Genomic DNA, 57,671 nt, shown 5'->3' on the forward strand with positions numbered 1-57,671 from the left:
CCGGCCCGGCGGCCGGCTCCCGCCCCGAGGTGATCTCGGTCGTCATCTGGCGTCTCTCCCTTGATCGGTCGATCAGCCGTTATTTGTACAGTCCCCGTGGATGCATACCACGGGGACTGTTGATGGCCTGAACCATCGCCGTGTCGCCCATACCGGACGGTGCCCGAGCGGACGCGGACGCCGAGAAAGACCAAGCGCCGCAAGTCAGGCGCATCGTCGACGGGACCTGATCGCTCAAGTCCGTCCAAGTGTCAAGGCTGGAAAGACTTGGCACGCAGTCGCCGATCACCTCGCCGGTGCCGACGTTCAGCGCGGCGAACAGGTTGGTCGTGCCGTGGCGTACGTAGTCGTGGGTGCGCTGCTCACTGCGGTCGAACTCGGTCGGCAGTAACGGCTGGGTGCGGTCGAGAGCCTGGATCTGGGTCTTCTCGTCCAGGCTGAGCACGACCGCCCCACCCGGCGGATCGAGATAGAGCCCGACGATGTCGGCGACCTTGTCCGCGAAGGCGGGCTCCTTGGACAATTGAAGGTGCCCTGCTTCTGCGGTTTCAGGCCGTGTTCGCGCCACAGGTTCGCCACCCAGTGATGCGAGACCGGCGTCTTGTCCACGCGGGTCACGTAGTCGGCCATAGTGCGGGTCGACCAGTGCGACAAGCCGGTCTCTGCCGGAGGCGTCGCGAACGTCAGCGCCAGCACGCGTGATCGCACATCGGGGCCGACCTGCTCACGTGGACCGCCGGGCTGCTGCGCCAGCAGGCCGGCCGCACCGTCAGCGGCATACCGGCCCAGCCACAGATCAACCGTCGGCCGCGACACCCCGGCAAGAACGGCGATGCCCTTCTTCATCCGGCCCTCGGCATGCCACAACACGATCCGCCCTCGTGCCGACCGCCGCCGACACCTCAGAGCTGGTCATCAACGCGCGAAGCTCGTCACGCTGCCCGACCGTCAGATCCACCTCGACCGCCAACGACACCATAATCACGTAAAGGCAACAGCATCACGATGCACTAGAGGCTTTCCGGAATCAAAACAACAGATTCCCTCACCAATTCACGATATTGCACTTCCGGCAGCGGGACCCCACGCTCAACACTGGAAACTATTCTGCGCAGGAAGTCAAGGGCATTCACCATTGCCCGATCCGTCAGAATCTCACGCTCCCAGAACGCCTCCCCCTGGGAGATCACAATTTCCTCGTCTCGATATTGCAGCGACGTCACCAGCGGCTCAATCGAGTACTGAATCCAGATGCCCTTACATGTGTCGAGAACCGAAGATGCCGCAAGTCCCGCATCAATACATGTCAGCGCAGCTTGCGCATATGTGCTCCACGGCGAGTCAAGGTCATGCCCGTGAGGGACTGATTCCATCAGACGAGACCTTAATGCCGCATGGTTTCGACCTGCAGACCGCCCCATGGCATACGCCTCTACCTCGGCAATCGCGTCCTGCGCCTCAGGGAAGGCCCACCGGCCGTCCGTGTGTGATTCAACAAGATTCAACAGGGGTGCCAGCCCTTTTCCGCAGAGCGCAAAAACGGTTGCTTTTCCCCGTGGCGTCACGCCCGAAAGCATATCGGCTAAGCGTCGCACCTCGGCACGCAGGCCGCCTTCGTCAAGAGGTGTCATCCGTGCTCGATCCCGCGATCCGTCAGCTGCTGCGCGCAATTGTGCTCAGTCGGCCCACATGGCGTTCGGGCATCCGAACCCACTCGCTTGAGAGGCCACATTGAACCATCATTGTCGGCGATCAAGTTCTCCTCCGCATGCTTGCCTCGACGGCTTGGCACACGGCGGATACGTAACGCATCCGCCGCAGCAGCCTGGCCAGCATCGAAACCATTGCTAGAGCCAGCGACCAGGTTACCTGCATCATCCTGCCCCACAGCGATCACACGCTGGTTAACGGCTGCGGGATGGTCACCGGCTTCGCGAATCTGTTGCGCATAGCCCTTGAGCGTCGGCACATCACACGCCGCGCTGTTGTTGTGCACGAGCACCGACGTCGCTCCGGCGAGCACGTAGTACGTGGGGACGGCGTCCACGGTGAGGTCGTGCATGACCCTGGCGCCGGGATACGTCGAGGTTTCCTTGACGGAAATTGTCAGTCCGTCGGCCGTCAGCAACTTCTCGTCCGGCCCGAGCCGAGCAGCATCGATCCAGGCCTGCCGATCGGCGCTCCAGAAGGGGTGGTTGGCGGTCGTCTGGAGCAAGACGCCACCGCCTTCCTTGCCGACGAATACGTCGGTGAAGGCAGCGTCCAGATTGATGTGGGTGGCCACCACGGTTTGCGGCTTGCTCTTGCCCGGAACCGGGTCGGTGGCCAGGACCTTCTCTCCTGGTTTGACCTTCTCGATCGGCTTCTTGGTGCCGTTGGCCATCAGCACCAGCGTGCCGGGAGCGAAGCTATGGCACGCCTTGGTCGCTTTGAAGAAGCCCTTCACGCCGTCGACCAGGTCACCGAGCAGGCCCTTGCTGCGCGAGACCAGGTTGGCCAGCTTTTTCCACTTCCACGGTGCCCCGTAGCGGGCAGCCAGTTTGCCGATCGCGCCGCCCACCACCGAGGACAAGACGTTGACCGCGGTGTTGATGCAGCCGCCCATGTCGCCCTTGGTGAAGCAGTCCAGCGCATCCGTGATGCCCAGTTCGTCGGCGAGGATCTTGCCCAGCGCCTTCGCCGCGTTGAGGATCTTCGCCTTGGCACGGGCGATGCGGGCCTGCCGCTCCTTCTCGGCTGCCGCCGCCGCGGCCACGGCCCGGGCCTCTGGCGACGCCTTCGGGTTGTTGTACTCGTTGACACCCGGCACCGTCGGGTCATACACACCAGTGCCACCGTGGCGGCCGTCGTTGTGCCCGGCAACCTCGTGGTATTTGCCGGTCGAGTCGACGTAGTCCGCTCCGGGGCCGCAAGCGTCGTCCGAGCAGAACTTCAGGCCGTCGGGGTCCGAGAACGAGATCGGGTTGTTGTTCGCGTAGGCGTACCCGTTCATCTGCTGCGGGTCGTTGACGTCGATGACCGGGTCGATCGAGATGAACCGGCCGGCGATCGTGTCGTACTCGCGGGCGCCGATGTTGACCAAGCCGGTGGTGGAGTCCTGGTTGCCGCCGACGAAGCCCTTCTCCGTCGGCCAGACGCCCTGCGCCGGCTGGGGGCCGCGGGCTTCACCGTACGGGGTGGTGCGCCGGTGCGTGATCGTACCGGCGGCGTCGACGGTGGCGGTGCCCGTGCCGTGGTGGTCGTTGACGACGTAGTGCAGGCCGTCCTTCTTGCGGACCAGGGTCGAGCCGCCGGGCAGGGCGTAGTAGCGCGTCGCCTCGGTGACCCGGGTCTGGTGGTTGAGGCGGATCTCCATGCCCGGCAGGTACAGCGTCGTCTGGTTCGGCTCCTTGCGCAGCATGCGGGAGCCGTCGACGTCGTACAGGTAGCTGGTCTTCTTCCCGGCCGCGTCGGTGACCGACTCGAGGTTGCCCTCGGCGTCCCAGGCGAGGGTCTGCCCCTCGCCGGCCTTGGCGCGGCGGATGGTGTTACCCGCGGTGTCGTAGTCGTACTCGTGGAGTTGCTCGCCGGACGGGGTTTTCTCCGTCATCGCGGCCAGCGTGTGCGGCTGGGCGGCGCCCGGGGCCGGGTAGCTGTAGCTGCGCTCGACAAGCGGGCTGCCGTCGGTCGCGTACTGCTTCTCGGTCTTGCGGTTGCCGACCGCGTCGAAGGTGTACTCGTGGTGGTACGGGGCCACGCCGCCTACGCCGGTGGCGGACGGGCCGCCGGCGCACGGGTCATTCGCCGTGCTGAGCGAGGTCCACGCCTTTTCCATGCGGCGCAGGTAGTCGTAGGTGAAGCACTGCACGTCGCGGGTGCCCGACGGGTTGTTCGCGATGTGCAGGATGTTGCCCGAGTCGTCGTAGGAATAGCGGGCGTCGACGTCTACGACCGGCGCCATCTCCCGGTCGAGGCGCTGGCGCTTGAGGCGCTTCGAGCCCTGTTCGTACTCGTAGGTCGACCAGATCTTCTTGCCGCCGACCAGGGTCTCGGTCTGCATGACCTCACCGGTGCTGGCGTAGTCGACGTCGGTCAGGTACGCCTCGTCGCCTGTGGTGCCGATCAGCCGTTCGAGCGGGTCGTACTTGTAGACGACCGTCTCGTAGTCGAGGCCGCCGCCCTTCGACATGTCGATCGACTGAACCGTGCCGTCGCGGTTGTACTCGGTGCCGAAGGTGTAGGTGCCCGCGAGCTCGGCGCCCGCGTGGTCCGGCACCTGGTAGGTGGTCAGGTGCGGCCGGTAGAACTCGTCGTAGATCGTGTAGTAGGTGGCGTACTCGGCGCCGTCGATCCACCGTGAGGCCGAGGTGGCATAGCCCAGCATCTCCTGGTCGTAGGTCCAGCTGCTGAGCAGCTCACCGGTCACCGCGGCGCCCTTGTAGACGCCGGTCCTGCGGCCGATCTCGTCGTACGTCGTGCTGATGGTGGTCTTCAGGCTGTTGGTCGTGCTGGTGAGCCGGTCCAGGTTGTCATAGGTCATCGTCGACGTGCCGGAGTCCGGATCGATCGACTTGACCTTGCGGCCGAGTTGGTCGTACTCGCTCTTCCAGACGTTGCCGGCAGGGTCCTTGACGGTGTACAGCTGCCCGTTGGGCGTATAGGTGTACTCGGTCCTGTCGAAGGCGCCGGACGGACTCGCGCCCTTGTACTGCAAGAACTGGGTGATCTGGCCGAGCCCGTTGGTGATCGTCGTGGTGGGCGTGCCGCCGGCCGGCGGGTCGACGGAGATCCGGTCGCCGCCGTACGTGGTGCTGGTACGCCACTTCTCGTTACCTGCGACCGCGAAGATCTCGGCCTTCACCCGGTCCGCGCCGTCGTAGACGTAGAGCGTCTGGCCGTCGACGTCGCCGTTGACCGCGGGGTAGATCTCGTCCTGGGGCGCACCCACGGCGGTGTAGGTGGCGTAGGTCTTGGCCAGCTTGCCGGTGGCCGTGTAGAAGGTGTCGGCGATGTTGCGGTTGCCGTCAGGGCCTTCGGACTGAATCTGTCGTGGCCGCAGATGCCCGTCGTGCAGCCGGTACTCGACGCTGTAGGAGCCGTCCTTCTGCCGCCGCTCTGTCTTGATCGCGACCGGTTTGTCGGTCCGCATCAGGTACGTGTACTTGATGCTCGGGTCCGCACCGGCGACACCGCTGCGGTCGGGCAGCCAGACCTTGGTGAGACGGCCCAGAGCGTCGTACTGGAGCTCGCTCAGCAGGTTGTTGGGGTCGACCTGGCTGATAGGGCTGCCCCACGCCGGGGCGTACTTGGTGGTGGTGACGAAGCCGAGCGGGTTGGTCTCCTTGACCTGGGTGGTGAGCCCGTTCGTCTCGGTGTAGACGTTCGTGGTGACGTTGCCTTCCGCGTCCATCGCGGTCCGTGGCCGGCCGTACGTGTCGAAGGTGCCCTCGGATGCCCGGACGTACGTGGCCGTGGTGCCGTCGTGGCTCGCCAGCCGCTCGGATCGGGTCGGGTTGCCCAGCGTGGGCTCGGCGCCGAAGGCCTTGCTGTCGAAGAGGGTCCGCGTGTCGGAGATGACCTGCGTCCTGCGGTCGGGGGTGACCGAGCACTTCACCGACACCGATTCCACCCGCGACACCAGGCCGTACAGGTAGATGTTCGGGTTGTCGGCATACGTGGTGCGAGTGCAGGACTCATCGCCGCTGACGTCGACGTCGCCCTCGTTCTCGCTGCGGGTGATGCGGCCGAAGGTGGTCTCGTACGTCGAGGTCTGCGCGGTCTCGCGCCACCCGCCGGACGCGAGGGCGACCAGGCTGCGGGAACGGGCCGTGTTGACGAACCAGGCCTTCTTGCTGCCCCAGCTGTGGGTCTCGGTCGCGGTGTTGTGCCGCCACGGCGTGGCGATCCTCTTGCTGACGATGTCGGAGCCGGCGTAGACGATGCTCTCCAGCTCGTGACCGGACACCTCGTCGAGGTCGGTGTGGGTGCCGCCGGTGGAGTCCGTGACGGTCACCGTCCGGGTGCCGCCGTCGGGGTCCTTGTCTCCGTGCATGCCGCGCAGGTAGCGGTATTCGGTCTTGGTGGTCTGGGTCTGGCCGTCACCGGCCGTGACGACGACCTTGCCGTAGCCGCGCCATTCGCTCCAAGTGTCGTCCTTCGGGTCGCCTATGCCGTCGGGTTCGGCGTGCCGCCAGGCGGCCCCGTCGAGGTACTGGTACTTGGTGACCATGTCCGGTGCGCCGCCCGTACGGTCGGTTTCGACGACCAGCTCGACGACGTACTTGTGGAACCAGTCGGTGATGGGGTCGCCGGAGCCGAGCGGCGACCACTTGACCGGATAGCATCGCCGGGTGCTCCGGCCCGGGGTCGGCAGATTGCTCTGGCTGCAGTCCGGCTCGGCGTAGTTCACGTCGATCTGACCGCCGGTGTCGGTGTACACGGTGGCCAGGCGGAAGCGAACCAGCGGGGCGATGAAGTCGCCGTCGCGGTCGATGCGGTTGGGCAACTGCAGGCCGCCGAGGGTCACTGCGGGCTGCTCGATGCTGCCGCCGGCCAGGCCCCGGTGGGTGATCTTGTGAAGCCACAGGGTACGCGAGCCGTCACCGTTGTCGGTGAACAGGTGCTCAAGCTTCCACTCGTCCACGGGCGTCCAGGAACTGGTGCCACGGATCTCGGTGATGACGGCGTTCAGGCGCGCGCGGGTCCAGAACGTCGGCATGATCTGGTCGGGCTTGCACTTGCCGTTCGCGGCGCAGTTACGGTCGAACGGCACGTCGGGCCAGCGTGACGCGGTCGCCGAGGTGAGGTCCTCCGGGTCGCAGTCCGGGCTGCCGGCCGGCAGGCACCGCTCCTTGACGTCGAAGCGGACCCGCGCCGGGGCGTTGGTGGTGTAGACGGCATTGTGCCGCTGGCCGTAGTCGATGCGCTTGAGCCAGCCGCCCCGCACGTACGGGACGCCGTTGACGTCGGTCTTCTTCCCGCGCGCGTAGTAGTTGAGCTCCTGCTGGTAGTAGTAGGAACTGACGTTGCCGTAGCGGTCCTTGACATAGTCGAGGTTCCAGCGCCAGCCCTGATCGCAGTAGGCGGACGTGAACGTCGCGTTGTAGCACGGCTCGCCGGAGTCGTCGCCATAGATCGGCACGGTCCAGGCCGACTTCGTCTCCTCCTTGCCGGTGGTCCAGCCGGGCAGGCGGTTGAGCCCGAAGAAGTACTCGGTGCCGTTCGGCGTGGTGACCTTCCAGTGCTCGCCGTCGTTGTCGCCGTTGGCCTTGCCGGTGTCGGTGAGCCGCTCCACCTTCGAACCGTCGTCGTCGGCGAGCTTCCAGGTGCTGCCGGACTTGACCAACTCGGTGGACTTACCGTTGAGCATGACGGTGGCGTTGTCGTACGCCCAGCACTGGTCGGCGTACTGGTCGTGGCCGTCGTCGGAGCATGCCTTGTACTTGCGCTCGATGTAGCCGGGCTCGTAGCTGAATCCCTCACCGATCCAGGAACCCTGGTTGTTCGTGGTGGCGGTACGGCCGTCCACCGACTGCGACGAATAGCCCAGGGTGATGCCCGGCGCTCCGCCGCCCGGCACCGGCGGCGTACGCAGCGGGTACGACCAGGAGAAGCCGCCGGTGGACGGGGCCACCGACCACTTCGACGACGGCGACAGCTGCGTGGCTCCGTAGCTGCCCTGCGACGACGAGTCCGCAGCAGCCAGCGCCAACAAGCTGCCGGTCTGGGTCGGCGCGGAGACGGTCCGGGTCGCGGTGTCGTTGGTTCCCGGGACGGGGGTACCAGCACACTCGGGTTTCTCCGGGGTGGTCAGCGCACATTCGGGCAGCTTGACCAGCCTCAGCCGGGCGCCGAAATCACCGCCGTAAGCGTTGGCGATGCCGGCGTAGCCGACACCGAGCCGAACCGTGCTCGCGGCGGTGCTGCCGTCAGCGCGGCCGACCCGCAGCAGGGGGCCGTCGACCTTCGCCCGCTCGCTGGCGCGGCGATCGAGCACCTCGACGCGGACCTTGCCCGGAGCCGCCACCTCGGGAGATCGGACACCCGCGGCCGGGACGCCGGACACCGTCACCGGAAGGCCGCCTACCTTGCCGGAGGCCGATGCCCGTGCCGCGGACCGGGCGGCACCGGCCTTCGCGGACGGGATCGTGATCTCGGCCGAACCCGCCGTCGGCCAGGCCACCGGTGCGGGAGAGACCGCGGCGGCGAGGGCCGGATCGGGCCGCCGAGGCTTGACCGGCAGCGGCTTGCGCTGGGGCAGAGCCTTGTCGGAGGCTCCGGAGCCGGGCCGCGGCTTGGCGGCGGCCTCGGCTGAGGGGACGACAGTGACCTGCAGGAAGCCGGCTCCGAGGACACCGGCCATGACCCACGACAGCGGCCTGACGACCCGGCGCTCGTACGCACCGGCGCGGGTGAAGAAGCGGGAGAACATGGCCCCTCCGGGGTCGGGAGTTCGGGCGGGGCCGCCGCATGCGTCGGCGGCCCCCGTACAGGTCCGGTGGATCAGAGAGACAGCTGCTCGCGGGTCTGGAGGCTGATCTTCTGGATCAGTTCCGGGTCGGCGGCGCCGTTGTAGACGCGGACGTCGTCGACGGCACCGGAGAGGTACTCGCGATAGGTGTCGTCGAGGAACGCCCGGCCGAGCTGCACCCCGCCGGTGGCGACGAACGGCGTCGCCAGCTCGATGGAGTCGACCCACTGACCGTTGACGTACAACGACATCTCCTTCAGGTAGCCGTTGTGGACGAGGGTCAGGTGATCGCCCTTGCCGATGAGGCGCGGTAGCTCCTCGCCGCCGCGGGCCTGCCAGACCGGGGCCACCTTGTCGGTGCCCGTCGTGGCCAGTTCCCAGAAGCCGTCCTCGTTGCAGCGCACGATGACCGCACTGCTGTGCGCGCCCTTCTGCTAGAAGACGGTCATCGGCCTACCGGCGCAGCTGCTGGTGAGCTTGACTCGGGCGCTGATGGAGAAGCTGTTGGCCATGTCCGGGTTCACCGGTGCGGTCGCGTAGCTGGTGGCCTTGCCGGTGAGGGCGAGGTGGCCACCACCGAGCAGGGACAGCGCCGGGTGCTTGTAGATCGTGGCGTCGGGGCTCAGCGTGAGGCCCGTACCACCGCGGTCCTCAACGCTCACCTTGTTCGTCTCCGCGTTCAACCGCCAGTACGCGAGCCGGGTCGGCGCCACCTTCTTCAAGCCGTCGACCTCCTCGGGGAGAATCAGCCGGTCAAACACCGAGACGTCGGCCATGGCACCCTGCCAGTGGTGGACGTATCCGCCCTTCTCGACCCGCCGGCCCAGCTGCAACGGGCCCCGGGATCGGGTCAGGGAACGACGCTGGGAGACCACGGGCGCGGCCGAGCCGACCTGTAGGGACATCTGCCGGTCGACCGCGTTGTACGAAGCGGTGACGTACGTCCATGTCGTGGTGGCAGCGGCGCCGGTCACTTTCCACGTCCCGAGCGAGTTGACGTCGGTCATGGGCAGCTCGAAGGTCCACGCTCCGTTCTCGACACCCAGCGAGAAGCCGGCCTCACCGGATCCGTCCTGGCTAACCGCCGTCTGGACCCGCGCCGGATCGTCGGCCTTGAACCAGCCGCTGACCGTGAAGCTGGCCGAGGTGTCGGGCAGCACACGCTTGGCGGTGGCCAGGTAGCTGTTCGCCGTACCGTCGAAGCGGGCTGCGGTGTCGGAGGTGCCGCCAGGACCCTCCACGCCGAAGGCCACGCCGCTACCGGCCACGGCGTCGTTCTCGCCGGTCCGGTCCTCGGCGCCGCTCTCCCCGGCAACCTCGGACAGCGACCACTGCGCCGCCGGTGGCTGCTTGCCGACGCGGAAGGTGCAGGACGCGATGGTGCTGCTGCGGCCGGCCCGGTCCACGGCCTCCACGTTGATCGTCCGCGGACCCTCCTTGTCGGGGTACCAGTTCTCCAGCGTCACCGGACCACCGGCCGTGGAAGGCCTCAGGAAGTTGCCCGGTTGGGGATTGGTGTTGAAGCCGTACCGGTACTCCACGACGTCGGTCGCGGCGGAGTCGAAGGTGAAGTGCCCGGGCACGCCGATCGAGCCGTGCCAGTCGTCGTCCTCGACACACATCGGCGCGGTGCCGGTGCCGTTGTCCACCGCGTCCGACGGCAGATAGAGGGCGGAGTCGACGTCAGGTGCGGTGGGACTGGTCTTGTCGAACAGGAACTGGCAGACGTTGCGGGAACCGTCGGAACTCCAGGGACCCCAGCTGACGCCGTCGCTGGCGTGAACCTCCCACGAGATGACGACGTTCTGCGGCAGGACGTTCTCGGGAATGGTGTAGGAGAACTGGGATCCGCTGGCCTTGAGCACGGTGGTGTAGGTCTTGGTGACCAGGGAACCACCGGGCGGTGTCCATGTCACCTTGAACTCGGCCTTGATCTGCTCGGTGTGCTTCGACGAGTGGTCGGGATCGCGCAGTACGGCATTGAGTCGCGGCGGGGTGTCCACGTACTTCGCCGCGCTGCCGTACACGCATTGACCGCCGGGAGACGTGGTGAGTTCGCTCTGGTTGGCGATCAGCGGCGCGCGGTTGTAGCGCACCGAGAGCAGGCCGTTGTCGCAGAAGCGCTTGCTGTGCGTGGAGTCACCTTCATTGGTGGCCTTGAGGCCGAGGATGATGGAGCTCAAATTCTCCGAGACGACGCGATCGAGCGCCTCCTTGACGTTCCAGCTCGCATTCTGGTTCGTCGACGTACAGCTGCCCTGAGTGCTGGTCGGCGACCTCGTGTCGAGGAACGTGTTGTTGCTCCAGTCGGAGCCGCCCGGTTGGTTGTTCCAATTCGTCGCCGAGTTGATCTTGGAGGTGGGCGGCATCATGTACAGCGATGCGGCACGCGCGGTGGAGTTGTACGCGTGCTGCATCGTCACCCGGAACTCGGCACTGAGGATGCTCTTCCCGGTATACGGTGTGGACAGCTGGTAGAACAGCCGCTTGACCTTCGAGTTGTTGCACTGCTCCGGGCACAGGCCGATCCGCTCGTGGCGCTTGCCGTCGAACTTCCAGTACTCCTCGCTGGGGTAGCCGCTGTCGACCATGGCCCAGCCGCTGTTGGTGCTGCTCTGCCACACCGGGTCGATGTAGAGCGGGAACCTGGTGTCCGGCCCGGTGAGCAGGGCCTCGTCGGGCGTCAGCGTGAGGGTGCCCTGCGCATAGTCCAAGCCGACCGGCGCCACAACGGAGCTGTCGCCCGGCCCGCGGGCGTCCGCCGGCACGCCTTGCGGCGCGGTCCCTGCCGCCCTGCTGCGGGTCGTGACCGCGCTCTGCGCTGCGACCACTCCGGATCCGCTGTCCCACATCGTCGGCGCGTCGGCTTCCAGGACCGGGTTGCCGGTCACCGGGTCGAGTGCGACGACCCCGCCTTCGGCCGTCTCCTGGATGGTCAGGCCCTCGCCGGTCACGCCGAGCCGTAGGTTCTGCAACTCGGGAAGCTCGGCCGCTTCCGGCGTCTTGAGTACCAGGACGTGTGAGAAACCCTCGACGGTCACGTTCGCGACCAGGTCGACGTCCGGGAGGACGTTCTGGTACTTCGCCTGGTCGCCGACGATCACCGGTGCCGGCAGCTCGCCGTACGGCCAGGTGAGCGTCATGCTGGCCCGGTCACGGGCGACCACCATCAGCGGACTGCCGCGGCCGGTGGACAGGCGCATCTCGAGCACGGCGGCGGCGGGCCCCAGAGACCCGTCCTCGCGCGTTGTCAGACTCGCATCCGCCGGCATCCAGGCGTCTCCCCGCGTGACCCGCACCGGCTGGGCGTAGTCGTTGGCGATCAGGGTGCCGTCCGGCTGGGCGAACACGTCGCGGTACTCGCTGCGCTGCGCCAGCACCTCGACGGGCTGCTGCAATTTTCTGGCCGCGACCAGCGCCTCGGCCTCGGTGTCACGGACCGGATCGGTCTCGACGGCGGCCGCCGGCACCACCGGGGGCGCCGGGTCGGGCTGGCGCACGAGCACCGTCGTGGTCATCAAGCCTGCCAGGCCCAGCACCAGTCCCAGCGTGGACGGCCGGGCCCGCCTCCGCGTACGACTCATCACCGCACGGTCCTCCCCCGTTGCACTGTTCCTCGTCATCGGTCGCGTCAGCCGATCGCCGCACCGAAGGCGGCTGCACCGGCCGGGATGCCGCCGTCGCCGGGCTTCCACGTGTTCGCCGGTGCTGCACCGCCCGAGGCCAGGCCGCTCCAGGTGAACCCGTGGACCTCCGCCGCGCCGTACGGGGTGCCGATCCACAGCTGCTTGGCACCAGCGGTCAGCGAAGTGCCGATCAGCTCCTGCGCCCTCGGCTCACCGGACAGGCTTCCCGTGCGGCGGTCGATCAGAACGGGCGCGCCGACCGGGTTCACCAACGCCGGATACACCCGCACCTGGCCGGTGTCGAGGGCCTCACCCACGTCCGCGCCCGGCGCGCCGGCGGCCAGGAACATCGTCGTGTTGCTGCCCTCGGCGGCGGGCGAGGTGTTCACCACGGCGACGTCCTCGCCGAGGTAGTTGCCGTCCGCAGGGGTGCCGCTGATCGGGGGAAGCTCGGTGAACGTGGCCGGCGCGGTCACGTGGAAGCGCTGCACCATGCCACTGTCCACCGCAGACGTGTCCTCGCCGGGCACCCCGACCACCACGAGCGAGTCGGCCTGCGCGGCCGAGGCCCCGGCCGGACGGTACGGCGCGACAGCCACCGCCTTGCCGAAGGTGTCGTTGGCCTCGGCGATGTCGGCCACGTTGGCGGCGTCCTGGTAAAGGTTCGCCGACAGCTTCGGCAGGCCGTCGGCCATCTCGTGGCTGCTGAACACGTTGACCACACCGGAGAACTCAGCGGCGCCAATGGCTTCGCCGGGCGACCCGACAGCGAAGTGGTTGGCCGAGGCGGCCACCGAGTAACCGTTCTGATCGTCGTTCTCCGAGCTGCCCGGGATAGGCGTGCCCGACTGCAGCAACAGGTTGAGCGCGCCGCGGAAGTAGTGCACGACGCCCGCGTCGACGGCGGAGCCCAGGTCCTCACCGGGCGCGCCGACAACCAGGTACGACTAGCCGGTGGGCGTACGCGCGCCGGCCACCGAGTAACCGAAGTAGTCGTAAGGCTCGCCGGCCTCCGGCGTGGATCCGGCGTCCTGGTGATAGGTCACCGAGGCCGGACCCCGCGCGAGCCCCGCCGGCGACCCGAGGAGCAGGTGCGTCATGCCCGCGTCGACGATGCTGCCCATGTCCTCGTACGGCACGCCCACGGCCAGATCTGTACAGCCGTCATTGTTGGCGTCGTACGCCGAGATCGAGAAGCCGAACCGGTCACCCGCCTCGACGGCGGCGCTGAGCTGAGCGTTGCTCTCGTTCACGGTCTGCGTTGCGGCCGCGCCGCCGTACGCGATGTGGATCTGTCCCGCGGCGGGCTTGCCCTCGACGGTGGCCTCGGGATCCGCGATGGCGACGTCCTCGGCGCCGTCGCCGTTGAAGTCCGCGGCTGCGCCTTTGACGCAGCCTTCGACCGGCGGCGCGGTGTCGTAGACCGTCATCTCGCAGAACGACGTCGGCACGTCGCTGCCGGCGGTGCCGTCGGAGGCCTTGACCCGCCACCGGTAGGAGTTGCCCTCGGCGAACGCTCCCGCCGGGACCGTCACCTGCGCGGTATTGCCGGAGGCGACCGAGGACACCGACGCTGATCCCGCCGCGCTCGTGCCGGCGAGCGTCCACCACTCGAAGGTGACCGTCATCGCGCTGCCGTCGGCGTCGGAGACGGTGGCCCTGAGCTGCGGAGTCAGCGTGTTGACCAGAGGCCGGAAGGTGCCGGTGACGCAGGACGTCGCCGGCACAGTGGCCCGGGCGGTGACGGTCGGCCAGGCGTTGTAGGTGACCGACGCCTTCGGGTCCTCGGATGCGGAGCCGCCCTCGCGCGAGCGGAACTGCTTGAAACCGGCCGGCACCGTTTCGTCGGCGGCCCGTACGCCCATGCCCGCCCGCGTCTTGTTCGCCGTCGCCGCCCGCTGGAAGAAGCTTTTTCCATCGACGGTCGCCCACGCGTCGGCGCAGTCGGTCGAGCCGTGCGTAGCAGTCGACGTCGCCTCGCGCTGGTCCCAGGCCGGCTGACTGGTGAACCGGGTGGAGTACGTCGCCGTGCCGGTGGACCAGATCTCCCACGGGGTTGCCGTGCACGTGTGCGACCAGAAGTTGAAGAAGGACACCGTCGCCGCGGTGATCTGCTTGCCGGCCAGCACGGTCGTGTCCCAGGTCAGGAACGAGCGGGCGAGCGTGGGCGGCGTGGTCGCCAGCAACCCGATCTGCAGGTCCGGCTCGCCGTTCTGGTCGCTGTTCACGCTTTCCCGCACGTACGTGTCGAACGTGGTCGTCGCAGGGTTCAGGGTGGGGTCGATCGTCACGGGGAACGCGGTGCCCGGATCTTGCAGCCAGGTCATGTCCGGCGTCAGCGTCAATGTCCGGTCCGCCAGGGTGGTGGGGACCGGCTGGCGGACCGCCGGGCTGCCGACCGGCGTCCTCCGGGCGTCCCACATGAGCGGCGCCGGGATCCGGAAGGACTCCTTGCCGCCCGCGCCCGAGAGGACGACGGAGCCGTCGGTGCCTCGCTTCGCCGTCGCGGCGCCGGGGCCGTCGAACCCGAACGCGATCCGCGCGACCTGGCTGACCGCTGCCCGGTCCTTGACGATCAGGAGTTGGCGGAAGCCGCGGCGGGTCGACTCGACGACGAGGTCCACGCCGGGCCGGGCGTTCACATAGGTGGCCCGGCCGTCGTCGACCTCCGGGGTCGGGAGCGCACCGGCCCAACGCATCGTCACCCGGTCCGGGCCGAGGCCCACGACGGCGAGGTCGTGCTCCCCGGAGCCCTGCGGTCCAGAGATGCGAAGGTCTCCGGGATGGGCGACGGCGGTGACAGAGCCGTCGGCGCCCTGCCGCAGCCTTTGATCAACGCTCACCCACGTACCGCCGCGACGGAAGCGCTGCATGCCCGCGGCGATGTCCGCCCGCAACTGTCCACCGGGGAGGGCGAAAACCTCGGCGTGCTCCGACGTGAGGCGATCGATCCGGACGGGCTTACCCGTCTCACGCGCCGCCCGCAGCGCCACCTCTTCGTCGCTCGCGCCTAACGGACCTGCGGCGATGGTGTCCGTGCGCCCATCGCTGTCGCCCGGAATTCCTAACAATGCAACCGTGGCGATCGCCGCGACACCTGCCGCGAGGCACGTTCGCACCGTGGCTGTCATTCGACGCGCCACTGGACCCTCCCCCGTGTATGGAGCTATGCGCGCCGACTTTAAGGATTCCTTTACCGACCGCACAACCTCGACTACAAGTCGCTTCCACAAACCGGCATCGGTCGACCCTTAACGGACGCCGTCGATTACCCTCCGAGATCGATACAGGCAAAACAATGGATGGGTCACCGGACTCGCCGGGCCCAGAGTCATGCGGCAGTGCACCGGAACCACCGGGAAGATCGACAACTAACCAGAGTCAGCGCCGTTCGGCCACGGGTTCGAGGCCGGCTGCTGCCACCGGGCCGCGCGTTCAGGGGAGCCGGCGCAGGAAGACGTCCCCGACGGCGTTCGTGTCGCCCGGCACCAGGTTCGCGGCGCTCGAATCGAACGCGAGGAAATCTCCGCCCGGTGCCAATGCCGGGCCGGCGCTGGAGTCGTTGCCCTCGGCACCGGCGCTGGAGAGGCTGGCACGGGTGATGGCGTGGGTCCGGCAGTCGCGGACGAACACGTCGCTGTTGCCGTTGGTGTCGGCCGGGACCAGGTTCGCGGCGTCGGAGGTGAATGCCACGTAGCGGCCGTCCGAGCTGATCGAGGTGTCGTAGCTGTCGCCGATAGCCTGTGCGGGCACGGCTGAGACGCTCACCCGTTCAGTGCTGTTGCGGGCGCGGTCGCGGAGGAATACGTCGCTGTTGCCGTTGGTGTCACCGGGAACCAGGTTCGCGGCATCGGACGTGAATGCCACGTACCGGCCGTCGGCGCTCAGGCTGACATGCCGGCTGCCGGCATCCGCCTGCCTATCGTCGCCGGACAGGCTGACCCGGCTGGTCGTGTGGCGGGCGCGATCGCGGAGGAACACATCGGTGGTGCCGTTGGTATCGCCGGGCACCAGGTTGGTCGCGTCGGAGGTGAAGGCCACGTACCGGCCGTCGGCGCTCACTGCTACCTCGTAGGTGTCGGCGTTCGCCTCGGCGCTGCCGGTGGAGACGTTGACCCGATCGATGGTGTTGCGGGAGCGGTCACGGAGGAACACGTCGGTGGCGTCGTTCCTGTCTCCGGGCACGAGGTTCGTCGCGTCCGAGGCGAGCACCAGGTACCGCCCGTCCGGGCTCATGGCATTGCCGTACGTGGAGCCGTTGGCCGGTACACCCGTACCCGACTCACTCACCCGGCTGGTGGTCCGACGCCACAGGTCACGTACATACACCTGGAAGACGTTGTCACCGGTGCCTCCCGGCACGAGGTTCGAGGCGAGCGAGGTGACCATGACATAGCGCCCGTCGGCGCTGACCGCATTTCCGTAGCTGGAACTGTCGGCCGGTGTTCCGGTCGACGAGACGCTGATCAGCGTGGTGGACGCCGTCCGCCGGTCACGCAGGAAGGCGTCCCACGTCTCGTTGGTGTCGCCGGCGGCGAGATTGGGCGCCGCCGATGTGAAGACGATGTACCGCGCGCCAGGGGTCACCGCCGCTACCTCGCTGCGGTACTCGATGGCCTGCGCACCGGTGCCGGTCAGATTGACCCGGCTGGTGTATCCGCCCACGGCGGACACCGCAGGTGACGGGACCAGCAGCATGACGAAGGCAGCCGCGGCGGCGATGCGAGCGTTCATCGGTATCCCGTCCTCCCGTACGAGGGGGCACCTGCATCCCCGTACGTAACTCCAAGGACCGGGCGGAGGCCAGGGTCGAAGGTCCCGGCGTAGCCGGTGGAGCTGCGGGCCGAACGGTGGTGGGCTCCCGCCGCGGGGCTGCTGCAGGCCTCCGGCCGGCGCCAGGACCGGCCGTGATCGGGCTCGGCCGGCTGCTGGCAGCATCCCGGTCGCGCCCGTCCGGCCGCGTCGTTTGAGAGCAAGCGAGCAAGGACGGGACAATACCCCCGTGATCAGCGAGTTGACCTTGTATGGCCGGCGGCACCCTCCCCTGTGGTCGTACCGAAGCGATGGACGCGGCACGACTCCTAAAGGCCGACCGCCACGTATTGGGTCTCGAGGTATTCGTCGATGCCGGTCGCGCCGCCTTCCCGGCCCAGGCCGGACTGCTTGATGCCGCCGAACGGCGCGGCCACGTCGGACACCAGGCCGCGGTTGAGGCCGACCATGCCGGTCTCCAGGGCCTCCGTCATCCGTACGGCGCGGCCGAGGTCCCGGGTGAACAGGTAGCCGACCAGTCCGAACTCGGTGTCGTTGGCCATCGCCAGGGCCTGCTCGTCGGAGCCGAAGGTGGTGATCGGCGCGACCGGTCCGAAGATCTCCTCGCGGGTCAGCCGCGCGGCGGCGGGCACGTCGGCCAGCACGGTCGGCGGATAGAAGTAGCCGGCTCCCGGGCCGGGCCGGCCGCCGCAGACCAGTTGTGCTCCCCGGGCGACCGCGTCGTCGACCAGGCCGGCGACCCGGTCGCGCTGGCGGGCGTCGATCAGCGGGCCGACCGCGGCCGACCCGTCGGTGCCCGGCCCGACGGTCAGGGCGCTCATCCGGGCGGCGAGCCGGCGGGTGAACTCGTCGGCGACCGTCTCGTGGACGAGGAAGCGGTTCGCCGCGATGCACGCCTCGCCGAGGTTGCGCATCTTCGCCACCATCGCGCCGTCGACCGCGCTGTCGAGGTCGGCGTCGGCGCAGACGATGAACGGCGCGTTGCCGCCGAGTTCCATCGACGTCCGCAGCACGTTGTCCGCGGCCCGGCGCAGCAGCGTCCGGCCGACCTCGGTGGAGCCGGTGAACGAGAGCTTGCGCAGCCGGCGGTCGGCGATCAGGGGTTCGGTCACCGCGCCCGCCGCGGTGGTGGGCACCAGGTTCAGCACGCCGGGCGGCAGGCCTGCCTCGGTCAGCAGCCGGGCCAGCAGCAGCGCGGTGAGCGGCGTCTGGGCGGCCGGTTTGACGACCGTCGTGCAGCCGGCGGCGACGGCCGGGCCGATCTTGCGGGTGAGCATCGCCAGCGGCGCGTTCCAGGGGGTGATGAGCAGCGCCGGACCGACGGGCCGGCGTACGGTCAGGATCCGCCCGTCCCCCGCGCTGCCGGTCTTCCACTCCCCCGCGACCCGGACCGCTTCCTCGCCGAACCAGCGCAGGTAGTCGGCGCCGTACGCCACCTCGGCCCGGGACTCGGGCAGCGACTTGCCCATCTCCAGGGTGATGAGCAGCGCCACCTCGTCGGTCCGCCGGATCAGCGCCTCGTACGCCCGGCGCAGGATCTCGCCCCGCTCCCGGGGTGGCACCGCGGCCCAGCCCGGCTGCGCGGCGGCGGCGCTGTCCAGGGCGGCCGCCCCGTCCTCCGGCGTGGCGTCGGCGACCTCGCAGAGGATCTCGCCGGTCGCGGGGTTCTCCACCGGGAACCGGCCACCGCCGGACGCCGGACGCCACTCGCCCCCGATGAACAGGTCCTTGTCCAGGCGCGCGACCGCGGCGGTCGCGGCGTCGGTGATCGTCGTCATCGCCGCCTCACTCGCCTCGCGCGTCGAGAACGGCGGCGCCTCGCGCGTCGAGAACGGCGGCGCCTCGCGCGTCGAGGACGGCGGCGGCGGCCAGCGCGTCGAGGACGGCGGCGGCCAGCGCGGCGCTGGAGCCCGGGTTCTGCCCGGTGATCAGGTTGCCGTCGCGGACGACGTGGACCGCCCAGTTGTCCGCGGCGTCCATGATGCCGCCGCATTCCCGCAGCCGGGTCTCCAGCAGCCACGGCGCCTTGGCGGCGGTGCCGAACGCGGTTTCCTCGGCGTTGGTGAGGCAGGTCAGGCGGCGGCCGTGGAACGGCCAGGCGCCGTCCGGGCCCACCGCGCTCAGCAGGGCCGCCGGGCCGTGGCAGACCGCCGCGACGACCGCGCCGCCGGCCGCCGCCGCGTTCAGCACCGACCCCATCGCCGGGTCGCCGGCCAGGTCCTCCATGGGGCCGTGCCCGCCCGGGATCACCACGGCGGCGTACCGGTCCGCGGCGACGTCCGCCAGGTCGAGCGGGGCGTCGAGGGTGCCGGACAGGTCCGCCAGGTAGCGGGCGTAGTGCTCGGTGCCGGTCCCCGCGATGTCGGGCGAGAAGCTGAGCTCGTCGGGTGTGGGCGGGCGACCGCCGGGAGTGGCGACGTCGACCGCGTGCCCGGCCCGCACGAAGGCCTCGTGCGGCACGACGAACTCCTCCGCCCAGTAGCCGGTGGGCTGCGAGGTGCCGTCGGCCTGCGTCCACGCGTCCGCCGCCGACAGCACGATCAGAATCCTGCTCATTGGGGTTCCCCTCGGGTGAGTGACTCCGACCATGCTGCGGCGGCCGGCGCCCTCCCGGACACGCCCTGCCGGGCCCAGCCGTACCTGGGAACGGCGTGGCCACCCAGGCGCTTGGCGCGGGCCCGTCCGGGCGGCAGGGTCGAGGCGTGACCTCCCTTCCGCACACGCCGTTCTCCCTGCTCACCCAGCTGGTGGGCGACGAAGCACAGCTCGGCGTCTTCGCCCCGGACACCTGCCTGGAGAGCTGGCTGGCGGCCGAGCGGGCGCTGGCGCTCAGCCAGGCCGACGCCGGCGTCATCGAGCGGGCCGACGCGGACGCCATCGCCGGCGCCGCGCGCTCCGCGCACATCGATCGCGACGCGCTCTGGGCCACCGCCCGTACGGTGGGATATCCGATCGTCGGCCTGGTCCGCGAGATCGGCCGGAACCTGCCCGCCCGGGCGGCCGGCCGGGTGCACTTCGGCGCCACCACCCAGGACATCATGGACACCGGGCTCGCCCTGCAGCTGTCCGCGTCGCTCGCGCTGCTCGACCGGCGCCTGGGCGAGGTCGGCGACGCCCTCGCGGAACAGATCGGGCGGCACACCCGTACCGTGATGGCCGCCCGGACCCACGCCCAGCAGGCCGTGCCCACCACCTTCGGCGCCACCCTGGCGACGCTGCTCACCCAGCTCGCCCGGCACCGGGAACGGCTGGCGCAGGCCCATCCGCGCATCGCCACGGTCTCGCTCTTCGGCGCGGGCGGCACCTCGGCCGCCCTCGGCCCGCAGGCCCGCCGGGTGCGGTCCGGCATGGCCGGGCTGCTCGGACTGTACGACGCCGAGGTGCCGTGGCACGTCGACCGGGACGGGGTCGCCGAGTTCGGCTGGCTGTGCGCCACCGTCACGGCGGCGTGCGCGAAGCTGGCCCGCAACGTCGCCGACCTGTCCCGGACCGAGATCGGCGAGGTGTTCGAGCCGTTCGTCAGCCACCGCGGCTCGTCCTCGACCATGCCGCAGAAGGTCAACCCCGTCTCGTCCGAGGCGATCATCGGCCTGTCCGGGGCGGCCGGCGCGCTGAGCTCGTCGCTGCTGCGGATCCAGGAGGCCGGCCACGAGCGCGCCGCCGGCGAGTGGCAGATCGAGTGGCACGTCCTGCCGCAGCTGGCCGTCCTGGCCGGCAGCGCCCTCGGCGAGACCCTGACGCTGGTCCGGGGCCTGCGCGTCGACGCCGCCCGGATGCGCGGGAACACCCGTCTCGAGGGCGGCGCGATCATGGCGGAGGCATCCATGATGCGGCTCGCCGGGACGCTCGGCCACGACCGGGCCCACGCGCTGGTGTACGAGGCCGCGGCCCGCGCCCGCCGTCAGGGCCGCGTCCTGACGGAGGTGCTGCGCGAGGTCGCCGCGGAACAGCACGTCCTGCCGCTGGTGCCGGACCCGCCGGTCACCGTGGACGACTACCTCGGCGAGGCGGTGCACACCTGCGCGCGGGCGCTGGCCGGCTGGGAGCGGACCCCGGCGCTGGCGGCCGGGGACGTCCCCATCAGCGAGCTGGCCGGACGCTCGCGGTAGCGGCAAGGGGTCAGGCCGCGGACTCCAGTGCCAGCGCCACGGCGCCGACCAGCGGGGCGTCGTCGACGAACCGGGCCTTGACCAGCCGCGGCGGGAACGGCACGGCACGGCGCAGCTCCGCCTCGACCCGCGGCACGATGTGGTCCGCCGCGCCGAGCATGCCGCCGGCCAGGACGACCCGCTCCGGGTCGAGCGTGACGCAGAGGTTGGCCACCGTACGCGCGAGCGTCGCCACCGTCGCGTCCAGCAGATCCGCGACCCCCGGCTCGTCGCGCAGCTCGAACAGCTCCGCGGCGCTCACGGGCCGGCCGAGCAGCTCGGAACCGCGCCGGCCCAGGGCCGCCCCCGACACCACGTCCTCCAGGGGCGCATGCCCGTCGGCGAACGTGGGGTCGCCGTCCCGGTCCCGCAGATAGCCGATCTCGCCCGCCGCCCCGTGCGCCCCGGCCAGCACCCGGCCGCCGGCCACCAGCGCCGCCGCCAGGCCGGTGCCGAGGTTGACGTAGAGGCCGACGTCGACGCCGCGCAGGGCACCCCAGCGCAGCTCCGCGGCGGCCCCGGCGTTGACGTCGTTGTCGATGGCGACGGGGGCGTCGCCGAACTCGGCGCGCAGCAGCTCGGGCAGGGCCATGCCGTCCCAGCCCGGCACGTTCGGGGCGAGCCGCACCCGGCCGCCGCGGAGCACGCCGAAGGTGGAGACGCCGACCGCCGCGGGGCCGGTCAGCAGCGCACGGGCGGCGTCGAGGGTGCGCCGGACCGCCTGCAACGCCCCCGCGGAGCCGAGGGTCCGCAACCGCACCGTGCCCTCGGGGCGGCCGTCGGGCGAGCCGACGGCCGCCGTGGCGATGGCGATCTTGGTGCCGCCGAAGTCGATCGCCAGGACCCGGGCTGCCGTCATCGGGGCTGACCCCGCCGGGCGAGCGAATCCACGGCGACGGCGACCGCGAGGACCGCGGCGGTCACCATGTAGCGCACCGAGGAATCCACGCTCAGCAGCAGCATGCCGTTGGTGATGGACTGGATGACGAGGATGCCGAGCAGGGCCGCGTACGCGCGCCCCCGGCCGCCGAACAGCGACGTGCCGCCGATGACCGCCGCCGCGATCGCCATCAGCAGGGTGTCGCTGCTGCCCGAGCTCTGGTTCACCGCGGCGAGGCGGCTGGCGGCCAGGATGCCACCGGCGGCGGCCAGGGTGGAGGCCGCGGCGAACGCGATCAGCCGGATCCGGGTCACGTTGATGCCCGCGCGCCGGGCCGCTTCGGCGTTGCCGCCGACGGCGTACATGTGCCGGCCGAAGACGGTGTGCTGGAGCACCAGGTCCAGGCCGACCACCAGAGCGGCGAAGATGACCAGCAGCAGCGGCACACCTCGGTCGGCCGACAGGACGGTCACGACGGCGGCCAGGGCGAGCCCCAGCCCCCCGAGCCGCAGGGCGATCCGGGTGATCGACGGCACGGGCAGGTCGGCGGCCTGCCGCAGCCGCCGGTCGATCAGCGCGGCGGCCGTGCAGACGCCGACGATGAGCACCGCGATCAGCCAGGCGACGGGCGCCGGCAGCCAGGTGTCGCTGAGCTTGGCGAGGAACCCGTCGAACGGCAGGTTGATCGTGCCGCCGCTGCCCAGCAGGTACAGCATGAGCCCCTGCCAGCCGATCAGCCCGGCGAGCGTGACCACGAACGACGGCATGCCGAGCCGGGTGAACATCCACCCGTGCAGCAGCCCGATCGACGCCGCGCCCACCAGGGCCACCGCGACGGCGGCGAGCGGCGGCCAGCCGTGGTTGACGGACAGGATGGTCATGATGACCGCGCTCAGCCCGCTGACCGAGCCGGCCGACAGGTCGATCTCGCCCAGCAGCACCACCATGATGATGCCGAGCGAGATCGTGCCGGTGGCGGCCATCTGCAGGGCCAGGTTGGTGAGGTTCTCGGCGGACAGGAAGCGGTCGTTCAGCGAGCTGAAGACGACCGCGATGACGACCAGGCCGGCGACCACGGGCCAGGCACCGAGATCGGTACGGCCGGGCCGGCGCAACGGCTGCAGCGGCTTGCGCAGCAGGACGGCGAGCGTGCTCATGCTGATTCCTCCGTGCCGGCCCGCGGCGCTCCGGCCAGGGCCACGCCGCCCGTGATGGCCGCGACGACGGCCTCCGGGGTGGACTCGGCGGTGCGGAACTCGCCGGCGTTGCGGCCGAGCCGCAGGACGACGATCCGGTCGCTGATCGCCCGGACGTCGGCGAGGTTGTGCGAGATGACCAGGACGGCGAGCCCGCGGTCACGCAGCCGCCGGATCAGCTCGAGCACCTGGGCGGTCTGCTCGACGCCGAGCGCGGCGGTCGGCTCGTCGAGGATCACCACACGCGGCTCGCCGACCAGGGCCCGCGCGATGGCGACCGACTGGCGCTGGCCGCCGGAGAGCATGGCCACCGGCACCCGGATGTCCCGGATCCGGACGTCCAGCGAGGCGAGCAGGTCGCGGGCGGCGCGTTCCATCCGGATCGGGCGCAGCACCGACCAGCGCCGCCGCTCGTCGCCGAGGAACAGGTTCGCGACCACGTCCAGGTTCTCGCAGAGGGCAAGGTCCTGGTGGACGGTCGCGACGCCCAGCCGCTGCGCGTCGTGCGGGGAGTTCATCCGCACCGGGCGGCCGTCCTGCTCGACCGAACCGCCGTCCGGCGTGACCACCCCGGAGAGCACCTTCACCAGGGTCGACTTGCCGGCGCCGTTGTCGCCGACGAGGGCCACGACCTCGCCGGGGCTGAGGTCGAGGCTCACCTCGTCGAGCGCCTGGACGGCGCCGTACTTCTTGGAGACCGTACGGGCGGAGAACACTACTGGATGCCCTCTCGCGTGCAGGCGGCCTTGACGGCACCCGTACAGATGTCGGCGGCGGGGTAGAACTTGTCCTTCACGATCGTGTCCTTGATCTTGTCGGCGGTGACCGCGATCGGGTCGAGCAGGAACGCGGGGATCTGCGCGGTGCCGTTGTCGGCCTGCGTGGGTGCGGCCGGCTTCTCGCCGCGGACCACCGCGACCGCGAGTTCCGCCGCCTTCTCCGCCTCGCTGCGGATGTCGAGGTAGATGGTCATGTACTGCTCGCCGGTGAGGATCCGCTGCACCGCCGCGAGTTCGGCGTCCTGGCCGGTGATCGGCGGCAGCTTGGCGTAGCCCGCGCGCTTCATCGCCGCGATGGCGCCGCCGGCCATGCCGTCGTTGGCGGAGAGCACGCCCACGACGGAGTCGCGGCCGAGCGCGGTGATCGCCTGCTCCATCTCCTGCTGGGCCTTGTCCGGGCTCCAGTCGGGGGTGTCGAACTCGCGCCCGATCTTCACCTTGCCGTCGAGGACGTTGTGCGCGCCCTTCTTGTAGTCCGCCGAGCTCGGGTCGGTCGGCGAGCCGTTGATCATGACGATCTGGCCCTTGCCCGCGTTGCCACCCTTGGCGAGGGCGTCCAGCAGCGCCTGGCCCTGCATCTCGCCCACCCGGACGTTGTTGAAGGAGACGTAGTACTCGTACGCGATCCCGGAGATCAGCCGGTCGTACGCGATCACCGGCACCTTGGCCCGCTTCGCCTGGTTGACCAGGGGCGCGACGGCGCCGGCGTCGACGGCGTCGAGGACCAGCGCGTCGGCGCCCTGGGTGAGGGCCGCCTCGACCTGTTGCTGCTGCTTGGCGGCGTCCTGGTCGGCGTTGGAGTAGAGCACCTTGCAGTCCGGGCACAGAGCCTTGACCTTGGCCTCGAAGAGCGGACGATCGAACGCCTCGTATCGAGTGGTCTTGGACTCGGGGAGGAAGAGGGCGATGGTGGGCGCCTCCTTCCCGCCCGAGGAGGAGGTGTCGGAGTCGTCCGAGGTGCCGCAGGCACTGACGAGGACGACGACGGTAGCGGCGACTGCGGCGAACCTGCTGGCTCTCACGGGGGCACCTCTTTCCCAGGGGTTTGAGGAGCATCGTGGGCCATCGGGGCAGGTTTAGCAATGACCTTTACTAAATTGGTGAGTGACCTTTACGAAGGACTGTGGCAACCTGAGGACGTGCAGATCAGCGCGACGGCCAGCAGCACGGCGGTTCTCCGGGTCATGAACGAGCGCGCCGTCTTCGCGGAGGTCTTCCGCCTGGGCAAGGCGTCCCGCCCCGAACTCGCGGGGATCACCGGCCTCTCCAAGCCCACCGTCGCCGTCGCCCTGAACAACCTCGAGGAGGCGGGCCTGCTGCGCCAGGTCGGGCTGCGTGCCGGGCCGGCCGGGCGCTCCGCGCTGCTGTACGAGGTGCGCCCCGAGGCCGGCTACGTGCTGGCCGTGGACATCGGGCGCAAGTTCGTGCGTACGGCGCTGGCGGACCTGGTCGGCGACATCGTGGCCCGCAAGGAGGAACCGTCCCGCGGCGCCCGCAACCGCGACCTCGTCGCCCAGCTCACCCGCCTCGCCGACGAACTGGCCGGCACCGCCGGGATCACCCGCGCCGACATCACGCTCGCCGTCTTCGGCACCCCCGGCATCCACGACAAGGCCAACGGCTCCCTGCACCTCGCCCCCAACCTGCCCGGCTGGGAACGCCGCAACAGCCTCGCCCGCCTCGGCGACATCACCGGCGCCACGTACGTGGTGGAGAACGACGCCGACCTGGCCGCCGTCGGCGAGGCCACCTACGGCCTCGGCCGCGGCGTCCGGCACTTCGTCTACGTGTCGATCGGCACCGGCATGGGAATGGGCATCGTCATCGACGGCAAGCTCTACCGCGGCTTCCGCGGCGCGGCGGGCGAGATCGGCTACCTCCCGGTCGGCGACGGCGACCCGCTGCTGGACGCCCCGGAATCCCGCAAGCGGGGCATGTTCGAATCCGTCGCCTCCGCCGACGCCGTGGTGGCCACCTCCCAGCGCCTCGGCATGACGGGCGCCGCCACCGCCAAGGACGTCCTCGACGCGGCCCGCGCCGGCGACCCGGCCGCCCTGCGCACGGTCGAGCTCGAGATAGACCACCTCGGCCGCGCCCTGGCCGGCGTGGTCGCCGTCCTGGACCCGGAACTCGTCGTCCTCGGCGGCGGCGTCGGCGGCCACGCGGGCGACCTGCTCACCGGCCCCCTGCTCGACCGCCTCGGCGACCTGGTCGCCCTCCACCCACCCCGCATCGAGGTCTCCACCCTGGGCAACGACGCGGTCCTGCTCGGCGCCCTCGCCTCCGGCCTCACCGCGGCCCGCGACCTGGTCCTGGACCGCGCGGCCCCGGCCACCACCCGCTGACGACCGTCAGAGGCGCACCCGTACGACGGTGAACGGCAGGTTCGGCCGGGTGCTCTGGAACTGGAAGTTGACCACCAGGAGGTCGTCGCCGTCGAACGCCGCCGTCGACGGGTAGTCCATGCCCCGGCCGTTGATGCGGCGCCGCACCTCGGCCCGCGAATAGTCGTCGCTCAACCGCAGGAGGCTGATCTCGCCTTCGGGGTGGAAGACGCTGGTGACGCTGTACAACGTGCCGGCGCGCAGCAGCAGCCCGTCGGCCCCGATGTCGGTCACGCCGCCGAGGTCGATCGGATCGACGCCACCGGTCCCGGTGCCGATGCGGTAGAGCGCCTGCGAGTTGGTGTCGGCCATGAGCACGAACCGCCCGTCCGGCGTCACGACGAGACCGTTGCCGTTGATGCCCTCCTCGTTGACGCCCGGGTCGTACTTCACCGGCGTACCGGCGAAGCCCACGAAGGTCCTGAGCGGCTGATCGACCTGCCTGCTCGACAGCTGCGCCGCGGTGATCCGGTAGAGGACCGGGCGGAACGAATCGGTGACGTAGGCATCCCCGTTCGGCGCGATGGCCACGTCGTTGACCAGACCGTCGTGCGCGCCCGAGTCGAAGACGTGCAGCAGGCGCCCGGTCCGTGTGCTGTAGACGAAGACCTTGCCGGTGACGCCGCCCGCCACCACCAACCGGCCCCGGCTGATCTTCATGCCGACCGCGCTGGTGCGGCCGTGCTGCCCGCCGGGCAGGAAGACCCGCAGGCGCGGCTGGTCGATCCGGCCCCGCCAGATCGTTCCGCCGGTCATGCCGCCGACGTAGAAGTACGGCGTGCCGGGCTCGCGGACGATGCCCTCCGGGTAGGCCTCGTCCCCGGGGACCACGTAGCGCCCGACGGGCCGGCGGTCGTGGGCATCGGCCGGGGTGGGCGGAGAGAAGACCAGCGTCGCGGCGAGGACGCCGCCGAACAGCCGGCGGGTACGGGTGGTGACCATGATGGCGCTCCTGGAAGTGGTGGTCGGAACCGGAACGAGAGCCATCTGAACTCCCCGCGCCCGGCGGCGGCAGGGCCGGTCGATCGGGGGGAGAATCTCGACCCCTCTGCGGCCCGGCGGCGTTCCTAGACTGACGACGTGAGCGACCACGGCCCGTCTTCGTCCGGCAATCGCGCCGACGTGCGCGAGTTCCTCATCAGCAGACGCGCCCGGATCAGCCCGGACCGGGCCGCGCTGCCCGTCACCGGGCGGCGCCGGGTACCGGGCCTGCGGCGCGAGGAGGTCGCGATGCTCGCCGGCGTCAGCGTCGACTGGTACACCCGCCTGGAGAAGGGCCACATCGGCGGCGTCTCCCCGGAGGTGCTCGACGCCGTGGCCCGCGTCCTGCAGCTCGACGACGAGGAACGGGTCTACCTGTTCGCCCTCGCCAGCGCCGCCCGGCCGGCCCGTCGCGCTCCGGCAGCGGCATCACCCCTACCGCCGACCGTCCGCTGGATGCTGGATGCTGGACAGCATGACGCTCTCCGCGGCGATGGTCACCGACGAACGCCACGGCGTCCTGGCGGCCAACCCGCTGGCCCGCGCGCTCTACGCACCCCTCTTCGGCAGCGCCACCACACTCGGGAGCGGCCACGCGAACCTGGTGCGCTACCACTTCCTCGATCCCGGCGCCCGCGACTTCTACGGCGACTGGAACCTCACTGCCGACATGCTCGTGGCCTCGCTGCGCACCGAGGCCGGACGCCACCCCCACGACGCCGGAACCCGCGAGCTGGTCGGCGAGCTCACCACCGCCAGCGCCGCCTTCCGGGCCAGGTGGAACACCCACAACATCCTCCTGCACGCCAGGGGCACCAAGCTCTTCCGGCATCCGGAGGCCGGCCGTCTGAGCCTGAGCTACCACTCGCTGGGCCTGCCGGTCTCCGTCGGCGAGACCCGGCAGATGTGCGTCTGCACCGCCGAACCCGGCTCGGCCGACGAGGAGAAGCTGATCCTGCTCGCCAGCCTGGCGGCGCCCCGTCCCACGGACGGACGCCCCGGAACCGGCGAACGTTCCGGGCCACGCGCAGGGGTCGCGGGGCCGACAATGGGACGGTGAGCGACGTAGCTGATCCGCTGGTGCACTGGCGGGCCGACGGGGTGAGCCTGGTGCTCGATTGCGGCGGACCGCTGCTGCCCCGGGTGCTGCACTGGGGCGCCGACCTCGGCGACCGCTCCGGCGCCGAGCTCGAGGCGCTCCGGGTGGCCGCGATGCCGCAGGTCGTCTCCGGCGGGATCGACGCGGTGGTGCCGCTCAGTGTGCTGCCCGAGCAGTCCGCCGGGTGGCTGGGGACTCCCGGGCTGACCGGGCACCGGGACGGGGCCGCGTTCTCGACGGCCTTCCGCGTGGAGCGGGTCACGTCCGGCGATCGGCGGGTCGCGGTGGTCGCGCGGGACCCGGCCGCCGGGCTGTCGCTGCTGGTGGAGATCGAGATGACGGCGTCGGGGCTGGTGCGCCAGCGGGCCACCGTCACCGCCGGGGAGGGTGCCGGGACGTACGTGGTCGGCGGGGTGCTGCTCACCCTGCCGGTGCCGGCCGAGGCGACCGAGGTGCTCGACTTCGCCGGGCGGCATCTGCGGGAGCGGATCCCGCAGCGGCAGCCGTTCACCGTGGGGACCCGGCTGCGGGAGAGCCGGCGGGGGCGTACCGGGGCCGACGCCTCGATCGTGCTCGCCGCGGGTACGGCCGGGTCCGGGTTCCGGTCCGGCGAGGTGTGGGGCGTCCACGTGGCCTGGAGCGGGAACCACCGGGCGGTCGCCGAGCGTACGGCGGGCGGGGTCGCCCTGCTCGGCGGCGGGGAACTGCTGCTCGCCGGGGAGGTGCGGCTGGGGGCCGGGGAGGCGTACGCGAGTCCCTGGCTCTACGGCTCGTACGGCCACGGCCTCGACGACCTGTCCGGCCGCTTCCACCGTTACCTGCGCGGGCGGCCGGGGCATCCGCGGTCGCCCCGGCCGGTGATCGTCAACACGTGGGAGGCCGTCTACTTCGACCACGACCTGACCAGGCTCCTCGCGCTCGCGGACGCCGCCGCGCGGGTCGGTGCGGAGCGGTTCGTTCTCGACGACGGGTGGTTCCGGCACCGGCGCGACGACCGGGCGGGGCTCGGCGACTGGTACGTGGACGAGACCGTCTGGCCCCGGGGCCTGCACCCGCTCGCCGAGCACGTCCGCGGGCTCGGCCTGGAGTTCGGCCTGTGGGTCGAGCCGGAGATGGTCAGCCCCGACTCGGACCTGGCCCGCGCCCACCCCGAGTGGATCATGGCGACCGGGGGCCGGCTGCCGCCCGCGGCCCGCTCGCAGCAGGTGCTCGACCTGGGCCACGCCGGGGCGTACGCGTATCTCCTCGAACGGCTGGACGCGCTGCTGTCGGCGTACCCGATCGGGTATCTCAAATGGGACCACAACCGGGACCTGATCGAGGCGGGCCACAGCCCCGGCGGGCAGGCCGGCGTCCACGTCCAGACGCTGCGGCTGTACGCGCTGCTCGACGAGTTGCGGGCCCGGCATCCGGCGGTGGAGATCGAGTCCTGCGCCTCCGGCGGCTCCCGGGTGGATCTCGGCATTCTCGAGCGCACCGACCGGGTGTGGACCAGCGACTGCAACGACGCGCTGGAACGGCAGCACATCCAGCGCTGGACCGGCACGCTGCTGCCGCCGGAGCTGATCGGCGCCCACGTCGGGCCGGCCGTGTCGCACACCACCGGGCGGACGCACTCTCTGGACTTCCGGGCCGGCACGGCGCTGTTCGGCCACTTCGGCATCGAGTGGGATCTCACCGCCGCCGCAGACGAGGAGCGCGAGCGCCTCGCGGCCTGGGTGGCGCTGCACAAGCGGCTGCGCGGGCTCCTGCACAGCGGCACGGTCGTCCGCTCGGACCATCCCGACCCGGCGTTGTGGGTGCACGGCGTGGTGGCCGCCGACCGGTCGGAGGCGGTGTACGCCCTCGTCGCCACCGCCACCGGGGTGTGCTCGCCGCCGGGCCGAGTACGCCTGCCCGGCCTGGCCTCCGACGCGGTCTACCGGATCGCGCCGCTGCCTCCCGGCGACCGGCTCGACGGCCCCACCCGGGCCCCGCTGGCCTGGTGGCGCGACGGCGCCGAGCTGAGCGGCCGGGCGCTCGCCGTGGCCGGGGTCCAGGCGCCGGCCCTGTTCCCCGAGCGTCTCGTCCTCGTGCACGCCCGCCGGTCCGCGCCGCCGGCGATGCCGGACCGTTCCCCGGCCGTTCATCCCGCGCATTAGCGCCGGACAGGTACGCCCGGTCAGAATCCAGGGAACCCATCGAGGAGGTTCCATGGATCGGCGAACGATGTTGCGGGCCGCAGTGGTCGGGGCGGGAACGGTGGCCCTGCCGTTCACGGCGTGGCCGGCGGCGTACGGGGCGCCCGCCCAGAACGCGACCGGACCGTACGGGCCGCTCGGCGCGGCCGACGCGAACGGCATCCAGTTGCCCGCCGGGTTCACCAGCTCGGTCGTCGCCCGGTCCCGGCAGACGGTGCCCGGCACGTCGTACGTGTGGCACGACGCCCCCGACGGCGGCGCGGTCATCCCGGACGGCGACGGCTGGATCTACGTGTCGAACTCGGAGGTCGGCTCGGCCGCGGGCGGGGGCGCCTCCCGCATCGTGTTCTCCGCCACCGGCCAGGTCGTCGGCGCGTCGCGGATCCTGTCCGGCACCGACAACAACTGCGCCGGCGGCAGGACGCCGTGGCACACCTGGCTGTCCTGCGAGGAGGTCTCCCGGGGCCGGGTCTTCGAGACGTACCCGCTGGGCGGGACGGCGGTGGCGCGCCCGGCGATGGGCCGGTTCAAGCACGAGGCCGCCGCCGCGGACCCGGTGCGCCAGGTCGTCTACCTCACCGAGGACGAGCCGGACGGCAAGTTCTACCGGTTCGTGCCCACCGCGTGGGGTGACCTGTCCGCCGGGACCCTCCAGGTGCTGCGGGCGGGCAGCGCCACCTCCGGGTCGTTCACCTGGGCCACGGTCCCCGACCCGGACGGTACGCCGACCGCGACCCGCCGGCAGGTGTCCGGCGCGAAGACGTTCAACGGCGGCGAGGGCTGCCACTACGCCGGCGACACCGTCTGGTTCACCACCAAGGGCGACAACCGGGTGTGGCAGATCAACCTGGCCGCGGGCACGTACGAGCTGGCCTACGACGACGACCTGGTCAGCCCCGGCAGCGCGCCGCTGACCGGCGTCGACAACATCACCGGCACGTCCTCGGGCGACCTGTACGTCGCCGAGGACGGCGGGACCATGGACATCTGCGTCATCACCCCCGACGACACGGTGTCGGTGTTCCTGCGGGTCACCGGCCACAGCGGCTCGGAGATCACCGGCCCGGCCTTCACCCCCGCCGGGGACCGGCTGTACTTCTCCTCGCAGCGCGGCACCTCGGGCTCCTCCTCCGGCGGCATCACGTACTGCGTCACCGGGCCGTTCCGCGACTAGGGATCCGGACACCGAACCCGATCCGGGATGAATGGTTGTCGATGGCTCGATGACCGCCCGGGCAACGCGCCCGGAAATCTCACCTCGTGGCCCGGCGGGTCTTCTCCCGGCCGGGCCGCGGGGTGACGATCAGCGGGTGACCGAGACCTCCGTCATCCTGGCCCTGGTGGTCGTCACCGCCCTCGGTTTCGACTTCACGAACGGCTTCCACGACACCGCCAACGCGATGGCCACGTCCATCGCGACGCGGGCGCTGCGACCCAAGGTCGCCGTCGCCCTCTCCGGGCTCCTCAACCTCATCGGCGCCTTCCTCTCCGTCGAGGTCGCGCTCACCGTCACCAACGCCGTGGTCAAGATCCAGAACTCCAACGGTACGCCGAGAGCCGGCCTGCTCGCCGACGGCGGCACCGCGCTGCTGCTGATCGTGCTCGCCGGCCTCGTCGGCGGCATCGTCTGGAACCTGCTCACCTGGCTGCTGGGCCTGCCCTCGAGCTCGTCGCACGCGCTGTTCGGCGGCCTGATCGGCGCCACGGTCGCGGGTTTGGGCTGGTCCGGCGTCAACTGGAACGGCGACGGCAGCAAGCTCGACGGGGTCGTCGGCAAGGTGATCCTGCCCGCGCTCATGTCGCCGGTCATCGCCGGGGTGGTCGCCGCCGCCGGCACCTGGCTCATCTACCGGATCACCGCCGGGGTCGCGCGGCGCTTCACCGACAACGGGTTCCGGTGGGGCCAGATCGGCAGCGCCTCGCTGGTCTCGCTGGCGCACGGCACCAACGACGCGCAGAAGACCATGGGCGTCATCACCCTCGCCCTCATCGCCGCCGGGGACTGGACCGACCCGAGGTCCATCCCGTTCTGGGTCAAGGCGTCCTGCGCGCTCGCCATCGCGCTGGGCACGTACCTCGGCGGGTGGCGGATCATCCGTACCCTCGGCAAGGGCCTGGTGGAGATCGCCCCGCCGCAGGGCCTGGCCGCCGAGTCCGCCTCGGCCGCGGTCATCCTCGCCTCCAGCCACCTCGGCTTCGCCCTGTCCACCACGCACGTGGCGACCGGTTCGATCCTCGGCTCCGGCGTCGGCAGGCCCGGCGCGCGGGTCCGCTGGCGGGTCGCCGGCCGCATGGTCGCCGCCTGGCTCATCACGCTGCCCGCCGCCGCGCTGGCCGGGGCGCTGATGTGGTGGATCGGGCACCTGCTGGGCGGCGGGCCGGCCGGCGGGCTGGCCGTCTTCGTCCTCCTGCTGGCCGCCGCGACGGCCATGTACCTGCGCTCGCGCCGGGCGCCGGTCGACCACGAGAACGTCAACGACGAGTGGGAGGACGCCCGGCCCGCCGAGCGGGTTCCCGCCGGCGTGGCGCGCTGAGAGGGGCGTACGGAATGCACAACCTGGGATTCGCGCTCGAGGGCGCCTGGCAGGTCCTGGCCGCCGGCCTCCTGCTGGGCGCCGGCCTGCCGGCCCTGTTCGGGCTCGGCATCCGCGCGCTCGCGTACGGTGCGGGCGGCGACGCCGAGGAGCACGCCGCCGGGGTCCGCGGCCCGGCCGCCCACCGGCTCGGCACGGTCGCCGCCTGGCTGCTGTTCGCGCTGGTGCTGGCCGGTGTGGCCCTGGGCATCACGTTCATCGTGGCGAGCGGCTTCGGCAAGACGCTGAGCTTCGCGCACCTCGTACCCACCCTCGTGGACAAGTGAGGCCGGCATGAGCGAGCCGCGGGCGAGTTTCCTGACCCGGGCGGTCGAGTGGCTGCGCGCCGGGTATCCGGCCGGGGTGCCGCGGCAGGACTACGTGGCCCTGCTGGGCGTCCTGCGCCGCAAGCTCACCGAGGACGAGGTCCGGGGCATCGCGAGGGAGCTGGTGAGCCGGCTCGCCCCGGCCGGCGACGACCCGGTGACCACCGGGGACATCGAGGAACTGATCAGCTCGTCGATGCTCCAGGAGGCGTCGCCGGAGGACGTCGTCCGGGTCTCCGCCCACCTCGCGGCGGGCGGCTGGCCCCTGGCCGATCCCCCGGGCCCCTAGCGCGGGAAGGGCGGGAGTGCGCGGCTGTCGAGCCAGGCGTCGAACAGGCCGTCGAGCGGCTGCCGGGCGAAGCGCTGGGCGTGCGCCCGGAACTCCCCCGTGGTCACCGTCGCGTGGCGGTGCTCGGCCACCCAGGAGCGCAGGAGCGCGAAGAACGGCTCCTCGCCGACCTGCCTGCGCAGGGCGTGCACGGTGAGCGCGCCGCGCTTGTAGACGATCGGGTCGAACATGCGGTCGATGCCCGGATCCGCCACGACGACGTCGCGGGGGCGGGCGGCGACGCGCGAGTACCACTGGGCGGCCAGGGCGTCCGTGGGCAGGCCGCCGCGGACGCCGGACCAGAGCCATTCGGCGTACGTGGCGAAGCCCTCGTTGAGCCAGATGTGCCGCCAGTCCGCGACCGTCAGGCTGTTGCCGAACCACTGGTGTGCCAGCTCGTGCACGACCAGCCGCTCGTGGGTGCGCCGCCCGTCGACGTGGTTGCGGCCGAAGACCGCCATGCCCTGCGCCTCGACCGGGTCGTCGAGGTCGTCGTCGGCGACCACGACCACGTACTCGCCGAACGGGTACGGGCCGAAGAGCCGTTGCAGCACCTCCATGATCTCGCCGTGCCGGCCGAAGTCGTGCGCGGCCGCGGCCCGGACCGCACGCGGGATCGCGGCGCGCTGGACGACCCCGCCCACCGCGAGGTCGACCAGGTCGTAGCGGCCGATCTGCACGCTCATGAGGTACGGCGAGGTGGGTTCGTGGCGCTCGTACACCCACGTGGTGCTGCCCGCGCCGCGCCGCCGGGAGACGAGGTCGCCGGTCACCAGCACCGTGTACGGCGAGGCGGTCGTGAGCGCCACCCGGAACGTGGCCTTGGCGGCCGGGTGGTCGTTGCACGGGAACCACGACGGCGAGCCGTTGGGCTGGCTGGCCACGAGCGCCCCGTCGGTCAGCTCCTCCCAGCCGAGCTCGCCCCAGCGGCCGGAGATCGGGACGGGGCTGCCCGCGTACCGGATCTCCACCCGGAAGGTCTCCCCCGCCGCGATCGGGCGCTCGGGCCGGATCTGGAGCTTGGCCGGCCGGTGGTCGAACTTCGCCGGCCGGCCGTCCACCCGCACGCCCTGGATCCGGAACCGGCCCAGGTCGAGGGTGAACCGCGACAGCGCCTGGCCGGCGACCGCGGTGACGGTCGCCCGGCCGGCCAGCCGGTTCGGCGGGACCTGGTAGTCGAGTTCCAGGTCGTAGTGCAGCACCCGGTAGCCGCCGTTGCCGTGCCGCGGAAGGTACGGGTCGGTCGAGCGTTCGGCACCGGGAGAGGCGCCGCCGTTCCCCGGTGCCTTCGGGGTCATGCCCGGCGGGCGGCCGCGCCCGGCCAGGCCGCGATCGGGTTGCCGAGCCACCGGCTGTCCGCCGGCACCGCATCGCCGCGGGTCACCAGGGAGCCGGGTCCGACGGTCGTCCGCGCGCCGATGCTCGCGCCGGGCAGCACGATGCCGTGCGGGCCGAGCGCCGCTCCCGCGCCGAGGGTCACCTCATCCATGCTCATCACCCGATCATGGAACAGGTGGGTCTGCACGACACAGCCCCGGTTCACCGTGGCACCGTCACCGAGCCGGACAAGATCGTACTCGGGCAGCCAGTAGGTCTCCAGCCACACGCCCCGGCCGATCTTCGCGCCGAGCGTCCGCAGCCACGCCGTGAGCAGCGGCGTCCCGGTGGCGAAGCGGACCAGCCAGGGCGCGGCGAGCACCTCGACGAACGTGTCGGCCAGCTCGTTGCGCCACACGAACGACGTCCACAGGGCGCGCTCGGCGACCCGGAACCGGCCGACCAGCAGCCACTTCGCGGCCGTCGCCGTTCCGGCGGCCACCAGCGCCGCGGCGAGCATCACCGGAGCGGTGGCCAGCGCGGCGGCCCATCCGCCGGCCGCCTGCCACACGGACGCGAGGGCGGCGAGGACGGCCACGGCCAGGGCGGCGGCGCACATCACCGGGATGATCCGGCACAGCTCGATCGCGGCGCGGGCGAGCTTGAGCCGCAGCGGCGGGTCGAAGGTGCGGCTGGTGTCGGCCGATTCGACCGTACGGCGCAACGGCATCGGCGGCGCGCCCAGCCACGACGAGCCCTTCTTGGCCTTGCGGGGCGCCGACGACAGCACGCCGACGAGCCCGCGCTTGGGCACCGAACGGCCGGGCGCGGCCATCCCCGAGTTGCCGAGGAACGCCTGCTTGCCGATGCGGGCCGGGGCGACCCGCAGCCAGCCGTGGCTCAGCTCGTACGTGGCGACCATGGTGTCGTCGGCCAGGAACGCCCCGTCGGCGACCGTGGTCATCGCCGGCAGCGCGAGCACCGTCGACGCCTCGACCCCGCGGCCGACCTTGGCGCCCAGCAGCCGCAGCCACACCGGCGTGAAGAGGCTGGCGTAGAGCGGGAACAGGCCGACGCGGGCCATCCCCATCAGCCGCTCGGTGGTCCATACCTGCCACGCCACCCGGCCCTGGACGGGGTGGTAGCCGGCGCGCACGCCGATGCTGAGCGCGCGTACGGCCACGAGCACGAGCAGCGCGTAGCCGGCGAGGTAGGCGACCGTTCCGGCCGCGACGGCGCCCAGCACGGCCAGGGGCTCGGGGCGGTAGGCGGCCGTCCACGCGAGCATCGCGAGGGCGGGCAGGGCGGCCACGACCGGCACCAGCCCCAGCAGCTGCGCCGTCAGCCCGTACGCGGCGGTGAAGAAGCGGGACCGCATCCTCGACCGCACCGGACGCCGCGCGGGCCACACGGCCGCGCCCTTGGCGGCGGGTGCCGCCGGCGATCCGGCCCAGCGCTGGTTCGCCGGCACGGCACCGGCCACGGTCGAGCCGGCCGCGACCCGCGCGCCCTTGCCGACCCGGGCGCCGGGCAGGAGGGTGCTGCGCGAGCCGACCCGGGCGCCGGCGCCGACGCGCACCTTGCCGACCCGGACGACGTCGCCGTCGACCCAGTGGCCGGACAGGTCGACCTCCGGCTCGATCGCCGCGCCGCGGCCCAGCTTCAGCAGGCCGGTGACCGGCGGCGCCGAGTGCAGGTCCACGTCGGGGCCGATCTGGGCGCCGAGCGCGCGGGCGTAGGTGATCATCCAGGACGCACCGGCCACGCTGGTGGCGCCGGTCAGCTCGGCGAGCCGCTCCGCCGCCCACAGCCGCAGGTGGACGCCGCCGCCGCGCGGATAGCTGCCCGGGCGCACGCCGCGCAGCAGCACCCGGGCGCCGCCGGCCGCCACCGCGATCCGGCCCAGCGGGCTGTACAGCAGCACCCAGCCCAGCGCGACCCACCACCAGGAGACCGCGGGCGCCCACGGCGCCGGAACGAGCAGGGCGACGACGTTGCCGAGGGCGGCCAGCGCGGTCAGCCAGCGCAGCCCGACGAGGGCGAGCATCGGCAGCAGGAGCAGGCCCTGGATCAGGCCGGCGCGCCGCGGCGTCGGCCGCACCTCCCGGCGGGTGACCGTCGTGGTCCCGAGCGCGTCGAGCACCGTCGCGAGCTTCGCGGGCGTCGGATGCCGGTAGACGTCGGCGACCGAGACCTGCGGGTGCCGGCTCCGGATCCACGCCACCAGCTGCGCCGCGCTGAGGCTGCCGCCGCCGTGCTGGAAGAAGTCGGCGTCCGCCGCGCCGGGGCGGACACCCAGGATCTCCTGCCATCCGCCGGCGATCCACGCCTCGGTCGCGGTCAGCTCCGCCGTCGCCTCGTCCTGCCCCGTCGCCAGCGGCCAGGGCAGGGCGGCCCGGTCCACCTTGCCGGACGTACGGGTGGGCAGCGTGTCCACCACGGTCAGCATCGGCACCAGCGCGGCCGGCAGGTGTTCCCGGATCCGCCCGGCCGCCGCGGCGGCGTCGAACTCCACGCCCTCCTGCGGCAGCACGTACCCGACCAGGAGCTGGTTGCCGGTCGCGGTCCGCTGCACCGCGGCAGCCGCGCCCGCGACGCCGGGCAGCGCCTGCAACGCGGCGTCCACCTCGCCGAGCTCGATCCGGCGACCGCCCAGCTTGACCTGCTCGTCGCCGCGGCCGACGAACAGCAGGCCCTCGGGCTCCGCCCGGACGATGTCCCCGCTGCGGTACGCCCGCTCCCAGCCCAGCGACGGCAGCGGCGCGAACTTCTCGGCGTCCTTGGCCGCGTCGAGATAGCGCGCGAGCCCGACCCCGCCGATCACCAGCTCGCCGGTGCCGCCCATCGCGACGGGCTCACCGGTGCGGTCCACCACCGCGAGCTCCCAGCCGGCGAGCGGCAGCCCGATGCGCACCGGGCCGTCGGCGGTCATCCGCGCGGCGCAGGCCACCACGGTCGCCTCGGTCGGCCCGTACGTGTTCCAGACCTCGCGCCCCTCGACGGCCAGCCGCTCGGCCAGCTCGGGCGGGCACGCCTCGCCGCCGAAGATCAGCAGCCGGACCTCGTCGAGCGCCTCGACCGGCCACAGGGCGGCCAGCGTCGGCACCGTGGAGACCACCGAGATGCGCTTCGCGGCCAGCCACGGGCCCAGGTCGACGCCGCTGCGCACCAGCGACCGCTCGGCGGGCACCAGGCACGCGCCGTGCCGCCAGGCGAGCCACATCTCCTCGCAGGACGCGTCGAACGCCACCGACAACCCGGCCAGGACGCGGTCGTGCGGCCCGATCGGCCCGCCGGCCCCGTCCTCCTCCTTGTCGCCGGCGGCGCGTTCCCTGCCGGCCGCGTTTTCCTCGCCGGCCAGGAACAGGGTCGCCTCGGCGTCGACGAAGGCCGCCGCCGCGCCGTGGCTGACCGCGACGCCCTTGGGCGTACCCGTGGATCCGGAGGTGAAGATGATCCAGGCGTCGTCGTCCGGGCCGGGCCGTCCGGGCCGGCCCGCGGGAGCACCGCGCAGCGAGACGGTCAGGCCGTCGCCGAGCACCGCGCACACGCCGGCCTCGCCGAAGACGAGTTCCGCGCGCTCCCCGGGGTCGTCGGCGTCGACCGGCACGTACGCCGCGCCGGCCGCGAGCACGCCGAGAATGGCCAGGTACAGCTCGGCCGTACCGGAGGAGATCCGGACGCCGACCCGGTCGCCGGCGCCGATCCCGTGCCCGGCGAGCACGGCGCGGACCTCGTCGACCCGCCCGGCCAGTTCCCGGTACGTCAGCACGGACGCACCGCTGTCGAGGGCGTCGGCGCCGGGGTGCTCACGGACGGTAGCGTCGAGGATGTCGACCAGCGTGCGGCGGGCCGGCGCGGAGGAGGACGCGAACACGGCCGCAACCGCGGGTTCGGCGGCGATCGGGGGCAGGACAACGGGTCGCAGATCGGTCGTCACGGTCACCGGGCGCGCACCATCTTCACCTCAGGGTCAGCGTTGAGGCGTCCGGTCATGCCGTCCCGCCCTCGAGCAGCCCTCCACGCTACGTCGTGCGACCGGCGGATGACGGCAGGATTGCGGTTTCGTGTCCACCACCACACGTCAGGCGGGCACGGGCCTCCGGCAGTGGTAGACGAGCGCGGGCGGCAGATTCGCCCACACCGTCCGGCCCGGCACCACCTCCTCGAACCGCTCCCGCAGCGCCCGCCGGAACCGCACGGCCGGCCCCGACCAGCGGGCGTGCACGTAGGCGAACGTGGTGAAGGCGCCGCCCGGGGCCAGCGCGCCGGCCACCTCGTCGAGCAGGCGTCGCTGCAGGTCCGGCCCGAAGGCCGCCCAGGGCAGACCGCTGACGATGACGTCGGCCCGCCCGATGCCGCGGCGGGCCCGGACCTCGGCGAGATCCCGCGCGTCCGCCGTGACCGCCTCGACGCCGGGGAAACGCCGGGTGAGCAGCCCGGTGAAGCGCTCGTTGACGTCGATCGCGACGTACCGGCCGCGGCCGTCGAGCAGCCCCTGGATCGTCCGCGTGAAGGCGCCCGTACCCGGGCCCAGTTCGAGGACGACCGGGTCACCGGTCGCCGGGATCGGCAGCGTCATCCGCCGGGCCAGGGCACGGCTGCTGGGCGCCACCGACGCCACGGACATCGGGCTCCTGACGAATTCCCGCAGGAACGGCATCGCATCGGCGCCGGCCGCCCCGCCGGTGCAGGCGGTCACGGGCACCCGGCCCGGGTCAGCTCCCGGCGGCGACGGCCGGAGTTGTTCATGGTCATGCCGCGACGCTAATACTCCGGCGGCCGTTCCCGGTCGTACCGTTCGTCCTAGGTCCGGCAGACCCACCCGGCGCCCGGGTCGTCGACGGCCGGAGCAGATACGCCTTCCCCGGCTTCATCGGCTCGCACGTGCACGGCAGCGGCCGGCAGGTAGCCGTCGGCCTGGAGGGCGAACAGGTCCGCGTACGGGCCGCCCGCCGCCATCAGGGTGTCGTGGTCGCCCTGCTCGGCGATGCGGCCGCCGGCCAGGACCACGATCCGGTCGGCGGTGCGGACGTTGGCGAGGCGGTGGCTGATGACGATCACCGTACGGCCGGCGAAGAGGGTGCGGACCGTCTCGAAGAGTTCGTGCTCGGCGCGCGGGTCCAGGGCGGTCGCGGGCTCGTCGAGGATCACCAGGCGGGCGTCGCGGTGGCAGGCGCGGGCCAGGGCGATGCGCTGCCACTGGCCGTCGGAGAGGTTGGTGCCGCCGGCGTACTCGGTGCTCAGCGGGGTGTCGTAGGCGGCCGGCAGGCGGCGGACGAGGTCGTCGGCGCCGGCCGCCCGGGCGGAGCGGGCCACCGCGGCGCGGGGGCCGGGCGCGCCGGTGTCGGCGGTGCCGGGGGCGATGTTGTCGGCGACGCTCAGGGCGTACCGGATCGGGTCGGCGAACAGGACCGCGACGTGCCGGCGGACCGTGAGCGGGTCGAGGCCGGCGAGGTCGGTGCCGTCCCAGGCGATGCTGCCGCCGGTCGGCGGGAGCAGGCCGGCCAGCAGCAGGGCGAGGGTGGACTTGCCGGAGCCGTTCTCGCCGACGAGGCCGATGACCTCGCCGCGGCGGACGGTCAGGTCGACGCCGTCGAGCGCCGGGCGCGCCGCACCCGGATAGCGGAAGCTCAGGCCGCGGGCGTGCAGCACGGCGAACCCGTCCGCAGGGGCCGGCCGTCCGGGGCCGGCGGGCCCGTCCGGGGCGAGGGCGGTGAAGCGGCCCAGATCGGCGAGGAAGAGCGAGCTCTCGTAGAGCGTTCCGGCGGCGGTGAAGGCCTGCTCGAGGCGGCTGCTGAGCAGCTTGACGGCCAGCACCGCGGCGCCCGCGTCGGCGAGGGTGACCGGGCCCCGGGTGAGCGCCAGCAGCACCACCAGGGTGAGGGCGGTGGCGCCGGCGGCGAGGACGCCGGCCAGCGCGGCCTGCCGGTGGCGGCGGTTGACCAGCGCGCGGAGGTCCTCGAGGTAGCGGTCGTTGGCGTGCCCGTAGCGCTCCCGGAACGACCCTGACAGCTCGTACGCCCGCACCTCCCGGGCCTCCTCCCGGCCGGTGAGGACGGACCGCAGATGGTCCCTGAGCCGGGCGGAGGGGCTCTGGGTGACGGCGAAGGCGAACTCGGCGGCGCCGCCGCGGCGGGACACGAGCAGCAGCGGCAGGCCGATGGCGAGCAGGATCGGCGGCAGCATCGGGTGCAGGGCGAGCAGGGCGAGGGACAGCACCACGATCGCGGCCCCGGCGCCGAGCAGCTGCATCAGGGCGTTGGTGACCAGCAGGGGGCGGGATACGGCGTTCGCGCGTACCCGCTGGAGGTGGTCGGCGAAGTCGGGGTCGTCGAAGCGGTGCAGGTCGACGGCGGTGGTGACGTCGAGGATGCGGTCGTAAGCCGCGCGCTGCGCCAGCTCGCCGAGCAGCCGGTTCTGCAGGGCGAGCGCCGGGGCGGCGAGGCCCGCGACCGCGCTCGTCACGGCCAGGGCGGCCAGCGGCAGGACGGCGTCCCCGCCGCCGGGGCGGGCGTCGAGCACCGCCGCCAGCGCCTCGCGGCCGATGAGGACCTGCGCGCCCAGCAGCGCCGCCGACGTGAGCTGCAGGGCCGTGACGGCGGCCGTACGCCGGGGAGCGGCCCGCGCCACGAGGGCGACGGCGGCTCGCAGCGTCGAGGTCACCCGGCGAACCGCGCCGAGGTAATAGGATATAAGCCGCACTATCTGACAATAATGGATGGAACGACCGGACGGAGCAGCCGATGTGGAGTTTCAGCCCCGAGGCCGTGCAGTGGCACCTCGTCGACGGTGAGGTGATCGCGCTCGACACCGCCCGCGGTGAGTACCTGTCGGTCGACGGCAGCGGCGCCCTGCTCTGGTCACGGCTGGCCGACGGCGCGACGGAGGAGTCGCTGGCCGCGGACCTGACCGCGGCGTACGGCATCGATCCGGACGTCGCCGCGGTCGACGTCGGACTGTTCCTGCGCGAGCTGCACGACCGGCGGTTCCTGACCGCGGCGGCCTGAGGGCGGCTCAGCCGCCGACCAGCACCCGTTCCACCTCCGGCATGCAGCCGAAGTTCTGCGGCCGGGCCAGCCGGATCATCGGCAGCGCGGCGAGGGCCAGCGGCACGGTCAGATTGCCGTCGACCGGCTGGGCGGTGCGGTGGGTGGCGATGTGGCCGAGCCGCTCGCGGGGTGGCACCGGCGTCGCCGTCACCTCGGGACCCCATTCCAGGATGACGGTGCGCACCACGGGGGCGCTCAGCCGGCGCGGCACGGGCAGCGGGTAGCGATGCCGGCAGGAGCGCCGGACCTGGCGGGCATGACGGGCCAGATCCAGGTGTACGGCGGCATCCGGGCGCAGGTCGAGGCAGCGCGGCCCGGCGTGCGCCACCCCGTCGCGGACGTTGAGGTGGTCGTCGGTGAAGATGTCCAGGCCCGCGCGCAGGGCGAGCCAGGCCATCGTGGACGTCTTCCCGCCGCCGGACGACCCCAGCACGGCCACCACGCCGTCCGGGGTGAGAACCCCGCCGGCGTGCAGGCAGTCGCCGCCGCGTTCCAGCGTCGCCGCGCACACCGCGAGGGCCAGCATCGGGTGCACGAGCCCGTCGGGGTCCGGCAGTTCCGCCCCGCTCCAGCTCACCCCGCGGGCGCCGCGGTCCACGTGCACCGCCCAGCCGTCGCCGGAGAACGCCTCGCGCCAGCCGTCCCGGGCCGGCGGCTCGGTGCCGACCCGCACGTCCAGGGCGGGCCAGCCGGGGCCGGCCTCGTGCAGGTAGCGGCGCCCGAAGACGGCCGGGTCGAGCCGGAAGCCGTAGGCGCCGACCGGCGATGCGTCATCAAACATGGCTCTCCATCGCTTTTCGGGCATATGGCGTGTACAGCCCGTATCGTACGAAGAGTAGATCATCAGACGACGGGGGATCACCGATGACGCACGTGCTCGAACGGCCGCGTACGACCGCTTACGCGCCGCCCGTACTGCAACCGCTCGGAACGCTGCGCAGCCTCACCCGGGGCGCCGGGCCGCACGGCGAGCCGGTGGTGATGCAGACGGTCGCCATCCCGCCGTTCGCGCCGGCGCCCGACGCGTACCGGCGGCCCACGCTGCGCCCGGCGCGCCTGCCCCGCTGAGGTCGTCCGTGACCTCACGGATCGACGCCACGACGGCGGAGTGCGTCGCGGCGCTGAATGCCGCCGGCGTACCCCAGCTGCTGTTGAAGGGTCCCACGGTCGCGCGCTGGCTCTACCGCGACGGAACGCCGCGGCCCTACTCCGACAGCGATCTGCTGGTCCCGCCCGGTCTGCACCCGCGCGCCCAGGCGGTGCTCGAGGAGCGCGGGTTCGTGGACCGCTGGGCCGGCACCCGCCCGGAGGCCGCCGCCGCGTACGCGGTCACGCTCTACCGCTCCCACGCCGGCGGCCCGGACGAGGTGGTCGATCTGCACCGCGGCCTCGGCCTCGCGGATCCCGCCGCGCCGGTCTGGGAGGTGCTGTCCCGCGACGCCGAGGAGCTCGAGGTCGCGGGGCAACGGGTGCGGATGCCCGGCGAGGCGGGCCGGTGCCTCGTCCTCGCCGTGCAGGCCGCCCAGGACGGTGCCCTCGGCGCCAAGGCGCTCGAGGATCTGCGCCGCGGCCGCCGGCTCGCCGGGGCGGATGCGTGGTCCCGGGCGTGCGCGCTCGCGGACGAGCTCGGCGTCGGCCCCGCGGCGCGCCTGGCCTGCGAACTCGTCGACGCTCCCCTGCCCGGAGGCGCGGCGGGGTGGCACGAGGTGCCGCTGGACCTGCGCCTGCGCGTCCGGGGCGCGGCGCGCGGTGCCGCCAGCGTCGCCGGGCTGCGCGAGCATCGCGGCCGGGCGCGGCTGCGCTACCTGTTCCACCGGGCGTTGCCGCCGCGGGCGTTCATGGCCGAGTGCTACGGCGCCCGGACGGCCCCCGCCCTGGTCCGCGCCCACGTGCGCCGGCTGGCGCTGATGACGGTCCTGCTGCCCCGCGCGGTGCGGGACGTCGCCGCCGCCGCGCACCCTCCCGCCCCGCCGGGACGGGACCGCTGAACGGTCAGCACCGGCGGGCCACGGCATGCCCGGGCTCGCCGGTCACCGCGCGGCCGGGCGCGTAGTCCACCGGGGTGTAGCCGGCGCCGGTGAGCTCTTCCGCCAGTTCCTCCTCGGTGAAGCGGTGCAGGAAGTTGGGCGCCAGGTCGTCGCCGAGCTCCACCGGGGGCCGGCGGCGGAGGCGGCGCACCGGGCCGGCGACCGCGGCGACGACGGCGGGGCGGCGTTCCCCCGCGGACCGGGCCGCGAACGACAGCAGCACCGGGGCGTCCGGCACGAGCACGGCGTGCAGCCCGGCCAGGAAGGACATCCGGCTCCCCCGCCCGGCCATCAGCATGTACGCGCTCCAGCCCACGACCGCCGCCGCGTACGGACCGCCGCCGGACGGCGCCCGGTCGCGGCCCAGCCGGTCGAGGGTCGCCTCCCCGGATCCCGTACGCCGCAACAGGTCCCGGCCGGCCTCGACGAGCAGCGGATGACACTCGTAGCCGGCCACCCGGTGCCCCCGCCCGGCCAGCGCCAGCACCTCCCGCCCGCCACCGGCGCCGAGCACGACGACCGGGCCCGCGGCGGGGAAATGCCGGTCGATCATGCGCCGCTCCCACTCGAACAGGCCGCTCAGGTTGTACGCGTCGCTGCGGTACGCCGTCCGCCGCCGGTACTCGTCCTGGTCGACGGCGTGCAGGTCGGCCCGGTCGAGCAGGCCCAGCCACAGTCCTGCGTGGACGGCGTCCCCGGCCCGGCGCGCGGCGTCCCGCCAGCGCTGCCAGCGCGTGTAGGCGCGGGCCTTGGCGCTCACCGGGCGGCCGGCGACGGTGCTGCCGCGCGTACGAGACCCTCCAGAACGCGCCCGACGGCCGCGAGCGAATCGGCGCTGCACCGCGCCACGGTGTCGTCCACCGTGTGCCGGTACGGGTAACCCCCGTCGATCAGCACGATGCTCGGCACACCCGCCCGCGCGAGCGGGACGTGGTCGTCGGTGACCCGCCCGCGGGGCCCGTGGAAGTAGCGTTCCAGCCCCAGCGCGGCGGCGTGCTCGTGCACCTCGTGCCAGAGCCCGGGCGCGTTCGCCACGGACACGGCGTCGGTGGTGCACCGCAGCTCCGCCCCGCCCACCATGTCGATGACGACGGCGCGGCGCGGACGCCACCGGGCCCCCTCCGGGCTCCGCAGGCTGCGCGCGAACAGCCGGCCGCCGTAGCAGTGTTCGCCGAGGTCCTCCCCGTCGAGGAAGGCGAGGGCCACGGCCCGCGGGGGCGGCTCGGCGCGCAACACCCGCGCCAGCTCCAGCAGCACGGCCACCCCCGAGCCGCCGTCGTTCGCGCCCGCGGGCGGCTCACCGCGCCGGGCGGCGACCGGATCGGCGTCGGCGACCGGCCGGGTGTCCCAGTGCGTGGCCAGCAGCAGGTCGGGCGGATGGCCGGCGGGACCGAAGCGGGCCAGGACGTTGGTCATCGGGTAGCGGCGGCCGGCGCCCGTACCCCGGTCGACCGGCTGCCACCAGTCCTGCACGGCCACCTCCGCCGCGCAGGCCCGCATCCGGTCGAGGATCAGCCGGCGGGTCGGCGCGCGACCGGCGCCGCCGGGATGCCGCGGGCCCGACGCGCACTGCCGGAGCAGCAGCTCCCAGGCGAGGCCGGCGTCGAAGCCCGGGGGTCCGGCGGGCGGTTCGCCCCGGGCCGGCACCGAGGCGATCACCGTACGCGGCTGACGCAGCCGGAGCCGCGCCGCCGCCAGCGCCCGCACCGCCGGACCCCGCAGATTCCGCAATAAACCGGGCATGACCGGCACACTATCGCCGGTTGCCGCGGGCGGCGGGCAACCGGCGCCGGGATCAGCCCATCGGGCGCGCTCATCCCAGGGGCGAGGCGGCCGGCTCCTCGGCGATGCGGGCGAGCAGCGCGTCGCAGTCGCGCACGCGGCTCGGCGCCCCGGCGGTCTCGAGCAGGTCCCGCGCGGCTCTGCCGTGGCCGGACGCGGCGTGCCGGTCGCCCATCTCCAGGGCCGCCCGGGCGAGGGCCAGCAGCGCGTCCGCCTGCACCGTCCGGTACGCCTTGCCGGCCGCGATCCCGTACGCCTCCTGCGCCGTCGCGTACGCCTTTCCCGCCGCCCCCGACAGCAGGTGCGTCTCGCTGACCCCGACGGCGGCCTGCGCCTCGAAGTAGCGGTAGCCGTACCGGCGGCTGACCGCGAGCGACTCGTCGAAGCGTTCGCGGGCGTCCGTGACCGCGCGCGAGCCGAGCAGGGCGAACCCGAGCGTGTTCAGGACGCCGGCCTCGGACCGGGCGTCGCCGAGCTCGCGCGCGATGTGCAGCGCCTCCGCGGCGGTCTCCACCGCGGAGAACCACTCGCCGAGCTGGCGGTACATCTGGCTGAGCTCGTCCAGCACGCACATCTGGCCGGTGCGCGAGCCGGTGGTGCGGTAGAACCGCAGGGCGGCGTCGAGGTGGTCGCGGGCGGCGTCGAACTCCTCGAGCTGGCGCAGCACCATGCCCAGGTTGCTGCGGTTGACGATCGCGGACGGGCGGCGGGCCGCGCCCTGGTTGATCTCCAGCGCGGCCCGGAAGTAGCGGACCGCCTCGGTCAGCTCGCCGCGCTCCTGGCACATCGTGCCGAGGTCGTTCAGCGTGACCGCGCGGATGTGGGAGAACTCGGGACCGGAGCTGATCTCCAGCGTCTGCCGGTACAGGGCCTCGGCCTCGTCCAGCCGGCCCCTCTCGGCGTGCACCAGGCCGAGGTTGTGCCGCAGGTACGCCTCCCCGGCGAGCCAGCCGCTGCGGGCGGCGGCGTCCATGCCGCGGGCGTACACCTCGGCGGCGAGCTCGTGGTGCCCGACCGACCAGTGGGCCTGGCCCAGGGTCTGGTGCATGGCCGCCTGCGCGCGCAGGTCGCCGGCCGCCTCCGCCGCGGCGAGCCCGGCCCGCCCACCGGCCAGCCAGGCGACGGCGTCGCGGCCGACGAAGAAGTAGCCGCGCAGCTGGTCGGCGAGCTGCCAGGCGCGGGCCCGGTGCGGACCGGCGGCGGCCTCCTCGATCGCGGCGACGAGGTTGTCCACCTCCTCGTTGAGCCAGGCCATCGCGGCGTCGTCGTCCCGGAACGGCTGGGCGGGCGGCTCGATGTCGAGGGGCAGGCGCACCATCTCGGCGTACACCAGGCGCATGGCGGCGGCCGTACGGCCCAGGTACCAGGTGAGCAACCGGCCGAACGCCGCGGACCGGTCCGTTCCGCCCTGCGCCTTCTCCAGGGTCCGGACGGCGTAGAGCCGCAGCAGGTCGTGGTAGCGGTACCGGCCCGAGCCGTCGGCCTGGACGAGGTTGTCGGCCACCAGCTCGCCCAGGGCCCGCCGGACCAGGCCCTCGTCGGCCGGCAGCAGGGCGGCGACCGCCTCGGCGGAGAACGACGCGCCGGGCACCAGCGCCGCGTTCCGGAACACCTGGGCGGCCAGCGGCGCCAGCTCGCGGTGGCCCAGCTCGAAGCTGGTCGTCACGGCCACGTCGCCGATGGCGAGCTGGGTGAGCCGGGACCTTTCGTCGGCGAAGCGGGCGAGCAGGTCGCCGAGTCCCCGGCCGGGCTGCACGGCGAGCCGGCTGGCGTTCACCCGCAGCGCCACCGGTAGCCGCCCGCACGCGTCGACCAGGGCGCGCGCGTTCGCCGGATCGGCCTCCACCCGGGACCGGCCGATCCGGGCCGCGAGCATGCCGAGGGCCTCCTCCACCCCGGGCACCGGCAGGTCGAGCAGCGAGGCGCCGTCGAGCTCGGCGCAGCGGTTGCGGCTGGTGACCAGCACCGCGCTGGCGCCCGGGCCGGGCAGCAGCCGGCGGACCTACGCGGCGTTGCGGGCGTTGTCGAGGATGACCAGGACCCGGCGGTCGCTGAGCACGCTGCGGTACAGCGCCGCCGCCTCGTCGGCGTCGGCCGGGATCGCGCGGCCCCTCGACGCCCCGCGCGCGCAGCAGCCGGGCCAGGGCGTACGCGACGCCGACCGGCCGCTCGTCGGCGCCGCGCAGGTCGAGGTAGACCTGCCCGTCGGGGAATTCCGCCCGCACCGACCGGGCGGCCTGCAACGCCAGGCTGGTCTTGCCGACCCCGGCCATCCCGGAGATCACGCACACCACCATGGGCGGCGTGCCCGGTCCGTGGGTCGGGTAGCGCAGCGCCCGTTCGACCCGGTGCAGTTCCTCCTCGCGGCCGGTGAAGTCGAGCGGCGGCGCGGGCGCCTGCCAGGGCCGGGCGGGGCCGGCGCTGACCCGCTCCCGCGGCGTCCACCGGCCGGTGAGGACCTGCTGCCGCGCCTCGGCGAGCTCCGGGCCGGGGTCGATGCCCAGCTCGTCGGCGAGCCGCCGGCGCACGCTGTCGTACGCCTCGAGCGCGGCGGCCTGCTGCCCCGAGCCGGCGAGCGCGACCACCAGCTGGGCGTGCAACGACTCGTGCCAGGGGTGCCGGGCCGCGAGCGGGCGCAGCCGCGGCAGCACGTGTGACGCCCGGCGCAGCGTCCGGCTGAGCCGCGCCAGCCGGATCGTCGCCTCGACGCGCTCGTCGGCCAGCGCGGTGACCAGCGGATCGTCGTCCAGTTCGGGCACGTCCTCGACGGCCTGGTCGCCGCGCCACCGGTCCAGGGCGTCGTCGAGCAGGTCGAAGGCGCGCTGCGGGGCCAGGCCGGGCAGGCGGGCCTCGGCCAGCCGCGCCCGGTACGCCACCAGGTCCAGCTGCTCCTCGCCGACCCGCAGCCGGTAGCCGCCCGGCACGAGTTCGGGGCGCGCCTGCGGGCTGAGCACCCGGCGCAGCCGGCTGACGTGGGTCTGCACCACGTTCGCCGCGGACGGCGGCGCGTCGTCGCCCCACAGCAGCGCGATGAGCTCCTCCGGGCTGACCGGCCGGTCCGGCGTCAGCGCGAGCCGGGCGAGCACGATCCGGTGCCGCCCCGAGCCCAGCGTCACCGGCTCGCCCGCGCGGGTGACGGTGAGCGGGCCCAGCACCCCCAGGTGCACCGGACCGGACGGCGCCTCCGCCCGCCGCGGCCGGCGGTGCGCGAGTTGCTGCAGTTCGGCGCGGTGCCGCGGGCTGAGCCCCAGCACGGTGGCGAGCGCCTGCACCGAGCTCGCCCGGGGCTGGCTGCTGCGGCCCTGTTCCAGGTCGCGGACGGTGCCGACGCCGACGCCGGCCCGCACGGCGAGCTGCTGCTGGGTGAGGCCGAGCCGGACGCGCGCGTCCCGCAACAGCACCCCGATTTCCGATTCCCCGTGATCATCCATGCTGCCGTGACCGCCTTCGACGTAGCCGGGCGGCGTCAGATTAGTACGGATCGAGTACGGGCGTTGTCCCTCCAGCCGGGCGCCAGCCGGGGTTCGCACACTTCCCGTCAGGCGGCGCCGTTCCGGCCGCGTACACCACGGGGAGGACCTCCATAATGCACGCTCGACCCCTTGCCCGCCCGGTACGGCGACTCGCCGCCGGGCTCGTCCTGCCGCTGGCGCTGCTCGCCGGCCCGGCATTGTCCACACCGGCCCTGGCGGCCCCGCAGCCCGCCGCGGCCGGTGACGTGGCGAAGCCGGAGTCGCCCGGCAACCCGCCCCTGCCGTTCTATCCGAACCTGCCCCCGCAGCCGAACCGGAGCGCCCTGGCGGCGGTGAGCACGACGCCGCTCCCGTGCGACAACAACGGCTCGGACCGCAACATGTCGCGGGCGCAGGCGCTGACCCGGGCCCGGAGCTGGCTGAGCGTCGGGATCCCGTACAGCCAGAACCGCTGTTACCGCAACCAGTACGGCGACTACCGCACGGACTGCTCGGGCTTCGTCTCGATGGCGTGGGGCCTCGGCGGCTCGGGCAGCGCCTTCTGGACCGGCAACCTGATGGACCGGGCGTACTCGATCTCCCGTGGCTCGCTGAAGCAGGGCGACGCGCTGCTGCGGCACACCGGCGACCCGGACGAGAACCACGTGGCGCTCTTCGTCCGCTGGGCGGATTCGGCGCACACCCAGCCCGTCGTGATCGAGCAGACCGGCAGCCGCGACACCGTACAGAGCACCTGGTCGCAGTCGTACGCCGGGCAGTACAACCCGATCCGCTACGACAACATCGTCGACGACGAGCGCCCGGCCGCCCCCGCTCTGGCGTACGACCAGGGTGACGGTTCCATGCGCATCTACCGCTGGTCCTCGACCGGTGACGAGTTCGACCGGGCCAGTGACTACGACTCCGGAGCGTTCACCCTCAGCAGCGTCGACGACCGCACAGCCTCCGGCGACGTCGACGGAGACGGCGACAGCGACATCGTCATGGCCTACCAGAACACCGACGGCACCTGGGCGTTGCACGTCTTCCGCAACGGCAACTCCTGGGCCGGCACCTGGTACACCGGCGGAAACATGAACCTCGACCGCGTCGCCGGCCGCCTCGTCCTCGGCGACTACAACGGCGACGGCCGCGCCGAACCCGCCCTCGTCTACGACCAAGGCGACGGCACCATGCGCATCTACCGCTGGACCTCCACCGGCACCACCTTCAACCGCGCCACCGACTACGAATCCGGCGCGTTCTCCCTCGCCAACGTCGACGACCGCGTCGCCGCCGGAGACGTCGACGGCGACGGCAAAGACGACATCGTCATGGCCTACCAAAACGACACCAACAGCTGGACCCTGCACACCTTCCGCAACGGCAGCAGCTGGTCAGGAGTCTGGTACACCGGCGGCACCATGAACCTCGACCGCGTCGACGGCCGCCTCGTTCTCGGCAACTGGTGACCCGATGCGCAATCTGCGGGCCCTCCTCGCCCTGTTCTCCACGCTGGCACTGGCACCGGCGACCGCCGCGATGGCGGACGACCCGCCGGGCGGCCGCCGCAACTTCGTGGTGGCGCTGATGCGCAACGTCGGCACCGAGTCGTTCGTCCGCCTGGCCCAGTACAGCCTGCGGGCCGACGGCACGGTCCGCGCCGACTACTGGGCCTGGAACGCGCAGACCGCGCAGCTGCGGGCCGACGCCGGATACAGCACCGCCGACTGCGCGCGCACCTGCCGGGTGTACACGTCGGAGGGCTTCCAGGACGACCCGGCGAGGATGTTCGGCCGGTGGACCGTCACCGGCAACAACCTCGGCATCACCTGGGACGCGAACGGCGAGGCCGAGCGGTGGACGCTGGCGAACCACGCGGGGGCCAGCCGGGTGTCGCTCGCCAGCCACCCCCGGGCCACCGTCGGGTACGGGTGGGGCAGCACCTTCGGCTTCACCGGCGGCGTGCCGATGCAGACGATCCACGACCTGCACGGGCGCTACGACGGGCCGTACTCGCAGAACGCGTGGGGCGAGCAGACGGCCGGCACCACCACGCTGGTGATCCACGCGAACGACGCCAACGTGCCCGACCGTACGTGCAGCGGCACCTGCCTGAACGAGTCGACGTACAACGGCACGGCGTTGTCGAACAAGGTGTACCTCGCCGGCTCCGGCACCGACCGCAAGGTGTTCTACAACCACCAGCTGGCAGAGGTGGACGCGACACCCTGCATCGGCGGCAACACCGCCGGGTACGCCGGCCACCTGAAGCCGTCGCTGTCGATCATCGACGACGCGGGACGGTTCCGCGGCCTGCTGTCGGTGCAGGCGGTGACGTACAACCAGACCGCGCCGGGGAACATTCTCGGGATCTACGACCAGAACGATCTGGTCTAGAACGGGGGATCTCGTCACCGGCCGCTCACCTGGGGAGCGGCCGGTGACGACGCGTGTGCGACCACGTACGCCGGGGCAGAGTTCGCGGCCCCTACCGGCAACTTCTCGACAATGGACTCCACCGCCGGATTCGATTGATCGATGGCATCGACCGCACATCGCATCCGGGCCATCCAGGCGCTCGGCGCGTTCCGGCGCGACGCCCTCGGGTTGTTCGAGGACGTCGCCCGGGTGCCCGGCGGCATCGCCGTCACCCGGGCCTTCGGCCGTGAGCTGGTCTTCATCACGCACCCCGACCACGTGGTGCACGTGCTGCGGGACAACCACCGCAACTACAGCAAGGACGCGCCCATCTACCGGGTCGCCCGCCCGTTCCTGGGCAACGGCCTGACCGTCTCGCCGGGCGGCGACGATTGGCTGCACCGCCGCCGGCTGGTGCAGCCGGCGTTCTCGCGGGCGGCCCTGACCGGCGCCGCCCGCATCACCGAGGACTGCCTGGCCGACGTGGCCGGGCACTGGACCGCGACGGCCCTCGCAAAGGGCACGGCGGACGCGACCGGCCTCGCAAAGGGCACGGTGGACGCGACCGGCCTCGCAAAGGGCACGGTGGACGCGACCGGCCTCGCAAAGGGCACGGTGGACGCGACCGGCCTCGCCGAGGGCACGGTGGACGCGACCGGCCTCGCCGAGGGCACGGTGGACGCGACCGCCGAGATGGCGACCCTGTCGATGCGCCTGGCGTGCCGCATCCTGTTCGGCGCGGAGCTGGACGAGCGGACCGCCGAGGTGGCGGCCGACCTGCGGCTCGTCTGCGACCACGTGGCGGCGTTCCTGGCCCGGCCGTTCCCGCCGCTGGTCGTGCCGACCCCGGCCGACCGCCGCTTCCGGGCCGCCATGCGCCGGATCCGCGCGACGATCGCCGCCCTGGTCGCGGAGCCGCGGACCGAGCTGATCGCCGGGCTGGTCGCGGACGGGGAGTCCGGCGGCTCCACCCGCGAGCAGGTCGCCGACGAACTGCTCGGGCTGTTCTTCGCCGGGCACGAGACGCAGGGGCACACGCTCGCCTGGTGCTGGCAGCTGCTCGCCACCCATCCCGCCGCGCAGGCCACGCTGCACGACGAGCTGGAGGCCGTCCTCGGCGGGCGGCCTCCGGCGCTCGAGGACCTGCCGTCGCTGCCGTACACGCGCCAGGTGGTCGACGAGGCCATGCGGCTCTACCCGGTCGTGTGGATCATGATGCGGCGGGCGATCGGGGCGGACACGATCGGCGGTCACCCCATCGCCGCGGGGTCCCTGGTCGCGTGGAGCCCGTACGCCGGCAACCGCCACCCCGACGTCTGGAAGCGGCCCGGCGACTTCTGGCCCGGACGCTTCGACGACCCCGGCGGCACCGGGGCCGCGTACCACCGGCACTCGCTGGCGCCGTTCGGGATCGGCCCCCGGTCCTGTCCCGGGTCGAACCTCGCCCTGAACCAGGCCTGCCTGACGATCGCCACGCTCGCCCAGCGCTGCCGGGTGGCGCCGGTGCACGACGGTCCCGTGGGTGCCGACCCGTCGCTCACCCTGCGCCCCGCCGAGGCCCTGCGACTGCGTCTGACCTCCTGGTGAACCGCTATCTGACCGGGGCGTTCGCCCCCCTCGACCGGGAGAGCACCGAATACGCGCTGCCGGTCGAGGGGCGCCTGCCGGACGAGCTGGACGGTCTGTTCACCCAGATCGGCCCGGCGCCGGCGGGCCGGCCGCGCCGGGCCCTCGACCGCACGTACCCGTGGTTCATGCAGGACGGCATGGTCAGCGGGGTGCGGCTGCGGCAGGGCGAGGCGGTCTGGTTCCGCAATCGATGGGTACGCTCCCGGCGCGCCGCCCGCGCGCTGGGCGAACCGCCCGCCCCGGGGCCCCGGCACTTCCCCATCGACACGGTCAACACCAACGTGGTCGCGCACCACGGGGTGCTGCTGGCCCTGGTCGAGTCGGGCTGCCTGCCGGTGCAGCTCACCGAGACGCTGGACTCGGTGCGGTACACCGACCTCGGCGGGCAGCTACCCCGCGGCTTCGCGGCGCATCCGAAGGTCGACCCGGCGACCGGTGAGTTGCACGCGCTGGCGTACTCGCCGCTGCGGCGCTGGGCCGAACACGTGGTGGTGTCCCCCGCCGGCCGGGTGATCCGCAACGACCGCGTCGACCTCGGCGGCCGGCCGCTGCTGCACGACATCGCGCTCACGCCGCGGCACGTCGTCTTCCTCGACCTGCCGGTGCGGTTCGATCTGCGGCGCGGGATGGCGGGCCGGTTCCCGTACCACTGGAGCGACCGGCACCAGGCCCGCATCGGGATGCTCCCCCGGTCCGGCGGGCCGGTGCGCTGGATCGCCATCGACCCCGGCTTCGTCTACCACCTGGTCGGCGCCGAGGAGGCCGCGGACGGCGGCCTCCTCGTCCGCGGGCTGCGATACGAGCGGCTCTTCGACGACCGCGCCGCCGATCCGCTCGGCCGGCCGGCGACGTTGTGGGAATGGCATGCCGCCGCAGGGGCCGGACACGCCACCGCCCGACCCCTGCACGACCGTGCGCACGAGCTGCCCCGGTCCGATCCGCGCCTGACCGGCCGGCCACACCGGTACTACTACGCCGTCGCCGGGGACACGGCCGGCGGCGACCGGTCGGGCCTGCTCCGGTTCGACCTGCACCACTGCGAGGCCGAGATCCACGACCTCGACCCCGGCGTCATCTCCGGCGAGCTGGTGTTCGTGCCCCGGACCGCGGACGGGCCGGAGACGGACGGCTGGCTGCTGCACTTCCGCACCGACCTGGCCGCCGGCGCGACCGCCCTGGTCGTACGGGAGGCGGCCGACCTGGCGGGCGATCCCGTCGCCGTCGTCGACCTGCCGGTCCGGGTGCCGGCCGGGGCGCACAGCAGCTGGATCGCGGCCCACGAATGGCGGGACCTGAGGTGACCGCCGCGGACCTGCCGGACGTCATCCTGACGACCCTGGCACCCGAGGACCGGTACGCGTACCTGGTCGGGCTGGTCCGCGTGGAGACCGCGATCCTGATCGGACGCACCGACCCGGGCGTCGTCCTCGCCGGGACCGCCTTCGCCGACCTGGGGCTCACCTCCGTGCAGGCGGCCGTCCTGCCCCGCCGGCTGGCCCGGCTCACCGGCATCCCGCTGCCCGCCGGCCTCGTCGCCGACCACCCGACCCCGGCCGCGGCCGCGGCCCTGATCCACGACGAACTGTTCGGCGACCCGCTGCCCGATCTGCTCGCCACGATCGACGCACTCCGGTCCGCGGCCGGGCGGCTCGGCGCGGGCGGGCGGGGCCGGCTCGTCGCGCGCCTGCACGACCTGCTCACCGACCTCGACGACACCCGGCACGGTCCGCGGGAGGCGACATGAGCACGTTCGGCACCTTCGTCCGGCTGACCCGCGGCATCAACCGGCGGCGGTGGCGCCTGGCCGCCGACGGCGCCAACCGTGACCCGGCGGCGTTCCCCGCACCCGCCACCTTCGACCCGGGCCGTACGGCCACCACCGCGCATCTCGCCTTCGGCGGCGGCATCCACTACTGCGTCGGGCATCCGCTGGCCCGTACGGAAGCCACCATCGCGGTCCGCAGACTCGCCGAGCACCTGCCCCGGCTGCGTCTCGCGGGACGTACCCGGCGCCGGCCGTCCGGAATGATCCGCGGCCTGACCCGGCTGCCGGTCGATTCCCGGTAAGCGCGCCCGGCAGGGCGGGCGCGGCACGAGGCCGCACCCGCCCCACGGTGCGTCAGCGGATCGCGTACGCCCGGATCACGGTGACCGTCACGGTGTTGCCCGCGGTGTCGGTCGCGCGGAGCCGGAGCGAGACGAAGCCGGACGACGGGTTGGTGACCCGCAGCGAACGCCGGTCGCCGGTGCCGCTCACGGCGGCCGGCCGCCACGTGGCCCCGTCGTCGGCCGAGAACTCGGCGGTCAGCGTACGGTTGCCGGGTGCGGTCGAGCCGACGGGCCGGACCACCGTGAGCGGCACGGTGAAGGGTCCCGCCGCGGCGGCGTTGGCGCTGTCGAGCTCGGGACTCATCAGCACGGTGGACAGCGGCAACCGGGTCTCGCCGTTCGCCGAGGAGAACGTCCACGCCGCCTCGACCCTGGTGCTCAGCCGCAGCGGCGCGGACCGGGTGGCCGACATCTCCAGCCGGTACTGCTTGCGCCCGGCCGGTACCTCGAAGGTGCCGCTGCCGGTCTGCGTCTCGCCGATGAGCGCGTCCCCGGCGTACAGGGCGGTCCGGGCGGTGTCCGTGCGCGACCGCATTCCCCAGCGTCCGGTGCCCTCGCCGAACAGCGGCATCCCGGCCGTGATCCGGTCGCCCTCGCGGGTGACGGGCTCCTCCGAGTCCGTGGGCGCGAAGACGGCGCGGTTCCAGTCCTGGCGGGAAACGCTGCCGGGCTCGAGGCGTACGGCCGGCCCGCCGGTCTGGGTGAGCCGCTCCGGGCCGGCTTCCGGGTCGAGCTCGGCCTCCACGTCGAAGGTGGGCCGCCACCGCACGCCGCCGTCGGCGTTGAGATACTCGGTCCGTTCGAACGGCAGCGTGAACGGCAGCGAGGCGGTCCAGCCCTCGACCGTGCCGACGACCGGCCAGTTGTACTTCACCCCGGTGCTGGCGCCGTCGGCCGCGCGGGCGTACCGGGCCTTCACCGTGGCGAGTTCGGACGGGGAGATCTTCTTGGTGAACCCGGTGAAGAACGACTTCTCCCGGGTGTACGACGTCTCGTACGTGTACGGGCTGTCCCGGAAGCCCTCCTCGTCGTTCTTCCACCTGGCGAACACGCTGCTGATCGCGCTCTGGAAGCCGTCGAGCCCGCCCTTCGGCCCGACCTGCGCGACGAACAGGTCCCCGGGGACCGTTGACTCCGCCGAGGCTCCGGCCAGCCCGCGGTCGCTCCGCCAGTACGCGTTCACCATGGCGAAGGCCTGCCGGGCGTCCTTGCGCGGCGGCGTGATGGAGATCGGCTTGCCCTGCCGCGCGTCCAGGGTCGTCGTCCCGCCGGCGCCGACCACGAACCGCGGCTGCACCAGGAAGGTGGTGCCGTTGTCGTCGTAGACGTTGCCGAGCAGGCCGTACGAGCCCTTCGGCAGCCGCACCGTCTCCTCCGGCAGGGCGCCGCTGAGCGTGTACGTGTTCGGCACGTCCAGTCCGATCAGGAACGTGACGTAGTTCTCGCTCGCCCGGCCGCCCCGGTCAAGGTGGCGGAACGTGACGTCGTAGCTCTCGACCTCGCGCTGGACCACGATCGGCGCCTCGATGCGGACGTCGCCGGCGGCGGTGGCGACCACGCGGGCGCCGATGTCCCCGTCCGTGCCCGCGCCGCGGGTGTCCGCGGTGACGGTCGTCGACGCGGTGCCGCCGGCGGGCACGGTGAGGCGGGTCGCGGCGAGAGTGAACGTGCCCGCGTCGTCCTCCACCGCGAGCGTCAGGTCGACGGGCGCCGTTCCCCCGTTGCGGTACGTCAGGGTCCGGGTGACCGGGGTGTCGTCGTCGTGCGGCCACTGCTGGAAGCCGAAGTTGAGGCTGCCCTCGTCCGCCGAGACCGTCTGCCGCACCGCGCGCGCCACGTCGAGGCGGCCCGCGCCCTGGCCGTAGACGTCCGCGCCGGCGATCGGCTCCGCGGCGCCCATGAGCAGCGTCTTGCGCTGCCGGGGCGTCCAGCCGGGGTGCTGCTGGACGACGATCGCCGCCGCGCCGGCCACGTGCGGGGTGGCCATGGACGTGCCGTTCATGCTCGTGTAGCCGGTCGGCGCCGGATCGCCCTCGTCACCCTTGGCCGCCTTCGCCGCCACGATGTTCACGCCGGGCGCGACGATGTCCGGCTTGATCCCGCCGTCGCCGGCCCGGGGGCCGCGGCTCGAGAACAGGGCGAGCTTGTCCGCGTCGTCGA

36 protein-coding genes and 6 pseudogenes (1 of these 42 running past the window's edge) are annotated in these 57,671 nt (G+C 72.7%); 18 read left to right on the top strand and 24 right to left on the bottom strand.

Annotation, left to right across the window (positions count from 1 at the left end; all coding sequences use genetic code 11):
- Positions 1–280 precede the first annotated feature (280 nt).
- From CLV70_RS40950 to CLV70_RS09755, 9 genes and pseudogenes are all read right to left on the bottom strand, one after another.
- A pseudogene (locus CLV70_RS40950) lies at positions 281–651 on the bottom strand (transposase); the annotation flags it as partial.
- A pseudogene (locus CLV70_RS40955) lies at positions 628–846 on the bottom strand (helix-turn-helix domain-containing protein); the annotation flags it as partial. The pseudogenes CLV70_RS40950 and CLV70_RS40955, both read right to left, overlap by 24 nt.
- A gap of 164 nt (positions 847–1,010) precedes the next feature.
- A complete protein-coding gene (locus CLV70_RS39065) occupies positions 1,011–1,631 on the bottom strand; it encodes a hypothetical protein (protein ID WP_146164010.1) in 621 nt (206 codons plus the stop codon).
- Positions 1,628–8,410 carry an RHS repeat-associated core domain-containing protein gene (locus CLV70_RS09730; RefSeq protein WP_106126106.1) on the bottom strand — a complete coding sequence of 2,261 codons (6,783 nt, stop codon included), beginning with the start codon at positions 8,408–8,410 and terminating at the stop codon, positions 1,628–1,630. Before CLV70_RS09730 ends, CLV70_RS39065 begins: the two co-directional genes overlap by 4 nt.
- A gap of 71 nt (positions 8,411–8,481) precedes the next feature.
- Positions 8,482–11,988, bottom strand: a pseudogene (locus CLV70_RS09735) (LamG-like jellyroll fold domain-containing protein).
- A 92-nt stretch (positions 11,989–12,080) separates the two neighbouring features.
- Positions 12,081–15,206, bottom strand: a pseudogene (locus tag CLV70_RS09740) (DNRLRE domain-containing protein).
- A 304-nt stretch (positions 15,207–15,510) separates the two neighbouring features.
- Positions 15,511–16,809, bottom strand: a complete 1,299-nt coding sequence (locus tag CLV70_RS09745; protein ID WP_106126107.1) for a TolB-like translocation protein — start codon at positions 16,807–16,809, stop codon at positions 15,511–15,513.
- 347 nt (positions 16,810–17,156) lie between these two features.
- A complete protein-coding gene (locus CLV70_RS09750) occupies positions 17,157–18,626 on the bottom strand; it encodes an NAD-dependent succinate-semialdehyde dehydrogenase (protein ID WP_106126108.1) in 1,470 nt (489 codons plus the stop codon).
- Positions 18,627–18,633: 7 nt separating this feature from the next.
- Positions 18,634–19,404 (bottom strand): type 1 glutamine amidotransferase domain-containing protein, encoded by a 771-nt coding sequence (locus CLV70_RS09755; RefSeq protein WP_106126109.1) that lies wholly within the window; start codon positions 19,402–19,404, stop codon positions 18,634–18,636.
- Positions 19,405–19,550: 146 nt separating this feature from the next.
- Here CLV70_RS09755 and CLV70_RS09760 point away from each other — a divergent pair, with 146 nt between their 5' ends.
- Entirely contained in the window at positions 19,551–20,957 is a 1,407-nt protein-coding gene (locus tag CLV70_RS09760; protein ID WP_211303707.1) for a lyase family protein, read from the top strand.
- Positions 20,958–20,967: 10 nt separating this feature from the next.
- Here CLV70_RS09760 and CLV70_RS09765 read toward each other — a convergent pair whose 3' ends face one another.
- From CLV70_RS09765 to CLV70_RS09780, 4 genes are read right to left on the bottom strand one after another with little or no spacing between them, the layout of a single operon-like run.
- Positions 20,968–21,855 (bottom strand): ROK family protein, encoded by an 888-nt coding sequence (locus tag CLV70_RS09765; RefSeq protein WP_106126110.1) that lies wholly within the window; start codon positions 21,853–21,855, stop codon positions 20,968–20,970.
- Positions 21,852–23,033, bottom strand: a complete 1,182-nt coding sequence (locus tag CLV70_RS09770) for a sugar ABC transporter permease (protein WP_106126111.1) — start codon at positions 23,031–23,033, stop codon at positions 21,852–21,854. The genes CLV70_RS09765 and CLV70_RS09770 overlap by 4 nt, the downstream gene beginning before the upstream one ends.
- Positions 23,030–23,788, bottom strand: a complete 759-nt coding sequence (locus CLV70_RS09775) for an ATP-binding cassette domain-containing protein (RefSeq protein ID WP_106126112.1) — start codon at positions 23,786–23,788, stop codon at positions 23,030–23,032. The genes CLV70_RS09770 and CLV70_RS09775 overlap by 4 nt, the downstream gene beginning before the upstream one ends.
- Positions 23,788–24,873, bottom strand: coding sequence for a sugar ABC transporter substrate-binding protein (locus tag CLV70_RS09780; protein ID WP_106126113.1), 1,086 nt, complete (start codon positions 24,871–24,873; stop codon positions 23,788–23,790). Before CLV70_RS09780 ends, CLV70_RS09775 begins: the two co-directional genes overlap by 1 nt.
- Positions 24,874–24,951: 78 nt before the next feature.
- On the opposite strand from CLV70_RS09780, the gene CLV70_RS09785 reads away from it, so the two are divergent.
- A complete protein-coding gene (locus CLV70_RS09785; RefSeq protein ID WP_158277735.1) occupies positions 24,952–26,196 on the top strand; it encodes an ROK family transcriptional regulator in 1,245 nt (414 codons plus the stop codon).
- A 6-nt stretch (positions 26,197–26,202) separates the two neighbouring features.
- Here the strand turns inward: CLV70_RS09785 and CLV70_RS09790 are convergent, their stop codons facing one another.
- Positions 26,203–27,177 carry an SMP-30/gluconolactonase/LRE family protein gene (locus CLV70_RS09790; RefSeq protein WP_211303708.1) on the bottom strand — a complete coding sequence of 325 codons (975 nt, stop codon included), beginning with the start codon at positions 27,175–27,177 and terminating at the stop codon, positions 26,203–26,205.
- A 288-nt stretch (positions 27,178–27,465) separates the two neighbouring features.
- Here CLV70_RS09790 and CLV70_RS40960 point away from each other — a divergent pair.
- From CLV70_RS40960 to CLV70_RS09820, 7 genes and pseudogenes are all read left to right on the top strand, one after another.
- Positions 27,466–27,525: pseudogene (locus tag CLV70_RS40960) on the top strand (hypothetical protein); the annotation flags it as partial.
- Between the two features lie 166 nt (positions 27,526–27,691).
- A complete protein-coding gene (locus CLV70_RS40965; protein ID WP_245908175.1) occupies positions 27,692–28,276 on the top strand; it encodes an MmyB family transcriptional regulator in 585 nt (194 codons plus the stop codon).
- A complete protein-coding gene (locus tag CLV70_RS09800; protein WP_245908176.1) occupies positions 28,273–30,456 on the top strand; it encodes an alpha-galactosidase in 2,184 nt (727 codons plus the stop codon). The genes CLV70_RS40965 and CLV70_RS09800 overlap by 4 nt, the downstream gene beginning before the upstream one ends.
- 52 nt (positions 30,457–30,508) lie before the next feature.
- Positions 30,509–31,669, top strand: coding sequence for an alkaline phosphatase PhoX (locus CLV70_RS09805; RefSeq protein WP_106126115.1), 1,161 nt, complete (start codon positions 30,509–30,511; stop codon positions 31,667–31,669).
- Between the two features lie 136 nt (positions 31,670–31,805).
- The gene (locus CLV70_RS09810) at positions 31,806–33,029 is read left to right on the top strand and encodes an inorganic phosphate transporter (RefSeq protein ID WP_245908142.1); all 1,224 of its coding nucleotides are present in this window, start codon (positions 31,806–31,808) and stop codon (positions 33,027–33,029) included.
- Between the two features lie 14 nt (positions 33,030–33,043).
- Positions 33,044–33,355, top strand: a complete 312-nt coding sequence (locus tag CLV70_RS09815) for a hypothetical protein (protein ID WP_106126117.1) — start codon at positions 33,044–33,046, stop codon at positions 33,353–33,355.
- Positions 33,356–33,362: 7 nt separating this feature from the next.
- On the top strand, positions 33,363–33,683 hold the full coding sequence (locus CLV70_RS09820; protein ID WP_106126118.1) for a DUF3349 domain-containing protein: 321 nt from the start codon (positions 33,363–33,365) through the stop codon (positions 33,681–33,683).
- Here CLV70_RS09820 and CLV70_RS09825 read toward each other — a convergent pair.
- The 4 genes from CLV70_RS09825 to CLV70_RS09840 form a co-directional block, all read right to left on the bottom strand.
- Entirely contained in the window at positions 33,680–35,071 is a 1,392-nt protein-coding gene (locus CLV70_RS09825) for a M1 family metallopeptidase (RefSeq protein WP_425440133.1), read from the bottom strand. The genes CLV70_RS09820 and CLV70_RS09825 overlap by 4 nt on opposite strands.
- Positions 35,017–38,985 carry a Pls/PosA family non-ribosomal peptide synthetase gene (locus CLV70_RS09830; protein WP_106126119.1) on the bottom strand — a complete coding sequence of 1,323 codons (3,969 nt, stop codon included), beginning with the start codon at positions 38,983–38,985 and terminating at the stop codon, positions 35,017–35,019. The genes CLV70_RS09825 and CLV70_RS09830 overlap by 55 nt, the downstream gene beginning before the upstream one ends.
- A 138-nt stretch (positions 38,986–39,123) precedes the next feature.
- Positions 39,124–39,669 (bottom strand): class I SAM-dependent methyltransferase, encoded by a 546-nt coding sequence (locus tag CLV70_RS09835; RefSeq protein ID WP_211303709.1) that lies wholly within the window; start codon positions 39,667–39,669, stop codon positions 39,124–39,126.
- A 176-nt stretch (positions 39,670–39,845) separates the two neighbouring features.
- Positions 39,846–41,744, bottom strand: coding sequence for an ATP-binding cassette domain-containing protein (locus tag CLV70_RS09840; RefSeq protein WP_146164012.1), 1,899 nt, complete (start codon positions 41,742–41,744; stop codon positions 39,846–39,848).
- A gap of 41 nt (positions 41,745–41,785) precedes the next feature.
- Here CLV70_RS09840 and CLV70_RS09845 point away from each other — a divergent pair, with 41 nt between their 5' ends.
- Complete coding sequence (locus CLV70_RS09845; protein WP_106126121.1) at positions 41,786–42,049, top strand: PqqD family protein; 264 nt, start codon at positions 41,786–41,788, stop codon at positions 42,047–42,049.
- Between the two features lie 7 nt (positions 42,050–42,056).
- On the opposite strand, the gene CLV70_RS09850 is transcribed toward CLV70_RS09845, so the two are convergent.
- Complete coding sequence (locus tag CLV70_RS09850; RefSeq protein ID WP_106126122.1) at positions 42,057–42,872, bottom strand: hypothetical protein; 816 nt, start codon at positions 42,870–42,872, stop codon at positions 42,057–42,059.
- A gap of 83 nt (positions 42,873–42,955) precedes the next feature.
- On the opposite strand from CLV70_RS09850, the gene CLV70_RS39640 reads away from it, so the two are divergent.
- On the top strand, positions 42,956–43,159 hold the full coding sequence (locus CLV70_RS39640; RefSeq protein WP_158277736.1) for a hypothetical protein: 204 nt from the start codon (positions 42,956–42,958) through the stop codon (positions 43,157–43,159).
- A gap of 8 nt (positions 43,160–43,167) precedes the next feature.
- A complete protein-coding gene (locus CLV70_RS09855; protein ID WP_158277737.1) occupies positions 43,168–44,079 on the top strand; it encodes a nucleotidyltransferase family protein in 912 nt (303 codons plus the stop codon).
- A 4-nt stretch (positions 44,080–44,083) separates the two neighbouring features.
- On the opposite strand, the gene CLV70_RS09860 is transcribed toward CLV70_RS09855, so the two are convergent.
- The 4 genes and pseudogenes from CLV70_RS09860 to CLV70_RS42095 form a co-directional block, all read right to left on the bottom strand.
- Complete coding sequence (locus tag CLV70_RS09860) at positions 44,084–44,878, bottom strand: class I SAM-dependent methyltransferase (RefSeq protein WP_106126124.1); 795 nt, start codon at positions 44,876–44,878, stop codon at positions 44,084–44,086.
- Positions 44,875–45,861: a M28 family peptidase gene (locus CLV70_RS09865; protein WP_146164013.1), complete on the bottom strand. Its 987-nt coding sequence runs from the start codon at positions 45,859–45,861 to the stop codon at positions 44,875–44,877. The genes CLV70_RS09860 and CLV70_RS09865 overlap by 4 nt, the downstream gene beginning before the upstream one ends.
- A gap of 70 nt (positions 45,862–45,931) precedes the next feature.
- Entirely contained in the window at positions 45,932–47,866 is a 1,935-nt protein-coding gene (locus CLV70_RS09870; RefSeq protein WP_106126126.1) for a tetratricopeptide repeat protein, read from the bottom strand.
- A 547-nt stretch (positions 47,867–48,413) separates the two neighbouring features.
- Positions 48,414–49,571, bottom strand: a pseudogene (locus CLV70_RS42095) (BTAD domain-containing putative transcriptional regulator); the annotation flags it as partial.
- Between CLV70_RS42095 and CLV70_RS09885 the strand changes: the two are divergent.
- The 6 genes from CLV70_RS09885 to CLV70_RS09910 all read left to right on the top strand — a co-directional run bounded on the left by CLV70_RS09885 (position 49,487) and on the right by CLV70_RS09910 (position 55,469).
- Positions 49,487–50,824, top strand: a complete 1,338-nt coding sequence (locus tag CLV70_RS09885) for an FG-GAP-like repeat-containing protein (protein ID WP_106126128.1) — start codon at positions 49,487–49,489, stop codon at positions 50,822–50,824. The pseudogene CLV70_RS42095 and the gene CLV70_RS09885 overlap by 85 nt on opposite strands.
- A gap of 4 nt (positions 50,825–50,828) precedes the next feature.
- Entirely contained in the window at positions 50,829–51,752 is a 924-nt protein-coding gene (locus CLV70_RS09890) for a hypothetical protein (RefSeq protein WP_106126129.1), read from the top strand.
- A 141-nt stretch (positions 51,753–51,893) separates the two neighbouring features.
- Positions 51,894–53,360 (top strand): cytochrome P450, encoded by a 1,467-nt coding sequence (locus CLV70_RS09895; protein ID WP_106126130.1) that lies wholly within the window; start codon positions 51,894–51,896, stop codon positions 53,358–53,360.
- Entirely contained in the window at positions 53,357–54,703 is a 1,347-nt protein-coding gene (locus CLV70_RS09900; RefSeq protein ID WP_158277738.1) for a carotenoid oxygenase family protein, read from the top strand. Before CLV70_RS09895 ends, CLV70_RS09900 begins: the two co-directional genes overlap by 4 nt.
- Positions 54,700–55,146, top strand: coding sequence for an acyl carrier protein (locus CLV70_RS09905; RefSeq protein ID WP_106126132.1), 447 nt, complete (start codon positions 54,700–54,702; stop codon positions 55,144–55,146). Before CLV70_RS09900 ends, CLV70_RS09905 begins: the two co-directional genes overlap by 4 nt.
- Positions 55,143–55,469 carry a cytochrome P450 gene (locus tag CLV70_RS09910; protein ID WP_106126133.1) on the top strand — a complete coding sequence of 109 codons (327 nt, stop codon included), beginning with the start codon at positions 55,143–55,145 and terminating at the stop codon, positions 55,467–55,469. Before CLV70_RS09905 ends, CLV70_RS09910 begins: the two co-directional genes overlap by 4 nt.
- Before the next feature lie 52 nt (positions 55,470–55,521).
- On the opposite strand, the gene CLV70_RS09915 is transcribed toward CLV70_RS09910, so the two are convergent.
- Positions 55,522–57,671 carry the 3' portion of a S8 family peptidase gene (locus CLV70_RS09915; protein ID WP_106126134.1) on the bottom strand. The gene runs 1,132 nt beyond the window's last position, so only the last 2,150 of its 3,282 coding nucleotides appear in the window; its start codon lies beyond the right edge, outside the window — the gene reads right to left on this strand; its stop codon occupies positions 55,522–55,524.

The organism is Pseudosporangium ferrugineum (assembly GCF_003002065.1).
GTDB lineage: Bacteria > Actinomycetota > Actinomycetes > Mycobacteriales > Micromonosporaceae > Actinoplanes > Actinoplanes ferrugineus_A.

What these genes read in the sequence shown, in the direction of transcription:
- CLV70_RS39065 (WP_146164010.1), bottom strand. Translation starts at nt 1,631, where the DNA reads ATGACACCTCTTGACGAAGGCGGCCTGCGTGCCGAGGTGCGACGCTTA.
- CLV70_RS09730 (WP_106126106.1), bottom strand. Translation starts at nt 8,410, where the DNA reads ATGTTCTCCCGCTTCTTCACCCGCGCCGGTGCGTACGAGCGCCGGGTC.
- CLV70_RS09745 (WP_106126107.1), bottom strand. Translation starts at nt 16,809, where the DNA reads ATGAACGCTCGCATCGCCGCCGCGGCTGCCTTCGTCATGCTGCTGGTC.
- CLV70_RS09750 (WP_106126108.1), bottom strand. Translation starts at nt 18,626, where the DNA reads ATGACGACGATCACCGACGCCGCGACCGCCGCGGTCGCGCGCCTGGAC.
- CLV70_RS09755 (WP_106126109.1), bottom strand. Translation starts at nt 19,404, where the DNA reads ATGAGCAGGATTCTGATCGTGCTGTCGGCGGCGGACGCGTGGACGCAG.
- CLV70_RS09765 (WP_106126110.1), bottom strand. Translation starts at nt 21,855, where the DNA reads ATGACGGCAGCCCGGGTCCTGGCGATCGACTTCGGCGGCACCAAGATC.
- CLV70_RS09770 (WP_106126111.1), bottom strand. Translation starts at nt 23,033, where the DNA reads ATGAGCACGCTCGCCGTCCTGCTGCGCAAGCCGCTGCAGCCGTTGCGC.
- CLV70_RS09790 (WP_211303708.1), bottom strand. Translation starts at nt 27,177, where the DNA reads ATGGTCACCACCCGTACCCGCCGGCTGTTCGGCGGCGTCCTCGCCGCG.
- CLV70_RS40965 (WP_245908175.1), top strand. Translation starts at nt 27,692, where the DNA reads ATGACGCTCTCCGCGGCGATGGTCACCGACGAACGCCACGGCGTCCTG.
- CLV70_RS09805 (WP_106126115.1), top strand. Translation starts at nt 30,509, where the DNA reads ATGGATCGGCGAACGATGTTGCGGGCCGCAGTGGTCGGGGCGGGAACG.
- CLV70_RS09815 (WP_106126117.1), top strand. Translation starts at nt 33,044, where the DNA reads ATGCACAACCTGGGATTCGCGCTCGAGGGCGCCTGGCAGGTCCTGGCC.
- CLV70_RS09820 (WP_106126118.1), top strand. Translation starts at nt 33,363, where the DNA reads ATGAGCGAGCCGCGGGCGAGTTTCCTGACCCGGGCGGTCGAGTGGCTG.
- CLV70_RS09835 (WP_211303709.1), bottom strand. Translation starts at nt 39,669, where the DNA reads ATGTCCGTGGCGTCGGTGGCGCCCAGCAGCCGTGCCCTGGCCCGGCGG.
- CLV70_RS09845 (WP_106126121.1), top strand. Translation starts at nt 41,786, where the DNA reads ATGTGGAGTTTCAGCCCCGAGGCCGTGCAGTGGCACCTCGTCGACGGT.
- CLV70_RS09850 (WP_106126122.1), bottom strand. Translation starts at nt 42,872, where the DNA reads ATGTTTGATGACGCATCGCCGGTCGGCGCCTACGGCTTCCGGCTCGAC.
- CLV70_RS39640 (WP_158277736.1), top strand. Translation starts at nt 42,956, where the DNA reads ATGACGCACGTGCTCGAACGGCCGCGTACGACCGCTTACGCGCCGCCC.
- CLV70_RS09865 (WP_146164013.1), bottom strand. Translation starts at nt 45,861, where the DNA reads ATGCCCGGTTTATTGCGGAATCTGCGGGGTCCGGCGGTGCGGGCGCTG.
- CLV70_RS09885 (WP_106126128.1), top strand. Translation starts at nt 49,487, where the DNA reads ATGCACGCTCGACCCCTTGCCCGCCCGGTACGGCGACTCGCCGCCGGG.
- CLV70_RS09890 (WP_106126129.1), top strand. Translation starts at nt 50,829, where the DNA reads ATGCGCAATCTGCGGGCCCTCCTCGCCCTGTTCTCCACGCTGGCACTG.
- CLV70_RS09895 (WP_106126130.1), top strand. Translation starts at nt 51,894, where the DNA reads ATGGCATCGACCGCACATCGCATCCGGGCCATCCAGGCGCTCGGCGCG.
- CLV70_RS09910 (WP_106126133.1), top strand. Translation starts at nt 55,143, where the DNA reads ATGAGCACGTTCGGCACCTTCGTCCGGCTGACCCGCGGCATCAACCGG.